At 59.7% G+C, this 57,671-nt stretch carries 46 protein-coding genes and 1 pseudogene (1 of these 47 running past the window's edge); 10 read left to right on the top strand and 37 right to left on the bottom strand.

The window, feature by feature from the left end; genetic code table 11:
- The coding region (locus AC1VNY_RS25070) for a beta strand repeat-containing protein (protein WP_482407162.1) at window positions 1–2,474 on the bottom strand (2,474 nt) is incomplete at its 3' end.
- 1,033 nt (window positions 2,475–3,507) lie between these two features.
- Here AC1VNY_RS25070 and AC1VNY_RS25075 point away from each other — a divergent pair.
- Window positions 3,508–3,600 (top strand): annotated as a pseudogene (locus AC1VNY_RS25075) (dehydratase); the annotation flags it as partial.
- Window positions 3,601–4,332: 732 nt separating this feature from the next.
- Here the strand turns inward: AC1VNY_RS25075 and sfnG are convergent.
- From sfnG to AC1VNY_RS25110, 7 genes are all read right to left on the bottom strand, one after another.
- Complete coding sequence (sfnG, locus tag AC1VNY_RS25080; protein WP_482407163.1) at window positions 4,333–5,418, bottom strand: dimethylsulfone monooxygenase SfnG; 1,086 nt, start codon at window positions 5,416–5,418, stop codon at window positions 4,333–4,335.
- 16 nt (window positions 5,419–5,434) lie between these two features.
- Complete coding sequence (locus tag AC1VNY_RS25085; protein WP_482407164.1) at window positions 5,435–6,226, bottom strand: ABC transporter ATP-binding protein; 792 nt, start codon at window positions 6,224–6,226, stop codon at window positions 5,435–5,437.
- Window positions 6,227–6,258: 32 nt separating this feature from the next.
- The gene (locus AC1VNY_RS25090) at window positions 6,259–7,581 is read right to left on the bottom strand and encodes an ABC transporter substrate-binding protein (protein WP_482407165.1); all 1,323 of its coding nucleotides are present in this window, start codon (window positions 7,579–7,581) and stop codon (window positions 6,259–6,261) included.
- A 107-nt stretch (window positions 7,582–7,688) separates the two neighbouring features.
- Window positions 7,689–8,756 carry a branched-chain amino acid ABC transporter permease gene (locus AC1VNY_RS25095; RefSeq protein ID WP_482407166.1) on the bottom strand — a complete coding sequence of 356 codons (1,068 nt, stop codon included), beginning with the start codon at window positions 8,754–8,756 and terminating at the stop codon, window positions 7,689–7,691.
- A gap of 3 nt (window positions 8,757–8,759) precedes the next feature.
- Entirely contained in the window at window positions 8,760–9,641 is an 882-nt protein-coding gene (locus tag AC1VNY_RS25100; RefSeq protein WP_482407167.1) for a branched-chain amino acid ABC transporter permease, read from the bottom strand.
- 7 nt (window positions 9,642–9,648) lie between these two features.
- The gene (locus AC1VNY_RS25105; protein ID WP_482407168.1) at window positions 9,649–10,419 is read right to left on the bottom strand and encodes an ABC transporter ATP-binding protein; all 771 of its coding nucleotides are present in this window, start codon (window positions 10,417–10,419) and stop codon (window positions 9,649–9,651) included.
- Window positions 10,420–10,425: 6 nt separating this feature from the next.
- A complete protein-coding gene (locus tag AC1VNY_RS25110) occupies window positions 10,426–11,847 on the bottom strand; it encodes an LLM class flavin-dependent oxidoreductase (protein WP_482407169.1) in 1,422 nt (473 codons plus the stop codon).
- 530 nt (window positions 11,848–12,377) lie between these two features.
- On the opposite strand from AC1VNY_RS25110, the gene AC1VNY_RS25115 reads away from it, so the two are divergent.
- Window positions 12,378–13,601 (top strand): acyl-CoA dehydrogenase family protein, encoded by a 1,224-nt coding sequence (locus AC1VNY_RS25115; protein ID WP_482407170.1) that lies wholly within the window; start codon window positions 12,378–12,380, stop codon window positions 13,599–13,601.
- Window positions 13,602–14,418: 817 nt separating this feature from the next.
- Here the strand turns inward: AC1VNY_RS25115 and AC1VNY_RS25120 are convergent.
- From AC1VNY_RS25120 to AC1VNY_RS25140, 5 genes are all read right to left on the bottom strand, one after another.
- Entirely contained in the window at window positions 14,419–15,207 is a 789-nt protein-coding gene (locus AC1VNY_RS25120; protein ID WP_482407171.1) for a transporter, read from the bottom strand.
- 283 nt (window positions 15,208–15,490) lie between these two features.
- The gene (locus AC1VNY_RS25125; protein ID WP_482407172.1) at window positions 15,491–16,348 is read right to left on the bottom strand and encodes a helix-turn-helix transcriptional regulator; all 858 of its coding nucleotides are present in this window, start codon (window positions 16,346–16,348) and stop codon (window positions 15,491–15,493) included.
- 390 nt (window positions 16,349–16,738) lie between these two features.
- Window positions 16,739–17,797, bottom strand: coding sequence for a phosphotransferase enzyme family protein (locus tag AC1VNY_RS25130; protein ID WP_482407173.1), 1,059 nt, complete (start codon window positions 17,795–17,797; stop codon window positions 16,739–16,741).
- A gap of 8 nt (window positions 17,798–17,805) precedes the next feature.
- On the bottom strand, window positions 17,806–19,077 hold the full coding sequence (locus AC1VNY_RS25135) for an aspartate aminotransferase family protein (RefSeq protein ID WP_482407174.1): 1,272 nt from the start codon (window positions 19,075–19,077) through the stop codon (window positions 17,806–17,808).
- A 96-nt stretch (window positions 19,078–19,173) separates the two neighbouring features.
- The gene (locus tag AC1VNY_RS25140; protein WP_482407175.1) at window positions 19,174–19,986 is read right to left on the bottom strand and encodes an SDR family oxidoreductase; all 813 of its coding nucleotides are present in this window, start codon (window positions 19,984–19,986) and stop codon (window positions 19,174–19,176) included.
- 170 nt (window positions 19,987–20,156) lie between these two features.
- Here AC1VNY_RS25140 and AC1VNY_RS25145 point away from each other — a divergent pair, with 170 nt between their 5' ends.
- Window positions 20,157–20,759 carry a TetR/AcrR family transcriptional regulator gene (locus tag AC1VNY_RS25145; RefSeq protein WP_482407176.1) on the top strand — a complete coding sequence of 201 codons (603 nt, stop codon included), beginning with the start codon at window positions 20,157–20,159 and terminating at the stop codon, window positions 20,757–20,759.
- A gap of 120 nt (window positions 20,760–20,879) precedes the next feature.
- Here AC1VNY_RS25145 and AC1VNY_RS25150 read toward each other — a convergent pair whose 3' ends face one another.
- Window positions 20,880–22,715: an amidohydrolase gene (locus AC1VNY_RS25150; RefSeq protein WP_482407177.1), complete on the bottom strand. Its 1,836-nt coding sequence runs from the start codon at window positions 22,713–22,715 to the stop codon at window positions 20,880–20,882.
- Window positions 22,716–22,826: 111 nt separating this feature from the next.
- Window positions 22,827–24,332, bottom strand: coding sequence for an amidase (locus tag AC1VNY_RS25155; RefSeq protein WP_482407178.1), 1,506 nt, complete (start codon window positions 24,330–24,332; stop codon window positions 22,827–22,829).
- Window positions 24,333–24,841: 509 nt separating this feature from the next.
- On the opposite strand from AC1VNY_RS25155, the gene AC1VNY_RS25160 reads away from it, so the two are divergent.
- Complete coding sequence (locus AC1VNY_RS25160; RefSeq protein WP_482407179.1) at window positions 24,842–25,522, top strand: TetR/AcrR family transcriptional regulator; 681 nt, start codon at window positions 24,842–24,844, stop codon at window positions 25,520–25,522.
- On the opposite strand, the gene AC1VNY_RS25165 is transcribed toward AC1VNY_RS25160, so the two are convergent.
- The 12 genes from AC1VNY_RS25165 to AC1VNY_RS25220 form a co-directional block, all read right to left on the bottom strand.
- A complete protein-coding gene (locus tag AC1VNY_RS25165) occupies window positions 25,496–26,074 on the bottom strand; it encodes an SCO family protein (protein ID WP_482407180.1) in 579 nt (192 codons plus the stop codon). The genes AC1VNY_RS25160 and AC1VNY_RS25165 overlap by 27 nt on opposite strands.
- Window positions 26,067–27,683 (bottom strand): linalool dehydratase/isomerase domain-containing protein, encoded by a 1,617-nt coding sequence (locus AC1VNY_RS25170; protein WP_482407181.1) that lies wholly within the window; start codon window positions 27,681–27,683, stop codon window positions 26,067–26,069. The genes AC1VNY_RS25165 and AC1VNY_RS25170 overlap by 8 nt, the downstream gene beginning before the upstream one ends.
- Window positions 27,684–27,702: 19 nt before the next feature.
- The gene (locus tag AC1VNY_RS25175; protein WP_482407182.1) at window positions 27,703–28,155 is read right to left on the bottom strand and encodes a nuclear transport factor 2 family protein; all 453 of its coding nucleotides are present in this window, start codon (window positions 28,153–28,155) and stop codon (window positions 27,703–27,705) included.
- Window positions 28,156–28,326: 171 nt separating this feature from the next.
- Window positions 28,327–29,259 carry an alpha/beta fold hydrolase gene (locus AC1VNY_RS25180; protein ID WP_482407183.1) on the bottom strand — a complete coding sequence of 311 codons (933 nt, stop codon included), beginning with the start codon at window positions 29,257–29,259 and terminating at the stop codon, window positions 28,327–28,329.
- Window positions 29,260–29,296: 37 nt separating this feature from the next.
- On the bottom strand, window positions 29,297–29,998 hold the full coding sequence (locus tag AC1VNY_RS25185; RefSeq protein ID WP_482407219.1) for an ABC transporter ATP-binding protein: 702 nt from the start codon (window positions 29,996–29,998) through the stop codon (window positions 29,297–29,299).
- A gap of 50 nt (window positions 29,999–30,048) precedes the next feature.
- The gene (locus tag AC1VNY_RS25190; RefSeq protein ID WP_482407184.1) at window positions 30,049–30,810 is read right to left on the bottom strand and encodes an ABC transporter ATP-binding protein; all 762 of its coding nucleotides are present in this window, start codon (window positions 30,808–30,810) and stop codon (window positions 30,049–30,051) included.
- Window positions 30,807–31,745, bottom strand: a complete 939-nt coding sequence (locus AC1VNY_RS25195; RefSeq protein ID WP_482407185.1) for a branched-chain amino acid ABC transporter permease — start codon at window positions 31,743–31,745, stop codon at window positions 30,807–30,809. Before AC1VNY_RS25195 ends, AC1VNY_RS25190 begins: the two co-directional genes overlap by 4 nt.
- Window positions 31,742–32,617, bottom strand: a complete 876-nt coding sequence (locus AC1VNY_RS25200; protein WP_482407186.1) for a branched-chain amino acid ABC transporter permease — start codon at window positions 32,615–32,617, stop codon at window positions 31,742–31,744. Before AC1VNY_RS25200 ends, AC1VNY_RS25195 begins: the two co-directional genes overlap by 4 nt.
- A 115-nt stretch (window positions 32,618–32,732) precedes the next feature.
- A complete protein-coding gene (locus tag AC1VNY_RS25205) occupies window positions 32,733–33,884 on the bottom strand; it encodes an ABC transporter substrate-binding protein (protein ID WP_482407187.1) in 1,152 nt (383 codons plus the stop codon).
- A 36-nt stretch (window positions 33,885–33,920) separates the two neighbouring features.
- A complete protein-coding gene (locus tag AC1VNY_RS25210; RefSeq protein WP_482407188.1) occupies window positions 33,921–34,868 on the bottom strand; it encodes a zinc-dependent alcohol dehydrogenase in 948 nt (315 codons plus the stop codon).
- On the bottom strand, window positions 34,865–35,662 hold the full coding sequence (locus tag AC1VNY_RS25215) for an SDR family NAD(P)-dependent oxidoreductase (protein ID WP_482407189.1): 798 nt from the start codon (window positions 35,660–35,662) through the stop codon (window positions 34,865–34,867). The genes AC1VNY_RS25210 and AC1VNY_RS25215 overlap by 4 nt, the downstream gene beginning before the upstream one ends.
- Before the next feature lie 2 nt (window positions 35,663–35,664).
- Window positions 35,665–37,386 (bottom strand): thiamine pyrophosphate-binding protein, encoded by a 1,722-nt coding sequence (locus AC1VNY_RS25220; RefSeq protein ID WP_482407190.1) that lies wholly within the window; start codon window positions 37,384–37,386, stop codon window positions 35,665–35,667.
- A 177-nt stretch (window positions 37,387–37,563) separates the two neighbouring features.
- Here AC1VNY_RS25220 and AC1VNY_RS25225 point away from each other — a divergent pair, with 177 nt between their 5' ends.
- Window positions 37,564–38,250 (top strand): TetR/AcrR family transcriptional regulator, encoded by a 687-nt coding sequence (locus AC1VNY_RS25225; protein ID WP_482407191.1) that lies wholly within the window; start codon window positions 37,564–37,566, stop codon window positions 38,248–38,250.
- A 99-nt stretch (window positions 38,251–38,349) separates the two neighbouring features.
- Here AC1VNY_RS25225 and AC1VNY_RS25230 read toward each other — a convergent pair whose 3' ends face one another.
- A complete protein-coding gene (locus AC1VNY_RS25230; RefSeq protein ID WP_482407192.1) occupies window positions 38,350–39,339 on the bottom strand; it encodes an NADPH:quinone oxidoreductase family protein in 990 nt (329 codons plus the stop codon).
- A 144-nt stretch (window positions 39,340–39,483) separates the two neighbouring features.
- Here AC1VNY_RS25230 and AC1VNY_RS25235 point away from each other — a divergent pair, with 144 nt between their 5' ends.
- The 3 genes from AC1VNY_RS25235 (at window position 39,484) to AC1VNY_RS25245 (ending at window position 43,433) form a co-directional block, all read left to right on the top strand.
- On the top strand, window positions 39,484–40,542 hold the full coding sequence (locus tag AC1VNY_RS25235) for an AraC family transcriptional regulator (protein ID WP_482407193.1): 1,059 nt from the start codon (window positions 39,484–39,486) through the stop codon (window positions 40,540–40,542).
- 129 nt (window positions 40,543–40,671) lie between these two features.
- On the top strand, window positions 40,672–42,198 hold the full coding sequence (locus AC1VNY_RS25240; protein WP_482407194.1) for an acyl-CoA synthetase: 1,527 nt from the start codon (window positions 40,672–40,674) through the stop codon (window positions 42,196–42,198).
- A 35-nt stretch (window positions 42,199–42,233) separates the two neighbouring features.
- Complete coding sequence (locus AC1VNY_RS25245; RefSeq protein WP_482407220.1) at window positions 42,234–43,433, top strand: ABC transporter substrate-binding protein; 1,200 nt, start codon at window positions 42,234–42,236, stop codon at window positions 43,431–43,433.
- Between the two features lie 236 nt (window positions 43,434–43,669).
- Here the strand turns inward: AC1VNY_RS25245 and AC1VNY_RS25250 are convergent, their stop codons facing one another.
- From AC1VNY_RS25250 to AC1VNY_RS25265, 4 genes are all read right to left on the bottom strand, one after another.
- Window positions 43,670–44,827 (bottom strand): acyl-CoA dehydrogenase family protein, encoded by a 1,158-nt coding sequence (locus AC1VNY_RS25250; RefSeq protein WP_482407195.1) that lies wholly within the window; start codon window positions 44,825–44,827, stop codon window positions 43,670–43,672.
- 633 nt (window positions 44,828–45,460) lie between these two features.
- Window positions 45,461–46,495: an NADP-dependent oxidoreductase gene (locus AC1VNY_RS25255; RefSeq protein ID WP_482407196.1), complete on the bottom strand. Its 1,035-nt coding sequence runs from the start codon at window positions 46,493–46,495 to the stop codon at window positions 45,461–45,463.
- Window positions 46,496–46,838: 343 nt separating this feature from the next.
- Window positions 46,839–47,969, bottom strand: a complete 1,131-nt coding sequence (locus tag AC1VNY_RS25260; RefSeq protein WP_482407197.1) for a C45 family autoproteolytic acyltransferase/hydrolase — start codon at window positions 47,967–47,969, stop codon at window positions 46,839–46,841.
- Window positions 47,970–47,972: 3 nt separating this feature from the next.
- Complete coding sequence (locus tag AC1VNY_RS25265) at window positions 47,973–49,286, bottom strand: MFS transporter (protein WP_482407198.1); 1,314 nt, start codon at window positions 49,284–49,286, stop codon at window positions 47,973–47,975.
- Window positions 49,287–49,679: 393 nt separating this feature from the next.
- Here AC1VNY_RS25265 and AC1VNY_RS25270 point away from each other — a divergent pair, with 393 nt between their 5' ends.
- Window positions 49,680–50,576, top strand: a complete 897-nt coding sequence (locus AC1VNY_RS25270; protein WP_482407199.1) for a LysR family transcriptional regulator — start codon at window positions 49,680–49,682, stop codon at window positions 50,574–50,576.
- Window positions 50,577–50,884: 308 nt separating this feature from the next.
- On the opposite strand, the gene AC1VNY_RS25275 is transcribed toward AC1VNY_RS25270, so the two are convergent.
- Complete coding sequence (locus AC1VNY_RS25275; protein ID WP_482407200.1) at window positions 50,885–51,070, bottom strand: hypothetical protein; 186 nt, start codon at window positions 51,068–51,070, stop codon at window positions 50,885–50,887.
- A gap of 143 nt (window positions 51,071–51,213) precedes the next feature.
- Window positions 51,214–52,176: an AraC-like ligand-binding domain-containing protein gene (locus tag AC1VNY_RS25280; RefSeq protein ID WP_482407201.1), complete on the bottom strand. Its 963-nt coding sequence runs from the start codon at window positions 52,174–52,176 to the stop codon at window positions 51,214–51,216.
- A gap of 131 nt (window positions 52,177–52,307) precedes the next feature.
- On the opposite strand from AC1VNY_RS25280, the gene AC1VNY_RS25285 reads away from it, so the two are divergent.
- Window positions 52,308–53,315 (top strand): carbon-nitrogen hydrolase family protein, encoded by a 1,008-nt coding sequence (locus AC1VNY_RS25285; protein WP_482407202.1) that lies wholly within the window; start codon window positions 52,308–52,310, stop codon window positions 53,313–53,315.
- Window positions 53,316–53,627: 312 nt separating this feature from the next.
- On the opposite strand, the gene AC1VNY_RS25290 is transcribed toward AC1VNY_RS25285, so the two are convergent.
- The 3 genes from AC1VNY_RS25290 to AC1VNY_RS25300 all read right to left on the bottom strand — a co-directional run.
- The gene (locus AC1VNY_RS25290; RefSeq protein ID WP_482407203.1) at window positions 53,628–54,683 is read right to left on the bottom strand and encodes an AraC family transcriptional regulator; all 1,056 of its coding nucleotides are present in this window, start codon (window positions 54,681–54,683) and stop codon (window positions 53,628–53,630) included.
- Window positions 54,684–55,112: 429 nt separating this feature from the next.
- The gene (locus AC1VNY_RS25295) at window positions 55,113–57,062 is read right to left on the bottom strand and encodes a primary-amine oxidase (protein WP_482407204.1); all 1,950 of its coding nucleotides are present in this window, start codon (window positions 57,060–57,062) and stop codon (window positions 55,113–55,115) included.
- Between the two features lie 31 nt (window positions 57,063–57,093).
- A protein-coding gene (locus tag AC1VNY_RS25300; protein WP_482407205.1) for an APC family permease crosses the window boundary here: on the bottom strand, window positions 57,094–57,671 show its 3' end. 856 nt of this gene lie beyond the right edge of the window; only the last 578 of its 1,434 coding nucleotides appear in the window; its start codon lies off the right edge, out of view; its stop codon occupies window positions 57,094–57,096.

Raw genomic sequence — 57,671 nt, forward strand, 5'->3', positions numbered from 1 at the left:
AGCACGGTGGAGGCGGTCAGGTTGACCGTCGCGTCGGTGACGGTGTCGTCGACCTGGGCGGTCGCCGCCCCGGTGCCGACCACCAGGTGCTCGAAATTGCCGCCCGACGTTCCGGTGATCGTCGCGGTCAGCGACGATGCATCCTTGTAGACGTCCTCGCCATTGCCCGAGGCAATCGTCAGCGTGCCCGTGGTCTGGCCGTCGGCAATCGTGATCATGCCCTTGTCGGTCGTGATCGTGGTCACGCCCTGCGAGGCGTTCGACAGCGTTGCCGTGAACACGTAGCTCGACGCCGGCCCCTCAAGCTGCGTCGACGCAGTCAGATTGACCGTGGCATCGGTCGTCGTATCGTTGACCTGTGCCGTCGCCGTGCCGGCGCCGACCACCAGGTGCTCGAAATTGCCGCCCGAGGTCCCGGTAATCGTCGCGGTCAGCGACGATGCATCGTTGTAGACGTCCTCGCCATTGCCCGAGGCAATCGTCAGCGTGCCCGTGGTCTGGCCGTCGGCAATCGTGATCACACCCTTGTCGGTCGTGATCGTGGTCACGCCCTGCGATGCATTCGACAGCGTCGCCGTGAACACGTAGCTCGACGCCGGCCCCTCAAGCTGCGTCGACGCACTCAGATTGACCGTGGCATCGGTAGTCGTATCGTTGACCTGTGCCGTCGCCGCGCCGGTGCCGACCACCAGGTGCTCGAAATTGCCGCCCGAGGTCCCGGTAATCGTCGCGGTCAGCTGGCTGGCGTCCTTGTAGACATCCTCGCCATTGCCCGCGGCAATCGTCAGCGTGCCCGTGGTCTGGCCGTCGGCAATCGTGATCACACCCTGGTCGGTCGTGATCGTGGTCACGCCCTGCGAGGCATTCGACAGCGTCGCCGTGAACACGTAACTCGAGGCCGGCCCCTCGAGCTGCGTCGACGCAGTTAGATTGACCGTGGCATCGGTGGTCGTGTCGTTGACCTGGGCCGTCGCCGTGCCGGCGCCGACCACCAAATGCTCGAAATTGCCGCCCGAGGTTCCGGTAATGTTGGCGGTCAGCGACGATGCATCCTTGTAGACGTCCTCGCCGTTGCCCGCGGCAATGGTCAGCGTGCCCGTGGTCTGGCCGTCGGCAATCGTGATCACACCCTGGTCGGTCGTGATCGTGGTCACGCCCTGCGAGGCATTCGACAGCGTCGCCGTGAACACGTAACTCGAGGCCGGGCCCTCGAGCTGCGTCGACGCAGTTAGATTGACCGTGGCATCGGTGGTCGTGTCGTTGACCTGGGCCGTCGCCGTGCCGGCGCCGACCACCAAATGCTCGAAATTGCCGCCCGACGTTCCGGTGATCGTCGCGGTCAGCGACGATGCATCCTGATAGACATCCTCGCCGTTGCCGGAGGCAATCGTCAGCGTGCCGGTGGTCTGGCCGTCGGCAATCGAGATCACGCCCTTGTCGGTCGTGATCGTGGTCACGCCCTGCGAGGCATTCGACAGCGTTGCCGTGAACACGTAGTTGGCACCAGCACCCTCCAGCTGCGTCGACGCGCTCAGTTTGACCGTGGTATCGGTGATGGTGTCGTTGACATGGGCCGTCGCTGTCGTCGTGCCGACCACCAGGTTCTCTAAACTGCCGCCCGACGTACCGGTGATTGTCGCGGTCAGCGACGAAGCATCCTTGTAGACGTCCTCGCCATTCCCCGCGGCGATCGTCAGCGTGCCCGTGATCTGGCCGTCGGCAATCGTGATCACGCCCTTGTCGGTGATGATCGTGGTCACTCCCTGGGACGCATGATCCAGGGTCGCTGTGAACACATAGCTCGCCGTCGGCCCTTCAAGCTGGGTGGACGCACTCAGATCGACCCTTGTCGTGCCTTCGGCATTAAGCACGACAATCTGTTCGATGCCTGTAATCTTGAGATCGAGCGTCTTGAAGGTATAGGTCGAGCTGTCGGCCTGTCCGGTTTGCGCGTTGATGTGCTGCGGAAGCCAAACGTTCCTGACATACGCAATCTCTGCCGAGATGGCGGCGTCGTTCAACTGGGTTGGACTCAGCCAAATCTGCAGAGTGTCGACATCCGGCGTAGACCCGGCTTTGCCGAGCTGCACCGCGCCATTGCCCCCGTCATAGGAGTCGTAGCCTTGGAATGCATTGCCTGCGACCACGGTCTGATTGGAAACCGTACCGAGGACCGTCTGATCTGTTCCCGACCAAACAGTCCCGCCGCTCAATGAAAAGCCTGCACTTGTGATGGAGTAGGTCCCGCCCAAGACGTACTGGTTCTCAAAACCCTTGTAGATCAGGGTATCTGTCCCCGATCCGCCAAGAAGGGTGTCGAAGCCGCTGCCGCCGTTAAGGATGTCGTCTCCGGAGCCACCATTGAGACGATCATTGCCGGCGCCGCCGGACAGCACGTCATCGCCGGAGCCGCCGACTAAATTGTCGCTGCCGGAAGAGCCTGTGAGGATGGTGGTGCCACTGGCGCTTGCCATTGATGATGCTCCAAAATGTCGTGGTCCAAAATTCGCGCGTGAGTATGAATTCAGGTATTTTATGAACCGGATGCCGTAACAGTTTCGAACCTTGCAGGCGTCGATTGACAGGGCGGCAATGAGCTGGCGCCGTCGCAGGGCACATCAAACAAAGCGTGCCGTGCAATCACCGGCAGCGCTTCCGCCCTAGGCGCAACATTTGTCCGAGACGGGCTCGAAACTGGCCGGCCGATCAGAAGCGATCGGTAGCCCTCCGGCTCGCCGCTAAAGAAACAAGAATTCAGGAATCCCGGAGGGCGCGATTCAAACTCGGCCTTCCGAATGAAGCTGACGCGACCCAATACACACTCCACAAACTCTGCGGACACAGAGCAGGTGTGATTGCAGTCGAAAATCAATTCACCGTGCTATGAACGCTCGTTCAAGGAAATGAGGCAAGCGTTTTGACCGACAAGAAATTGCAACTTTCGCGATGTGCCGGTCTGCCTTGCTGTGAAAGACTCCGAACGCACTAACCTGTCCACTTCCGGTGCGGCCCTGCTTTCCGCACGCGTTGAAAAATCTTTTGTTCTTAAAGTCATTGGCTTTGTCGAAGTCTCTGCCTGCACTACCCTTGGGTCCGGCAGAAGCTCCCGAGCTAAAAATTAGTTCAAACATGCCGAAAATTTGCGCATCCGTCTAGAGCCGGGCAGGATGCGCGTTCTTAACCATTAATGGCACAGCGCCAATGGGTTACCTGGTCGCGAGAATAGTTCCGTATCCCGGGAAACTACGGTCGTCCTTTCTGACGGGATTACATGCTGAATTGACCTGACGTTCGAAAACAACGCTTGCTCGCCGGGCTTGAGGCGATCCAGTTCATTCGAATGGCGTCTTGCAACGCGGGAGTCGTTTGACGACCAGCGCAACGCCAACTTGAACGAGAATATGATGGCGCACGGCGCGATGATGAATTTGCAGATGCAGCGCTGACCGGGGGAGGTCAAGACATCACTGAAAGTTTGCGCGCGGGGCTGCGGTTCAGATCCGCGGCAAACGCTTCGCGGCAGAGTTCGACCAGCAACCGATGCATCCGGATGAAGCTACGGCCGCCCAGACACTTTCAAAGGGCCTTGCCGCATCAGGGGGAATCATTGGAGCGGGTGAAGGGAATCGAACCCTCGTATTCAGCTTGGAAGTCTTCGAATTTTGCCAATACTTTCAACATCGATTCCGATATTTTACAGCCTTCTGGGTGATTGAGATTACTACAGAATTTCGTTTTGTCGGAACGCCGCGAGGTGCGCTGACAGGCTCCCGCACCGCGGCCGTGATTGGTCGAGTAATTTGCTCCGACAACCCAAATGGCGTGCCGTTTGGCCTGGAAGCCGCCTTCAGTTGTGGCGAGCGCCCCTTCGAGGAGGCACCGAGGCGCGATCGATCTGCGCTGCGCGAATCCAAAGCTTGGCGGTCGCTGCTTGCGCCGAGTTGCACAGGCGGACAAACGATTAACGACCCAACTTTATCTATCGGGCATCGTGATCCGGCTCGAAAGCGCCGCCCGGGGGTCGATGATTGCCCGACTTTTGCACTGAGATTACTCCGCTAAAGCCGCGCCTTGCGGTACGGGGAGGATCCAGCGACAAACGCTCTGCGCGCCGTCGGAGGAGTCAGTGGAGCGCTACAGTCCGAAACCCACTATTTCAGAGGCCGTGATTTGTTATGCCCCGCAGTGCAACCGGCTTAGCGGCACTCCGATAATCCGCCAATTACCACCTTTTGCGCGCGATCTAACTTTGGCTTCGAAGGTCACCGAACTTGAGGTTTGCCAGCGCACGCCGAGGGATGACGGCACCGAAATCGTGGTGGCCCAGCGGGTTCATGCAGGTTCCCGCTCTTGAGCCTTGCTGGCTTTAGCCGGGTTCAGGAGCGGAATCACCTCGCGGCCGAATGCCGGCAACTCGTCGGTAAAATTCAGGAACGCGCAAAGGATCATGTCGACGCCGATGGCCTCGTAGGCACGGATGCGCTCCGCGATCAGCTCGGGAGGACCGAACAGACGGGTCTTGAAGCCGTCGTTGGGCTGGACCAGATTGGCATGGCTGGAATCTGCCCACATTCCGATCTTCTCCGCCGTCGATGCGCCGGCTTGCTTCACCTGTTCGGCGAAGGCCTGCACGATCTCGGGGTCGGCGCCCGCGACGATCGCTTCGAGCTGCTCGAGAGCTTCCCGTTCGGTCGGCCGCTGGATGATGAAGCCGTTGAGCCCGAACTTGACGGTACGGCCCTCCGCCTTCGCAAGCGCGCGGACCTCGTCGATCTGCTGCTTGGCACCCTCCACCGTCGTGCCGTTGAGAAAATACCAATCCGAATATCTCGCGGCCATCCGTCGCGCGGCCTTGGAGTTGCCGCCCTGGAAGATTTCCGGGTGCGGCTGCGAGATCGGCCTCGGCTTCAACCATGCGTCGTTGATGCTGTAGAAGTCACCCTTGAAGCTGAAACGATCCTGCGTCCAGAGGCCTTTGAGCACCTGGATGAACTCTTCCGAGCGGCGGTACCGTTCGTCATGTTCCAGCCAAGGCTCACCGAAGGCGCGAAACTCATCCTTGAACCAGCCGGTGAGGATGTTGATCGCAAATCGCCCTTTGGAATAGACGTCGATCGTTGCGCCCACCTTCGCGATCATGGCCGGGTGCCAGAAGCCGGTGTGAATTGCGCTGATCAGGTTCAGCCGCTTGGTCTGAGCGGAGAGCACTGCCGTGCAGGTGATGGCCTCCTGTTGCAACTCCCAGCCATGGCTTGCGATGAAGCGCGCCGGCGCCAGGCCGTATTCGAAGCCAAGCTCTTCGGCCTCGCGTGCGAGAGAGGCGTTGTAGTCGAGAGTCCAGTCGGTGCGTTGCGGAATGTCGCTAATGACGAAGCCGCCGCTGCCGAGCGGCATCCAATATCCAAAACGAATCGCCATGACGCGCTGCTCCTGCTCATACAGTCGGGGTTTGGACCGGCTCCGTGGCCGCCGTTCCGGCCGCTGCGGCACCGAGGTAGAATTCGGCGACATCGTCCCGCTCGGCCAGATCAGCCGCCGTGCCAGACGCGGCAACCCTGCCGTTCTCGAGAACGTAGCCGTGATCGGCAAATTGAAGCACCAGATGAGCGTTCTGCTCGGCGAGCAGAAAGCTGACACCTGCGTTCATGTTGAGATCGCGGATGATGTGGAAGATCTCCTCCACGATGATCGGCGCCAAGCCCATCGAGGGCTCGTCGAGCAGAACGAGGGTCGGGCGCGTCATCATCGCACGCCCGATCGCAACCATCTGCTGCTCGCCGCCCGAGGTCAGGCCGCAACGCACGCTGCGGCGCTGCTTGAGCCGCGGAAACCAGTGATAGATACGTTCGAGGTCGTCGGCGAGTTCGCGGCGGCTCGGCCGGCGCACAAAACCGCCGCTGAGAAGGTTCTCCTCGACCGTGAGTTGGGGAAAGACGTGACGACCTTCGAGAACCTGGACCACCCCCTTGGCAACAAGGTCCGCCGGATCAAGCGTTCTGGTGACCTCGCCGCGCCACGTGATTGTACCGCGGTTCAAGTGACCGCGCTCGGATGCGAGCAGGTTCGAGATTGCCTTCAGCGTGGTGGTCTTCCCGGCGCCATTGGCGCCGAGAAGAGCAACGATTGATCCCTCGTCGACCTTGAGCGAGACGCCGCGCAAGGCCTGGATCGCCTGACTGTAGAGAACCTCGATGTTATCGACTTCGAGAAACTGCGACCTGGTCATCTTGATCCTTCTGGCGATCCTTCAGGGCAACATCAGTTGGTTGCATCGCGTGGCGTGATGCCCTTTTCCTTGGCGTAGGCAGCGGCCCGCTCATAGATCAGTGGCAACAGCAGCTCCCGGTCGGATTTCACCCAACCGTTGGACACCTCGTTCCACTTCTCGCCGTCCCACTGCAGCACCTTGCCCGCACCACCGCCCTCGTGGTCCTTCGCCGAGAGCTTCAGCGGCTGCTGGAGACCAGTTGCGCCGATTTCCGCAAGGCGCTTCTCGGAGAGGTCGAGATGCTCAAGGCCCCACTGCGCTTCCTCGCCATTGATCGGCCGCACGCCGAAATGCGCCTGTGCGGTCCGGATCGCCTCCACCGCGACGATCGCCTCGTCGACGCCGGAATTATAGTAGACCGAGCCGAAGCTCTTCGGGTCCTTGAGATCGCTGAGACCCTTGTCGAGGATGTGCTTCTTGAGCTTCTGATGGATCTCGAAGTTCGCGCCGGCGGGGAATGGCGTGATCGCGAGATAGCCCTTGGCCACGGCACCGGCGGGACGAACGTCCTCCTCGGAGCCTGACCAGATACCGCCGATGATGTGATCGACGGGAAAGCCCACCTTGGCGGCTGTCTTGATCGCAACCGGCGTCATGACGCCCCAACCTCGCAAGAACACCCAGTCAGGCTTGAGCTGGCGGATCTTGGCCCATTGTGCTGACTGTTCATTGCCCGGATGCGGTACCGGGATCTGAATGTCCTCGAAGCCATATGTCTTGGCAAGATGGGCAAGCGGGACCTGGGTCTCCTTGCCGTAGGGCGAGTCGTGATAGACGGTCGCGATCTTGAGGCCCTTCAGCTTGTCCTTGCCGCCGACCTTCTCGGCAATGAAATTGACCGCCGAGGAGGCTTCGCTCCAGAAGCTGAAGACCACGGGGAAGCTGTACGGAAAGACTCGACCGTCGATCGCCTCTGTGCGGCCATATGCGATCGTGACCAGCGGAATCTTGTCGGCCACCGATTTCTCGGTCAGCGCCTTCGAGATCGGGTCGCCATGCGGCAGGAAGATCGGCACCGGCGAACCGTTCTTGCCCGCCTTCACCCGTTCATAGCACTCGACGCCCTTCTCGACCTCCCAATTGGTCTCGCATTCGTCCCAGACCAGCTTGATGCCGTTGATGCCGCCTTCGGCCTCGTTGATGTAGCGGAAATAATCGATCTCGCCGGCCCAGACCGGAATGCCGCTCGACGCATAGGCTCCAACGCGAAACGTCGCGAGCGGGAAGTATTGTGTTTTTGCATCTTCCGCTGACGCTGCGGTGCCGGCGGCGGCTGACAGAACGAGGGCTGCCAGCCCGATCGCTCCCCTCATGACCCGTTTCTGCTTCCGTAAAGACATCTGCTTACCCTCCATTTGATGCAGAATTCACGCTTGGCCGTGCATGTGGCTCACGCCCAATATGATGGTTTCATTGCTTGCTAGCGGCCGAGGCGCGCGGCCAGTTGCGTCCATGCTCGCGACAGCAACGCTGCAAGCCCTCTCGGCTCCTTGATCAGGAACCAGACGATCAGCGCGCCGAACAGCGCCTTCTGGAGATTTTCGAGTTGTCCGGGATCAATCGCGCCTCCGAACACTCCGCCCCCGACGTGATCGAGCAGGATCGGCAGCAAGACCATGAAGGCGGCGCCCAGATAGTTGCCACTGATGCTGCCCATGCCGCCGATGATGATCGCAAACATCACCTGAAACGAACGATCCAGGTTGAAGCTGCGCGCATCGACCGTGCCAAGATAGGCAAAGGCCCACAGCGCACCTGCGATCCCGATCACCAGCGAGCTCACGAAGAACGCCTTCAGCTTTCCGGCGGATACCGGAATGCCGATCACCGCAGCCGCGGTATCCATGTCGCGGATCGCCATCCAGGTCCGCCCGGTTTGACTGCGAACCAGCCGCGTTGCGACGGCGGTCACGACGACGACGGTGACGAGAGTCAGGAAATAGCGACCGGTCGGGCCCGACAGATCGTGGCCGAAGATCGCAAGCCGCGGCGCCGAGATCGAGCTCGAGGTCGAATAGTTCGAGAACCAGCCATACTGATTGAACAACCATTCGAGCAAGAACTGGGTCGCCAGCGTCGATGCGACGAGGTAGAAACCCTTGATCCGCAGGCTTGGCAGCCCGGCGACGATCCCCACAAGCCCGGAGATGATGCCCCCGAGCAGCAGGCTGACCGGCAGGGGCAGCTCCGGCAGGCGCAGCAACAGATTGTATGTCGCATACGCACCGACCGACATGAACCCGCCGGTGCCGAGCGAGGCCTGACCGGCGTAGCCCATCAGCAGGTTGAGCCCCAGCGCAGTGAGCGACATGATCAGGAACGGGATCAGGACGGCATTGAGCCAGTAGTCGTTGGCCACCAGCGGAATGCCGGCCAGTGCAACGAGCAGCAGGGCCGCCGCGCCGCCGCGCCGCCGATCCCGCGTGGCCTGGGTGGCGTTGCCAGTGGCGCTGAACCCTTCGATGGCATCCGTGCCGATCGCAGACATGCATCAAATCCTTTCGATCGGCGCTTCGCCGAACAGTCCAGCTGGACGTACCAGCAGAAAGCCGACCGCCAGCACGTAGGCAAACCAGGTCGACACGCTGCCTCCCAACAGGCTTCCGAGATAGATCTCAGCGAGGCTGTCGCCTGCGCCGACGATCAGCCCGCCGATGATCGCGCCTGCGATCGACGTAAATCCGCCGATGATGAGCACCGGCAGCGCCTTGAGCACGACGAGGGTGAGCGCGAATTGAACGCCCTGACGCGCGCCCCACAGCAGGCCGGCAATCAGCGAGACGAAGCCGGCGACGCCCCACACGATCTGCCACAGCGTCTGGAGCCGGATCCCGATCGAGAGTGCGGCTTGCGGATCGTCGGCGATCGCGCGCAGCGCGATCCCCACGCGCGTCTTGTTGAAGAAAATCGAGAGCGCAATTACGAGAACGCCGGCCGTACCCGCTGCCGCCAGGTCGAACTGACTGACCTGAACCCCGCCAATCTCGATGGGGGTATCGACGATACCAAGATCGAGCTCGTGCACGCTCGCGCCCATCACGATCTGCGCGACGCCCTCGATCACGAAGGATACACCCAGCGTTGCCATGAACAGCGTGATCTGCGGCCGGTTGACCAACGGCCGAAGCACGACGCGTTCCACCGCGATCCCGAGCACCACCATGACCGATAGCGTAATCAGTGCGGCCAGCCAGAAATCGAGGCCCTTGTCGCGCAAGGTAACGAAGGTGAGCGCCGCACACAGCACCATCGAGCCCTGCGCGAAATTGAAGACGCCGGATGCCTTGAAGACCAGCACGAATCCAATCGCAACCAGCGAATACATGACGCCCGCAAGCAGGCCGCCGACCAGCGTTTCGACGAAGAAGCTCATCTGGACCTCAATGTGCCGTGCCCAGATAAGCGGCGATCACATCCGGGTTCTTGCGCACTTCCGTCGGAGTGCCGTCGCCGACCTTTCGGCCATAATCGAGCACGATCACGTGATGCGAGAGCCCCATCACGACGCTCATGTCGTGTTCGATCAGCACGATGCTGGTGCCGAGGCCCGCGTTGGTCTCCAGGATGAAACGGCTCATCTCCTGCTTTTCGTCCTGGTTCATCCCGGCCATCGGCTCGTCCAGCAGCAGTAAGCTCGGGCCGCCCACCAGGGCGCGTGCGAGGTCGACCCGCTTCTGAACACCGTAAGGAAGCGTCGCGACCACCCTGTCACGGTGCTTGGCCAGGTCGAGAAAGCTAACGATCTCGTTCACCCGCCGGTTGAACTCGCGCGACTCGCGTCGGTCGCGGCCGATACCGAAGGCGTGCTCGACAATGGTCGAGCGGCAATGCCGGATCAGTCCGGCCAGGACGTTGTCGAGGACGCTGAGATGCCGGAACAGCGCATTGTGCTGGAAGGTCCGGCCAACGCCCAACTGCGCGGCTTGCGCCGGGCGAATGCGGACGAATTGCGCACCGTTGAAGGTGATGCTGCCACTGTCAGCCCGATACACCCCGTTGATGATGTTGAGCAACGAGCTCTTGCCGGCCCCGTTCGGGCCGATCAGCGCACAAATCTCGCCGCGCTCAACACTGAAGCTGAGTGCATTCAGCGCCTTGATCCCCTTGAACGACAGCGAGACGTCACGCAACTGCAGAATGGGTTCGGCCATCGCACATCACGCCTCAACGGGCTGGCGCGGGGCCACACCAGCCGCCTCGCGCTCGCGGCGCTTGACCGCCTGGATGTCGCGATAGGCTGCAGCCGGATGGTTCGACGGCAGATACGGGCCATCTCCGAACAGCTTCTCCCGCAGAGTTCCGGGACGGTAGCCGGTCGGGTAGACGCCCCGCTTCTGCAACTCCGGAACCAGCAGATTGACAACGTCCTCGAAGGTTTCCGGCGTCACTGCGTAGGCGAGATTGAAGCCGTCGACGTCCGTCTCCTCCACCCACTCCTGCAGGATATCGGCCACCGTCGATGCCGAACCGACAAACACCGGGCCGAGCCCGCCGATGCCGCCCCAGCGCGCAAGCTCCTCGATGGTCCAGGACTTGCTGCCGCTGGCGAGGTGATCGACGACGGAAACGATCGCATTCGTCTCGACCTTCCTGACCAGATCGGTCGGCGCGTACTGCCCGAAATCGATGCCGCTCCATCCGGACATGAACACCAGCGCGCCGTCATAGGAGGCATATTGCTGATATTCCCTGAACTTTGCCTCAGCCTTCGCGTCGGTTTCATCGACGATCACCGTAACCAGATTGTAGGTCAGGATCTTGCGCGGATCGCGACCGGCTTCGGCCGCGAGCCGTCGCACCTCGGCCACATAGGACTTCAGGACCGACTTGATCGGGGCGGCGACAAACACGCATTCGGCGTGCTCGGAGGCAAAGGCCTTACCAGCACCGGACGCGCCGGCCTGGTACAGGACCGGCGTCCGCTGCGGCGACGGCTCACAGAGATGATACCCCGGCACGTCAAAGTATCGCCCCTTGTGCGCGATCTCGTGCACCTTCGAAGGATCGGTGAATATCCTCTTCCCGGCATCGCGCAGGACGGCCCCCTCCTCCCAGCTTCCCTCCAGCAACTTGTAGAGCACCTCGGTATATTCGGCCGCCACCTCGTATCGGTTGTCGTGACGGCGCAACCCGCCCTGGCCGATATTCTTAGCACCGCTCTCCAAATACGAGGTCACGATGTTCCAGCCGACGCGGCCCTTGCTGTGATGATCCGCAGTCGAGAGCCTGCGCGCGAAAGTGTAGGGATGCTCAAACGACGTCGATGCGGTGATGCCGATGCCGAGATGCTCGGTCGCGAGGGCGATCGGCGCGACCAGTTGCAGGGGATCGTTCACCGGGATCTGCGCGGCCTGCTCAAGCGCATCGAACAGAGAGTTCTTGTAGACGTCATAGTACCCGATCACGTCCGCGATGAAGATGCCGTCAAATATCCCGCGCTCGAGCGTTCGCCCGAGATCCTGCCAATAGTCGAGATCCTTGTACTTGTAGGAACGATCTCGCGGGTGCGCCCAGACACCGGGAGACTGATGGCCGACACAATTCATGTCGAATGCATTGAATCGAATCTGTCTCGCCATTCGCACATCTCCGTCGCGTCGCGCAGCGCGACACCGTTGGCTGTTCCGCGCAACATCTCGCCACAACACGAGATCGATCGTCCATCGCGTTTATCGATGTTTTTCGACGCGCATCTTTCGTCGCATCTGCGTGCGAGATAAAAAACTCACTTCCATCCTGTTTCAACTTGCTGTCGCAATCACACATCGATGCAGCGCGCCAGATGCGGGGCGCGACTACAACTCACCTCTACCCGATCGCGCTTCGACACGATCCGACGCGCAAATCGCGGATCACGGAGAAGACTTCTTCCGCGTTGGATGCGACGGCGAGTATCGCAATCTCTTCCACGACCTTTGCTTTGCTTCGCCTCGGGGACCATCGATCGAAGTATCGTGCAGCAGATTTTTCTTCGACCGACGCCCCGTGCCACACAATCGTGTTTCATTCAAACGCAAATACAGTCTGGCCCTCAGAGGCGAGCTGGCTATTGTTCGAGGTGGCACAATCTGTCCGTGCATCGACGCACGGAACGAGGGGACGCAACACGATGACCATTCATCCTGGCATACCGAACATCAGCGACGACGCCCTTCACAAGCGCTTCGCTCCCATCTTTGAGACGATCGCGGCAGGTGCCGTGGCGCGCGAACGAAGCCGCACACTGCCGATCGAAGAGATCAAGCTGTTGAAGCAGGCGGGCTTCGGAGCCCTGCGCGTGCCGATCGAGTTTGGCGGGCTCGGCGCAACGCTCCGCCAGACGTTCGAGCTGCTTATCGCGCTCGCAGCCGCGGATTCCAACCTGCCGCAGGCATTACGGGCACACTTCAACCTGGTCGAGGACTTGCAGCTGAACACGGATGACGCAGTCAAGGCGCGATGGCTCGGCGCCATCGCGAACGGCGCGCTCGTCGGTGTCGCCGTTACCGAGCCGGGCCAAGGTGCGGTCGATCGCTATCGGACCGCCGTCACGTCGGAAGGAGCCACGCTGCGTCTCAATGGGCTGAAGTATTACACGACGGGCACACTTTACGCCGATCACCTGCTCGTCGCGGCAGACCGGGACGGCAAACGCGTTACCGTGCTTGTCGACATCAACCAGCCCGGCGTTACCGTTGCGGACGACTGGGACGGCTTCGGCCAGCGGCTCACGGCAAGCGGGACGGCGGAGTTCAAGAATGTCACGGTTACTCCCGATCGGATCATCGGTCCCGGCTATGGAACTGAAGGCAGGGTGTTTGGAACGGCCCACGTTCAGCTGATTCTGCTCGCCACGCTCGCGGGGATCGCGAAGCGTGCCGCGTCGGATACGGCCGACTGGGTCAAGGCACGAACGCGCACGTTCACTCATGCCGTCGCCGACCTGCCGCGCAACGACCCTCTGGTGCAGCAGGTCATCGGTCAGCTCCTCAGCGCGGCGTTTGGAGCGCGGGCGACGGTCCTCGCCGCGGTTGACGAGCTCGCGCGGACGCTGGACGGTCGTCACCAAGACCCTCAGCAGCTCGACGCCTCCGAACTTGCGGCGGCACAGGCGCAAGTGACCGTCATTAAGCTTGTGCTCGATGCCGTGACCACGCTTTTCGAAGTAGGCGGCGCCTCCCTCAGCTCGGAAGCACTCGCCATTGATCGGCACTGGCGCAACGCGCGCACCATCGCCTCCCACAACCCCGTGGTCTTCAAGCTTCGCGCAATCGGTGCGTACGAGTTGAATGGCGAGGCACTTCCATATGCCTGGAGTGCCGGCGCTCGTTCAACACGACAACAGACCAACTAGCGCTTCGCCTTCTCCGGCGCTTAACGCGTCGAGATAGGTCACTCCTTTGGCGCCGATCGAGACCGGCGCCGCTACGCAATCACGTGGTTCCCGCGGGAACGGCTGTTGATTTCGGCAAGTCCATCGAATACGCACCAGACTTGGCGCGGACTACGCGTTGGTGGCGTGGTCACCAAAGATGTTCCAGCCGGGGCGACGGTGCGAGATAACCCGGCAAAATAAGCTCCGCGTGGCACCGAGCCTTCTTCCGGGAGCCCAACACCTGACAGGTCGTTGATCACCCTCGGGCGGCCCCGAGGAACAAGGGGAAATCTGCCCCCTTTCACAAGTGGATTCTTGCCGATAAGAGGCCCCCGTTCGAGTGCCATAACTGATCGGCTCGATCGTCCTAACTAGCACCGCGGACGAAGTTTCATCGTGCTATATGCGGAACCCGGCTTTGTTGCGCTCCTGAGGGCGGGACAATGCCAATCAATCGGATGCTGAAAGCGGGCCAATATGCACGTGAGGAAAGCGCTTTTGGCCAGTTGCGGAATCACCGTACTAATCGGATCTCGCAGCGACCCGAGAGCCGATCGGTCGTTACTTCCAAATGCGTGGAACTGTCGGTGCAGCCGGCGGGTTAGCAGCCCAAATGCGGTAATTGAACTGCGCAAAAATGGAAAAGCCTTTCGTCATCGACGCTGTGTCAAATCCGGGAGGCCCCGCCGTTCCCCCGGACGATTTGATGACAACTCCCGCAGGCCCCAAACGTTGAGGCTCACCGGACCAAAGTTATATCCGACCAAGCCGCCGGCAGCCCAGATATTGTAGCGGTTCACGTTGACGGCCCCTCCATAGATCGCGCTCGATCGGTCATCGGTCCAACATAGTAAGCCACCGGGCCGATTGTCCAATTGCCAATGGTCTTTGTCGCGGTGAACTCAGCATGCAGTATATCGCCGCTTCTGTAGTTCGTCAGCGTGTTCGCAGTATTGATCTCGTCGAAAATATTAGCCGTGAGATTCCAACCATCTTTGAGATACGAGAAAACAATATTGGGCTGAAAGGTCCACCACGGACTGCCGACGTTGCTTAACCCAGCTGAGCCCTGTTGGGTGCCGGTAGGAGCGTACATTCCAAGTCCGGCTTTGATGAAGAAGCCGCTGTCGCTGAGCCGCCAGCTTAGCTCGTTCGCAAGAAAGGCGTTGTGCATGCCCGCCGGAGCAAAGGCGATTGGGCTTCCGACGCTGGCAGAAACAAATGGCACCACTGCTACCGCGCCGTACGTAGCGCCTAGGAAGTTCCAACCCGGCACCCACACTAGTCCGGCCGCCGCGGCGTCGGCTTTGACGCCCGTCTGAGCTGCGCCAATATTGGGAGCACCGGGACCCACAATCTTCGACTGATAAGTGAACGCCTGCTCGAATCCGTAGAGGCCAGGCGGAGGAGCTGCGGCCGCAGCTCCGATCACGATTCCAGGCTTCTGTTCCCAGCCGGGGGTGCCGAATTCATACGCGCTTGCAGAAGAGCAAGCGGCACTTGCAGCAACACACGCCGTGATTGTCAGAGCTCTATTCGGTGACACGCCTCTCTCCATCGGTTGCAGTTGATACATGCTGAGCATGTGCAAGCGACCAGAGCGCGTCATCTACCAGACTGGGGACATCGTTAGCGTCGAAGTAATTTAATCGTTAGGGGTGCATAAGCCCATACGATTGTAACAACCTAAACAAGCGGCAGTGACCGAAACATGCGCGATCGCTGGAGATCGAGCACGATTTCTACTTGCGCTGCGATCGTGAGTGGCGCTGTGGCGTACAGAACGCGAGTTCAAACGGTGTAGTGCTAGCGCGCCGCGCCCTCACCCCAATGAGAAAAACGATGTTGAGCGTCGGCGCAGATAATGTTCAATGCGCACCGACTGGCGCGATCTCTTGACGCGGACCGACGACGCGGGCAGCAGCGGAGCAGAGAATTTGGCGAACGAGGTCAACCTGCCGGCGAGTCCCGGTTTTGGCCAGCACCTGCTTGAGCTGATAGCGGACTGTACTCAGCTCGACACCGCGGCGCACAGCGTACTCCTCCAGCCTAACGCCGGCGACCAGAGCGCTGGTGAGGCGCGATTCCGCATCGGTCAACTCGAACAGTGTGACAAGCGATTCTGCGGGAATCACACCGACAGGCTGATCGCCGGTAAACGCGATCAGCAACAGCGTGTCTGCACTCGCTGCGCTGGCAGGCTCGAGCTCTTGCAACGCAAGTTGCCAACGGCGCCCGCCCGCTTCGAGGGCGACAAAGCTGGGAGCGCTCCGGCCAACCTGCCGGCGTAGAGCCACGGCCAGGCGCTGCTGAGTTTCGGCGCTCGAGGCATACAACTGACCATTACGCAGCCGCAATCCGCCGCCGCAACTCAGCGCGTCATGGGCACGCTGGTTGCGCCATAATATCTGGCCCTCTGCGTCGCATACAATGAGACCGCATTCCCAGCGCTCCAAGTGACCACGTAGCAGCGCCTCTGCAGAGCGGCTACAGGCGATCGATTGGCTGAGCCGCAGTGCCTGCGCAAAATGAGGCAAGAGCTTTAATAGGCGATCCATCTGGCGATCGGAGAAGTTGCGGCGATCACCCACCTCACGGTGAAGCGCGAGCGCCATGTAGTTGCAGCCGCCTATAGGCATCAGCCCGCCAAGGAAACGTCCATATCCAATTGCGGAAAGCTGCTGCTGGAGCCTCTGCTGAATTGGGCGTTCGCTGTCGTCGAACAAGTCCTTGTCTTCCACGAGGCGCCCAGCTGCGCTCTGGAGGCGCTTTCCATCGAGCCGTGGGTTACCGGAGTCCGAGATGGACGCTTGATAGGGAGCAAGATTGGTGCGCGAGTCGTGAGCCACCCAGAAGGTAGTCGCACGAGGTCCTTCCAGACTAAGGCCCTGTACGACGGCTGAATGCGCGCCAAGTTCGGTACACAAAAGATCCATCACCCCGGGCCAACGTCTTGGATCAGTGCAGCAGTCGTACAGTTTCAGCAGGAGCACATCGGCTGTGACAACAGGGACATCGACAGGGATAGCTTCCATTGCAGACCTCACCAAGCAAATGCAGTTACCCTACTGTGGCCAAGCACCCCGCTCTCGTAGACTGCGCGACGTCGGCACAATTCAGCTTGACATGAAGGAACCTCGACTAGCTCTGAGCGACCCTTGACTCTTCAAATATTCGTTCGCCAGTAAGACGGATTTTTCAATCAACATGGGAGTAAGCTCCCGCGCGGTCTCGGTCTCGCTCCGGGTTTGCACCCAACCCAGGTAGGTGAGCCCCCTCAGATACAAAAACAACGGAAGCTGCTGCCAGTGCGCCGGCGAAAGTTGACGGACTGAACGATATCCCGCGACGAGCGCGTCGTGGATCGTGCGATAGTACGGTCGATCGGTGTGCCAAAAAAGCGCGGTAGCTAGTTCGAACATGTGCCAACCAAATCCGGCATCGTCGAAGTCGATGAGTGCGAGCCGGTCACCGTTACGCAGAACATTTTCCGGGACCAGGTCGGCATGAATGAGCCCGTAATTTTCGCGGGACTGTCCCACCAAGCGAAGATCGTGTTGAGCCCTTGCGCACGCCTTGTCGATGAGTGGAAGATGTGCCGACAAGTCAGGCAGATTACGAAACTCTCCCCAGAAGGGATTCGGCCCAAGAAGGCCTTGAGCGTCCCACGCGTGGCGCGCAAAACCTACAGGTAGCTGCCACGCCGCTGCTTGATCGTGCAAGCGCGCAGCAAGCTGGCCGACCTGATGATAGAAACTGCTGAGTTCGTCGGCCCCGCAGGAGAAGCCAGTCTCGATCGAGCCGAGCGGGTCCCCCTCGAGCCAGGCAAGCATATCCACCTGAAGTGGCCCGGAAACCTTGGGACCAGTCGCTTTCACGAACAATGAGCCACTTGTGGCCGGGATGACGGCCGGCACATCGAACGATGCCGCAGCAAGCTCCGACATCCATAGCAACTCCGATTTGAGCTCCACATCGCTGTGGTAACCGCGCCTATGAACCCGTAGTGCAAATCGGTCACCGTTGCCGTCGCGCAGTCGAAAGACGGCGTTCTCCCTGTACTTGACAAGAGATATTTCCTCAAAGCTTCCAGACCAACGGCTCAGGGCTGCCCGCGCCACCTCAGTCATTGCGGCGACCTGCTCTTCCAGATCGAGTGCCAAGAACTCGTTCATCTCTTGCCTCATAGCGAAGCCAGCGCATCGTCAAGGGTGGACAACAGTCGCTCCGCGTTGGCCTTCGAGAATGGCATCGGCGGTCGCATCTTAAGCACGTTATCGTGGGGCCCGATTCGATTGATGAGGACGCCCTTGTCCCGCATCACATTGACAAGGCGCTTCGTCTCCTGAGTAGCGGGGATTCCGCGCCCGCGAAGAAGTTCCAGTCCGAAGAACAGGCCATTTCCGCGCACACTCCCGATGAGATCATGTTTCATGGCAAGTCTGGACAGGTCTCGCTGGAGATACCTTCCAATTGACTTGGCATTTTCCATCAGGTTTTCGCGCTCCATCACATCAAGAACCGCTAAACCCGCGGCGGCGGACACTGGATTTCCTGCGAACGTATTGAAGTATAGAGCGCGGGAAGCGAACGCCTCCAACAGATCAGGCCGCGCAATGACGCCAGCCAGAGGGTGCCCGTTGCCAAGCGGCTTTCCGAGTGTGACCAGATCAGGTACGATGCCATATGCTTGGTGTGACCACATGTGATCACCTGTTCGGCCAAGGCCACCTTGCACCTCGTCCGCAATGAAGAGGCCGCCTGCCTTGTGCACATGCGCGACCGCCTGTTCCAGAAAACCCTTTGGAACGCGAGGCAATCCTTCCGTCGAGAAAAGCGAGTCGAACAAGATTGCTGCGGGCTTGATGCCCGCGGCCTTCAATGACTGAACGGCTTCGCCGACGCGGTCGGCGTAATCCTGCGCGAGTTGTGCTGGATCGCCCTCAAAATGGCTCAAATCGGGGATGGATACCGCGCGCGCATGGGATGCCAACGCCTCGGGCGCGGGAAGGCCTGTCGTCACGGCGGCAAGCGCGGCGGAATTGCCGTGATAACTGAACGAGCTAACGATCACGCCTGTGCCGCCGCTGACGAAGCGCGCGATGCGTAGCGCAAGTTCGTTGGCCTCCGTACCGGTACAGGTGAACATTGCCACGGACAGAGAAGGATCGAAGGTAGCCGTCAGTCTCTCAGCGTACTTGACGACGTTTTCATGCAGATAGCGGGTGTGGACATTGAGCGTGCCTGCCTGGCGGCAGATCGCCTCCACAACATGAGGGTGGCAGTGGCCGACATGGGGGACGTTATTGTAGACGTCGAGGTATCGGCGGCCGTGGACATCCTCGACCCACACTCCCTCGCCCCGAACAATGTGCAGGGGTGCGTCGTACATCAGTGGCGAATGCTGCCCAAGGGCGCGATGACGGCGTGCAAGCAGAGCCATTTCAGTGGACATCAGACTGCTTTCCATAGCTGCGCTTTGCTCGGTGGTCGCTTCCAGCGACGCGATTTTGAGTCCTTCCGGAAGGCGGCGGTTGGGATCGCTCGCGGACTAGATCTGATCAAGGCTCTTCACCCCTGCAGCTTCATCCGCGAAGGTCGGGCTCTCAGGCAGAGTACTACCGCCGTCGACCACGATGGTTTGGCCCGTCACGTAAGATGCTTCGTCGCTCGCGAGGTACAACATCGCGTAAGCGATATCTTCGGGTAGGCCCAAGGTGCCGATCGGTACATACTTCGCCATGATCCTTTGCCCTTCTTCATCCGCAAGCAAGTTCATGGCTGGAGTCTTAATGAAACCCGGCTCAACGCCGTTGACTGTAATCCGGTCCTTTGCAAGCTCGATCGCCGCCGTGCGGATGAAGCCGTTCAGGCCACTCTTGCTTGCTGCATAGTAGGAGGCTCCCGGCATGGCCACGCGAGGCCCTGTGACCGAGGAAGTAAATAGCAGTCGGCCACTGCCTCGGCGGCGAAGATGCGGGATCGCGGCTTTTGAGAGTCGGAACGCCGCCTTGAGATTAACGCTCAACGACTCTTCCAACAGGGCATCGTCCAACTCCTCGACCATACCTGCGGCAAAGGAGGCGGCGTTGTGCACGACGATATCAAGCTTGCCGTACCTGGAGACCGCGAAGGAAACGGCCTGCTCGATCTCGGCCGCGACACCGACGTCTGTGACGCGGAGGGCAGCTTCGCCTTTCGCAGCAATGATGTCGGACAGCGTCGCCTGGCCGTGGCTCTCTGTTCGGGTTGCAATGACAACCTGAGCGCCCTCGTCCGCGAAGACCTTAGCAATTGCGGCGCCAATCCCTTGGCCCGAACCGGTGACAATAGCGGTCTTCCCGCGCAGGCGATTTGAGCCCATGGCCTACCTCCCTCAATTAGGCGATTTCGCCGTTTGGCGATCCCTTTCGGACATTCCATCACAGGAACGTCACCCGGACGCCTTTACATAAATTGAACAACTAGTTCAGATTTATGTCAAGAAGGACATTTAGTCTTTTCGCTGCCCAATTTGTGGGCTATACTGCAGGGATGAAGGAAAAAGCGCCTGTCCGACTCCGCGATCGCAATCGCCTGAGAACCCGGCAGGAGCTCCTGGACACAGCACTTGATCTGTTCGAGGCTGGGGGTCTTGCGGCCTGCTCCGTTGACGCGGTTGCAAAACAAGCCGGCACGTCCAAAACAACGGCCTACACCTACTTTCCGGGCGGCATCGACGAGATGCTCCGCGATCAATACCGCATCATCGGCGAGCGCGTCCGTGTACGCGGCGAGCAAGCACGCAATGCCAGCACCACGGTTGAGGACCGGATAACCGCTCTGATGGCGGCGCTGCTCGAGATTTGTGCAGAACCCAAGGTCGGGCGGTTCTACATGATGCTCACGCCGGCGCTCAGCCCACTTCTCGAACCCGTCGTCGGAGAAACATCCGCTCACTTTCGCAAAATGATCGTGGATGATTTGGAGCGGAGGCTCGCTGCCGGCGTCTCGCCAACCGCCTACGCCACACTGATCGTTGGGGCTGGGCGTGAGGCGGCCATCGCGGTAGCGCGAGATCCTAGTCAGCGAGAGGTGCTTCTGACCGCGCTCCGGATGACAGTCCGTGCGATGCTCTCGGTGAAGGCAGGTCGCTAAGACCCTTTCAATTGAAGAACGGATTGCGTCCAGCGACCTCGTCGAAAGACCAGCCTCCGTTCGATCTGAACGGAGGCTGTCGAACCTTTTTCCTTGGCTGCACAGGGCAGCATCGCTGCCTCAACGTGCCGCGTGGCTACATTGCGGACCGCAGACATGCCCCCTGCCGCCGTGAGGAGATCCTGTTTCAAAGTGTTGAATCCGTTCCGGCGGCAAATCCCTCTCGTCCAGGCGTGGAAGTGTGTTGGTGTCGAATATGTCCTTGCCATCAAGCACCGTCCGCAAGACTTGGGTCTTCGGAAGGTCGCCGACGTTGCAAGTCAGGGGATTGCGGTCGACAATAGCCAAATCCGCCTTGTGGCCCGGCTTCAACGCCCCGATCCCCTCCCATTGCATCAATTTGGCATTGTTGAGCGTCCAACCATCTAGGGCCTGCTGCCGGTTGATGGAGTATCCGGGACCGTCATGTCGGCGTCCGGTGCCAGCAAACTCGCGCGTCTCGGCAAGCGCCATATGCTCGAACGAGCTGGCGGGGCCCCAATCCGAGCCGAGTCCAACATTGGCACCCGAGTCGAACATCTTGCCGATTGGGACGAGATACTTGAGAGCTTCCTCACCCAGACGTTCCTGATACATGGCGCCCTTGCCCCAACAAAAGCTAACCGTGCTGGTGAGGTGAAATTTCAGCTCAGCATATCGTTTGATGGGCTCGTCCTCAACGAAGATGCTGTGCTGGATCACCCACTCCCGTGTCCGCACGTCCCACTGATCAAGGAATGGCTCGAGAAGAGCAAGAAACTCTCGATGCTCCGGTAGGCTACAATTCAGCATGTTCAGGCGAAGATTGTTCTTCAGGCAGTATTCAATGGTATCGCGTATCATCGCTTGCGTAAGGAACGCGTGTCCCTTTGTGGGGCGACCATAGGGGTCTTTGTACTCGCCGTCAGTTCGCAAGATACCAGGCCAGGCAGGCCCGGACGGGCACAATGAAAGTCCGTTGACACGATATAGCGGGTCGCTGGTTTGAATGAGGCCTGCCGCGAGCCCGCAATTCGCGCGAACGCTTGCTTCGGTGATTCCCATACCGAAATCGAAGGCGTGTTGGGCACCTTCCAAGGTGGTCAGCACGCGCATGCGCAGGTTGTTCTCGTCGCGAACGCGTTGATACGCAGCGATGTGGGCTGCATCCATCGCGTGCCCCTCGTAAGCCGCCGTCACGCCTCGGCCGGCAGCTGTCAGCTGCCCCGCAAGAGCGCCTCGGTACCAGAGGTCGTCGGTTGGACGAAACACCTGCGCCGCCACGCGCCCCAGCCAAAAAAGACTGCCGTTATAGTAGTTCGTCACGCCCCCGGTGAAAATGCCGGTAAGCTCACCATCCGCATTCTTCTCGATCGTCACGTTATCGACTTGGTCAGGCAGATCGCGCCCAAAGCCGAGTAGTTGCAGCGCCCTGGAGTTCATCGCACAGACGTTTGGAGTTACCGGTGCATAGGCCTGTATCCAGACCGGATGGTCTGGGGCGACAGCATCCAGCTCCCATCGGTTCGGCAGCCGCCCCTCGGGAAGATCGCGCCATGACCTGCGAATGAAATAATGCGGTTCGCCGACCGGAGTTGTCAGGATCCACTCGCCCTGCGGTATCACCTCAGCTCCTTCGCGTATGCGGGCAAGGATGTCGGCGTGGTTTCGCGCATCATAGAGTTTGATGCAGGGCACGTCGAAACTGCCGAAATGAAGGAAGTGCGGATGATTGTCGATCAGCCCTGGAAGCACGCAGGCGCCCTCCATGTCGATTTGCCGGGCCGAGGATCCTGCAAGGGAACGCATGTCATCTAGCGCACCTGTCGCAAGTATCTTGTCTCCTTCAAGGACGATCGCCTCGTGAGTTTCCCGCCGCTCATTCTGAGTCAGCACAGGGCCACCGTGTATAAGCGTACGCAAAGCTGGCGTGGTCATGCCATTGCCTCCTAGGTCTGGATCTCACACTTCAAACGCGCAGCAGCGTTCGTCGTGGCTGCCCGCGGCGCCAGGCATTGGCGCTCTCGACTAGCTGCTCCGCGCGATAACTCACAGGCAGGCTGGTGGTGGCACGAAGCCACCGACCTCGCGTTCGACAAGCTGAGCAAATCGGAGCGGCGTGCGATCCTCGAGGAACGGCCCAATCAACTGCACGCCCATCGGCATCTTGTCTACGAACCGCCCGGTGGGTACCGCTGTCGCCGGTAGGTTGGCGCAGACCGCAAGCGACGGCCACTGGAGACCGTCGAAATACGGGCGCGGCCGACCATCAACGATCATGCTGCGAGCTTCGCACATGGTGACTGGATCGGCCGCGCTGCCGTCGCCGCGATGATCGTGTGCGTATGCGACTGTCGGCATCACTGGACAGATCAAGAGGTCATAGCGCGTGAAGAAATCCCGCCAGCTGCGAAAGAGCCGCTCGCGCTGCTCTACTACTTCGAAGTATTCGACATGGCGCCTCGTCACCGCGCGCGCCGCCCGAGCGGGATAACTGGTGGGCGGTAGCTTTGCGGCCGACTCGACGAGCTGCTGCGCCACCTCAGGCGGCAGGCCGCTGGCCATCACCGAAAACAGCGTCGCGATATAGGTTTCGTAGGCCGCCTGCCAATCGATGCCCGGGCGCGCCTTCTCGTCCACAGTTACGCCAAGACGACGCAGGTCGTCCGCGTAGGCGTGCATGACTTCCAGGCAACGCGAATCGACGGCATAAGTGCTGGCGTCGGCCCACAGCGCGACGCGGAAGTCCTTTAGTCGCTCGTGGCGGCTTGGCGGAATCTTCACGCTCCATGGCGGTCGGCTCAGTTCCGCAGGTGCGGCGAGCACATCCATTGCGAGTTCCAGATCCTCAGCGCTCCGAGCCAGTGGGCCGCACACGCCCAGCTCGTAGGTCGTGTACTGGCCCGGCATCGGCGGAATGTGCCCTCGTCCAGGCACCACGCCGTAGCTGGGCTTGTGACCGTAGATGCCACAAAAGTGCGCCGGGGTGCGGATCGATCCCCCAATGTCGCTGCCCAGCTCCAGCGGCGCAAAGCCCGCAGCAATTGCCCCTGCCGAACCGCCTGATGAGCCGCCGGGCGTTCGTCCTACATCCCAGGGATTGTTCGAGGTTCCGTAGAGGGGATTGTAAGATTGCCAGTCGAATGCGCCCGCGGGCAGATTGGTCTTGCCGAAGATGATGGCGCCTGCCGCCTTGAGCCGCGCTACTGCGTCCGCATCCTGCTGTGGCCGATGGTCCGCGAGGAACGGAAAACCGCAGGTTGCGGGCATACCCGTGACTTCGTAGGTGTCCTTGATGGTCATCGGGAGCCCATGCAGCACACCCCGCTCCGATGGCGCGGCGTTGTCCACCCGGCGGGCGGCTGCCAATGCGCCCTCGGCGTCACGCGCGACGACTAAGTTCAGTGCGGGATTGTGCTTATCGACCTGCTTAAGGTGCAGGTTCAGCAGTTCCACCGCGCCGATGCGGCGCTGTCGGAGCGAAGTGAGCAGCTGCGTCGCGGAGTGGAAGTACTGAGGAAGCGGTGAGGAAGCCTTTGTCTCGGTTTTTGACATGAGCGTATCCTTTATCCAAGCCAACATAGGAGGCGTCTTGCTAGGACGGAGGATCGACGGGAACTCCCTGACCTGTCATCTACCAAACAGGGGATATTGGCTTCGTCCGCCGCGAGCACTCGAACGTTACCGCCGGAACGCCAACCACGCTCGCAGTGATTGGTCGCAAATCTTTCGTCCTGAGGGCACTCCCTCTGCGATAGATGTTCGGTAGGTGCCTGGCCCGAAAGGCAACCCAGGGTCGTTTTCTGCAAGCGGCCGCATGTTAGGTTGGGGGCATTCAGTCTGCGCGAAGAGCAAACGAAGCGACATTGGAAATTCCGGAAGAAAGCCCGTTCGTAGCCGTCGAGGACCGGCACAGTCCGCATTCGGCCCGCTGACCGATGGCGACGATGCACACGTCCGGTAGTCGAAAACCGCAACCCCGGCCGGGGCCATCAAGATGGTTTCTGTGGGTAAGTCAGGGACGTCCTGATTGCGACATGAAGCCTCGCTGGTAGACATTCGACATGAAGCGCGCGCGATCAAACAATCAAGACAAGTCTGTCCTAGCGAGAAGGCCGGCGCCCGGCGCACGAGCGCGGACTGACGAACAAAAGAAAGATGTTAGAGACAATCTGATCGCGGTGGGGCGGCACCTATTTGCTATCGAAGATCCGTCGACCGTTTCGCTGCGAAAGATTGCAGCCGAGACCGGGTATTCACCAGGCACGGTTTACAAATATTTCAGAGATCAACACGAGCTGTTTATCGCGATTCGCGAGCAGGACATGTCTCGCGTCGTGGACAATCTGGAAAAGATAGCGAAGCGCATTGCGGACCCCAAAGAGCGCTTGCGGTCGGTCTTTCTTGCAGCGATCCGGCACTGGCTGAAACGCCCCGAGGAATTCAGGGTCCTGTTTTCAATTCGTCCCGAACAATCCACCAAGGCCGGACGCCAGCCGTTCGGACGATCTGCTGTCGTGCTCAGATCCTATTCGCTCTACCGGCAGTTGGTGGACGACCTGTTCGCTCCTTACGTCACGCCACCGTGTCCGCCTCGGGTCGCGACCGATACCCTAATCGCGGCGACTCACGGCATCATAGCTTTCACGTTGCACACCCACACCCTCGAGTGGTCTAGCCCGATCAAGATGGCGGAAGAGGTCCTCGATGCCCTCCTTTCAACGTGGACCCGCAACGAACGTTAGTTCGTTTGGGCCAATGGAGGATGCTGCGCCGATGTACCTGCTGATCCGCTCGGCCAGTTCTTCGTCGTCGATCGCGTCGGTAAAGTGCGCGATATAGATGCCGTTAGGCCCGACCAGATAAGTGAAGGCAGTATGGGGCATTTGATACCCGGCCGCGTCGTCTGGATCGGCCGCACGCTTCGCGAAGACCTTGTAGCGTCCCTTGACGTGCTCGATGTTATCGCGCGAGCCGGTCAGGCCCGTAAAATGCGGAAATTTGCTTTCCAAGAAGGCCTTCATGACCGGCGGAGTATCGCGTTCCGGGTCGACCGTGACGTAGAGGGGTCGGAGGTTCGTGGCCAATGGCCCGAGTCGGTCAATGACTCGCGAGAGACGTGAAAGAGCCGCCGGGCATACGGCTCGACAGTGCGTGAAACCAAAGAACAGCAACATGAATTGGCCGCGATAGCTGCGATCGGTTACGGGATTGCCATGATGATCGATCAGATCGAAGGTACCTCCGACCTGGACAGTCTGCTCGCTGCCCGATTTTCCCCTACAGCAGTCAGACATCGCCAATCTCAAGAATGAGCGTGGTCGGCTTCTCCAGCCGCAGACCTACGGCAAGGACCTGGCCGCATGCTGCAACGTGCACGGCATCGGTACTCGCGACCGCTCCATCTCGACTGGCCGAGACCGCTACGTCATCGACGAAGAGGGTCCAACTCGCATTCGGCACCAGGGGTCCGATGTCGAGCACGACATGTAGTGAGCACGGGTCTTGCGGCTGGAGCGTTGCGACCAGGCATCTCTCACTCTGATCATATACTGCGCGCGTTACGTCGACACCGGACGTGATCTGCTGCAGTGCGGGATGGGCAAAATGCTCGCCGTCCCAGGGCTTGTTGTAGAGAGCCCAAAGCCCATCCGGCACGTTCAGACGAGCGTAGGCCAGCATCGCATTGCCGGTGAGCCGGTCCATCCGGATAAGGTTGCCATCCTCGTCGTAGGATCGGTCGCTGCGCGGATAGTACAAGCCACCGTCGCTCCAGGTCGGCGACATATAGCGATCGGCATGCGCGAGCAGGCCTTTCAGGTCGCTATCTCCCATTTCGGAGAGCAGCATGGCGACATAGCCGACATCCGGCATCGGCCATGGATAGGCACGGTCCTCGATGCCATCGACCGGACGACCATTGTCGAGTGCCTCTCGCACTTGCGGCACCACGGAACTCGGGTAAAGCGATACGAGACCGTCGCGGCCGTACTTCAGGACGCCCCGCAATTGATCTCGATAGATCCCATGCACGAAATCCCGGTTCCATGTATTCATCACCGCACCGCCCCATGCGGTCCAACCGACGCTCTTCGGCGGCACGAAATCGTCCTGCTCGACACGCCACCAACCGTGAAACCAGCCTTCCGCCGAGAAGATGCCCTTCTTGTCCCAGGCCGCGCGGTAGCTCCGCGTCACCTCGTCCGCTATCGAGGTGCCTTTACGCAAATCCGAGAAGCGGAAACCTAGCATCGGAAATTGGTTGCAGACGATGAAGACGCAGTTCGGCTCGCAGGCAACGCCGAGCCAGCCATTTTCGACCATCTGCCAATAGATGACTTCGTTGAGCGAACTGCGACTGTATTCGAACTTTTCCGGTCCCATCCCCCAGAAGATTGGGTTATGCACGAAGGTCAATGCAGCGGGCTGATCGTAGCCGTCGTCGTTGAACAGCATGCTGTACATGCCCACCATGGCCGATAGATGCCCGCTGTACATGATGTTCTCGCGGGCTACCGGATCGACCCAGCCCTTTCGCAGCTCTTTGATGTCGGGATTAACGTAGGGCCCCGACTGGCTCGTATCCTTCCAATATCCCCACACCTCGCGGCGCAGCATCTTGCGGATCAGTTTGTCGAGAGTACCGCGAAATACCGCCGGCGCCGCGGGCAGTCGATGATAGTGGGCCAAGCCGATCGCATAGGCCATCTGTGCAAGCTGATAGCGGTAGGAATCGAGCCATTCCTGTCCTGGATCCGGTATACCCATCTTCGACCATTCGCCATCGGGCTGATCGGCAAGATTCTGGATATGGCGCAGATGGCCGAGTTGCAGCGGATCGAGGAGAGGAAATCGCGAAACGTCGGGCGCCTTCCGATTGATCTTTCCTAGCTCTGAAACCGGCATGTTATCGCTCCTTCGGTTCCTAAATGTGATCGAGATCTCGGAATGGCGCCTGCTGTCCCTCTGGCATCAGGCTTCGGTCGTAGTATTCCGAGCACCGGGCTATTTTTCGGTCGTCTGCTACGGCTAATACGGCGCACAAACGAGCACGAAAGGTCTTGCCTGTGGCAGCTACTTTGCCTCCGCCGAGACTTTCGCCGTCGAATGTTCCCTCACCGATCGCTTGAACTACCACGACGGAGTCGCCGGCGATGATTCTCTCGGAAGTCATTCGAAAGCCGGAAATGGCCCGGTGCCAGAGCTGATGATGAAGTCTCATGAAATCGCGACCGCGACGCAAAGCGCCGAAGGCCGCGTCCAGGTACTCACCATCTTCTCGGAACAGGTGCGCGAACTCATCGGCATTCGACTTGTTCCATCCCTCGACCCAAGACCGGCCGATATTCTCCAGTGTCTGTTTGTCCAATTTGGTCACGCTAAGCTTTCCCCTTTTGTCGTCGTCATCGGTGCCTGAAGGACGATCAGAGGTCATCGGACCTTCGGTCGAACGTCCCTCAATGCCAAGCTAGATTTCGGCTCGGACTACGTCTTCGGGATCGCCGGAGTTGGATCGCTCTTTGCCTATCGAAAAGATCGAATTGTCCTCCTATGACAGCGAACCGAGAAAGCGCAGCAGAGCTTCGTTTACTTCCACGGGAGCTTCCTGCTGCACCCAATGACCTGCACTTTCTATGAGTACCGTTCCTCGCCAATCGATGAGATTGGACGGCAATCGTTGGATGCTTTGATCGCTCCATTGAACGACCGCATCGCGCTTCCCGCCGATGAACAGGGCCGGCACTGAAATCTTGGCCGCGTCGAAGGGAGCAAGAAGCTCCGCGTTTCGGTCGACGTTCCGATACCAGCTCAGACCACCCCGAAAGCCGCTTCGGCGATAGGATTTCGAATATACCTCGAGGTCCTCCTCGGACAGCCAGGCCGGGAGCTCGTGCGGTTCGGCAAGGCTTTCCACGAACGTACACCCTTCGGGCACTAACGTATTCCAGCGCTCGGGCTCCGGCGGATCGCCGGAAAGCGTGTAGAACATCCGCCTGAGCGTCAGCTTGGTGTCTTTTGCCAGTTCTGCGGCAACGTCCGGCTGTTGGAAATACAACATATAGAACCCGTCATTGCCTCGGGCTCGCATGACCTGAAGAAGGCTCATTGAAGAGCGCGGCGCATACGGGACACTCAATCCGGCGACACCGCGAACGCGATCCGGCCGCATCAAGGCGGTAATCCAAGCGACCGGCGCCCCCCAATCGTGACCAATCACGACGGCGTTCGGGAGTTCTAGCCCGTCCAACACGCCGACCACGTCGCCGACCAGATGCAACATTGTGTAGTCATCGACGCGCTCGGGGGCTGACGTTTCACCGAAACCGCGCATGTCCATCGCGATGACCCGGTAGCCGGCTTCAACAAGTGCAGGAATCTGATGCCGCCAAGAGTACCAGGTCTCGGGAAACCCGTGACAGAGAATGACCGCGGGGCCGCGGCCGGCCTCGGCCACGTGGATGTCGATTCCGTTCGCTTTCATTGTCCGATGATCGATGCTTATCACCTGAGCCTCTATCCTACATCCCGAGATATGCACGCTTCACGTCATCGCTTTGCAGCAAGTCGGATCCGGACCCCGACTTGAGGATCCGGCCGGTCTCAACGACATAGCCGGTATCGGCGATCGCCAAGGCTGCGCGCGCATTCTGCTCGACCAGGAGAATGGTGATACCTTCCTGCCGCAACCGGTCCACCACTCGCAAGATCTCCGCAGCGAGAAGCGGGGCAAGTCCAAGCGAAGGTTCGTCGAGCAACAATAGCTTCGGCTCACCCATCAACGCGCGTGCGATCGCAAGCATCTGTTGCTGACCGCCGGAAAGCGTTCCAGCTGGTAGCTTGCGCTTCACCTTCAGGACAGGGAAAAGCGAATACGCCTGCTCCATGCGTCGGTCGATTTGAGCGTTTTGTCGGCGATAGGCACCGAGAAGGATGTTGTCCTCGACGGACATCGGGCCGAAGACCTGGCGTCCTTCCGGCGTCTGGCAGATGCCGAGTGCCACGCGCTTGTGAGACGCAAGTCGAGAGATGTCTACGCCATCAAACCGGATCATCCCGGTGGACGCACGATGAACGCCGGAGAGGACGCGCAGAAGCGTCGTCTTGCCGGCGCCGTTCGCACCGACCAGTGCAACCAATTGCCCTCTCCCCACGGCAAAATCGAGACCGTGCAGCGCTTCGATCGGCCCGTATCGCGCTTTGAGCCCCCTCACTTCGAGCAGCGGCTCATGGTCGGTGGAAGGAACCGCAGATTTCAACTTATGAATCACGCTCATGCGGCGGCTCCGAGATAAGCCGCAACGACCTGCGGGTCCGCCCGTACTTCTTCCGGTCGCCCCTCGGCAAGTTTTCTGCCGTAGTCGAGCACAAGGATCCGAGTCGACACCCGCATCACCAGCTTCATGTCATGCTCGATCAGGACGATAGTCACGCCTATCGCCGCGATGCGTTCGATCAGGGCGGATATTTCTTCCGTCTCGACGTGATTGAGCCCGGCCGCCGGCTCGTCGAGCAGCAGTATCTTGGGCTTCGCCGCCAGAGCACGTGCTATTTCGAGGCGCTTCAACGCCCCATAAGGCATTTGCGATGCCTGCGCGCTACGGTATTGAGACAGACCGACGAAGCCCATAAGTGCGTCAGCTTCTTCGCGCAACTCGTCATCTCTCTTGCGTATGTGAGGCAAGTGCAGCAGCGCGCTTACGAAGCCTGAATCCAGACGGATATGGCCGCCGATCATCACGTTGGAGATGGCGTCCATGTTCATGCATATCTGGAGATTCTGAAACGTGCGGCTGAGCCCTAGCTTCGCAAGCTTGTCGGGTGATTGACCGGATGCGGGCTCGCCGATCATCGTGATCGTGCCCGCGGTAGGTACATAGATTCCCGACAGCAGGTTGACGACAGTCGTCTTGCCGGCCCCGTTCGGCCCGATGATGGAGTATATGGATCCGGGTTCGACCGCGAACGAAAGATCATCGACCGCAGTGACACCACCGAAGCGCTTTGACAGGTTCCTGACCTCAAGCGCGTTCATGACTGTACCCTCGCCATTCGATCGCGGACCGTCGGTACGAGCCCGTTGGGCATGAAGACAATCGTTGCGACCAGTATGATGCCGAACACAATAGTTTCGCCGCCCTCGAAGGCCGAAAGCGCTTGGGGAAGCACGGTCAGCATGACCGCGCCGATCAATGATCCGGCAATGGAAGCCATGCCGCCTACGATTACCATCGCCATCAGCAATATCGATCGCACGAAGCCCGCGCTATCCGGCGTCGCGAACTCCAGGTAGTGGCCCTCAAGACTGCCCATGACGCTCGCAACTACTGCGGAGAGCACGAATACCTTCACTTTCACGCTGGTGACGTCGATGCCGGCAACACGGGCCGCCACCTCCGAGCCATGGATTGCCTGCAATGCCCGGCCGGCGGGCGAACGGACGAGGTTCGTCGCTGCCCACACCGCGATCAGCAAAAGAGCGGACACGAGAAGATACCAGTTGCGGTCGCCTCTCAGTTGCCATTGGCCGATCGCGAATGCCGGAACGGACATGCCGTCCGACCCGCCCGTGTATTGCATCTCGTTGTTAAGCACGATGGAGATGATGATGCCCATGCCGAGAGTCGCCATCGCCAGGTGGTGACCTTTCAGGCTCAAGATTGGGCGTGCGACCACGAAGGCCAGGAGACCGGTACCTGCCGCGCCGATTCCGAGTGCGACAAGCGGCGGCCAACCAGCATGCGTCGTCAGGACCGCGGAGGCGTAAGTGCCGAGACCGAGAAAGCCCGCATGGCCGAGACTAATCTGCCCAGTGTAGCCGAACAGCAGGTTCAAGCCGATCACGACGACGGCGTTGATGATGGTTCGGATCGCTAGGTCGTAGACGAAGGCGTTGGGAGTCAGCAAGGGAAAGATTGCTAACCCGGCGGCCAATATACCAAGACCGACAATTCGCGATGAGATCGTCATACTCGGTCCGAGGTCTTGGCGCCGAATAAACCGTGCGGCGCGAGAAGGAAAACCAGGATGATCAGGACGAAGGCGACCGCGTCCTTATAGGCGGCGGAAATGTACGCGGCCGTCATCGACTCGATGACGCCGAGGGCCAATCCGCCGACGACCGCGCCGACCGAACTACCCAGCCCGCCGAAGGCAGCGGCGACGAAGCCCTTGAGGCCCAGCATCGTGCCGGCGCCATAGTTCGTAAAAGTAATAGGGGCGAGCAGCACGCCTCCGATCGCACCCAGCGCCGCAGATAAGGCGAACGAAAACGTCAGAACTCCCGTCGTGTTGATACCGACGAGCTGAGCGGCCAGCCGGTTGTGCGAAGTGGCCACCAGAGCCTTCCCGTGCATAGTCGAGTTGAAATACCAGAACAGGGTGATCACGATGACGAGCGAGGTCCCCATGATCCAAAGCGCCTGTGGAGCCAGGGCGGCACCGAGGAGATTCAGAGGGCGATCATCGGAAAGCCCCGGCAAGGCATGGTTACCCTTTCCAAGTCCAATCTCGACTGCGCCACGGATGACCTGGCCCGCTCCGAGCGTGATGATGATTAGCGATGTCATCGAAGTCGTACGCGCCGGCTCGACCGCGAACTTCGCCATGGCAAAGCCGACGAACGTGGTGAACGCGATGGCGATCGCAAGCGAACCCAATAGCGGAAGGCCGGCGCCGACCAGCGCCGAAGCCGTCATCGCGCCGAGCATGATGAATTCACCCTGGGCGAAATTGATCATTCCGCTCGCATTATAGACAAGGGTGTAGCCGAGCGCCGCGAGTGCGTAGGTCGCCCCGACGGTCAGACCTGCAAGCAGGAACTGAAGGAATTGCGATAGCATTGGTTGCTCCATGGAGGCCGAAAGGCAATTCTTCGGCGCGCACGCACCGGGTCGCCACGTCGGCCCGCCGACATCCGGCTCGACGCATTATCGGCGCGCTAACCCGAGCGCGGGATTAGCTTACCGGTACGAACTTCCCGTCTTTGACGACGTGCATCCGCAATGACTCCAGTGCAAGGCCGAGATGGTCCGTCTCGGACATGGTGAACACACCGTTGAGGCCGGGAAGTTTGCGCGTTTCCTCGATCGCTTGGCGTACCTTTACCTTGTCGGTCGACCCTGCACGACGGATCGCATCGATCGCGATGATGATGGCATCGTAGGAATTTCCCGCGAACGGCGATGGAGCTTCCTTGTACATTTCCTTGTAGCCGGCATAGAAGCCGTCGATCACGGGCTTTTGCGGGTCGTTGGCCGCGACGCCTTCTGGAACGATGAAACCGGCCGTGGGCATGCGCGCTCCCTCGGAAGAGCTGCCCGTCAGATTCAGGAATTCCTGATTGACGACAGCGTGCGGGAGGTACAGCGGCAGCTTGATATCCAACCTTGCCTTGTTCTTGACCGCCATTGCCGGACTGGTGCCGGCGCCGCAGAAGATCAAAAGAGCCTCGACCCCTGGCGCATTCTTGATGGTCGTGAGCTGCGGTGTAACGTCGGTGTCTTTCGGACCGTACTTTTCGTCGGCTACGATGGTGATTCCATAACCGGCGGCATTCTCCAGAATTTCCTTGCGGCCGGATTGACCGAATCCGGCAGTTTCCGATAGAAGACCGATCTTCGTGTGGCCATTTGCCTTCATGTCCTGAAGGATGCGCAGCGCGACCTGACGATCGGTATGTGGTGTCTTGAACACCCACTTCTTCACAGGGTCGACGATCGGTAGGCCTCCACCGACCGAAATGTATGGAATTTCGGCACGTTCGGCCAATGGGATCATTGCCATTGCGTTAGGAGTAATGGTTCCGCCGATCACGAGATCGACGTGATCCGCTTCGATCAGCCGCTTGGTGAGCGAGCTCGCCCGCGCGGGTTCAGATGCATCGTCATACGAAACCAACTCGACTTTGCGTCCCAGAACACCACCCCCGTCATTGATCTTCTTGACGTAGAGCGCCACGGCCTTCTGTTCCGGATCGCCGATGAAGCCGACGACGCCCGTCGTGGACAACAGAACGCCGATCTTGATGGGATCGTCCGCGGCGTTCGCCGCCTGGGACGCGGCAATCACGGCCATCGCCGCAATGACTTTCTTCAACACTGCCTTCATTTTTCCCTCCCCGGCTGGATCCGCTCTTCCGTCGGATTAGTTTGCGATACTGAAATGCACCTTGATGCGGGCCGGATCGGCGGTCCCCGTCAAAAGGGCGGCAAATGCGTCCGCACTGCGGTCGAACGGCACCGAAGCGATCCAGCGCGTGTCGAGGCCTTTTGCCAGATCCACCGCCTCCACGAATTCACCGTGCGAATAGGCGAACGATCCTCTTATCGTGCGCTCGCCGGCGACGACCGGGCCGCCGGTGACGGCGAACTCGGGAGCATGCAGGCCGACCAGGACCGCTGTGCCTCCGGGACGGACGTTTTCCACGGCATTCCGACGCGTCGTAACGGCGCCGACGGTGTCAATGACCGCCTCGTAAACGCCCTCCGCCGTCTCGGTCGCGATATCTGCGCCGCAGCGCAAGGCCATTGCCCGTCGTTCGGGGGCGATGTCAGTGACCGTGATATTGGTGACCCGGTTCTCCTTAAGCACGTGAAGCAGCGACATGCCGATGGGTCCGGCTCCCAAGACAGCGACGTCGCGCTGCGGCATCGGCGACAGTCGCCAGGCGTGTAGCGCCGTCGCGATCGGTTCGACCATCGCGGCGCGCGTCGGATCGAGCGCGCTGACCTCGACGAGGCTGCTGGCCGGCACCAAGACGCTTTCGGCAAATGCGCCGTTGCGATGAACGCCCAGTACCTGACGTTGCTCGCAGAGATGGCGGCGCCCCTCGCGACAGGCGCGACATTCGCCGCACGAGAAGATCGGATTGGCGACGACGAGCACACCGTCCCGCTGCCTGCGGCCGACGAATTCGTGTCCGATGGTCAGGCCTACCGGGAGCGGTGGCCGACCGCTTCTGACCGCACCAAGATCGGTGCCGCAGATACCAGCGACCAGCACGTCGACGATCTCCTCACCGGCTGCCGGTTGCGGCACAGCAACGTCGGCAAAGCGGACCGAGTGTTCGCCTGCATAGGTTAGCGCCTTCATGAAGCGGCCCTCGAAGGAGCCGACCTGGAAGCCAGGCTAGGATAGCGACGGTTGAGCGCGCCGCCATCGACGTAGATGGTGTCGCCTGTGATATAGCTTGCTTCATCGGACGCCAGAAACGCCGCAACTGCAGCGACCTCGTCGGGCTGACCGGGACGGCCAAGCAAGATGTTGTCTACGAACTCGGCCCGGGCTTGCGGCAGCGAAAGCAACCGGCTGACCATGGGCGTTTCGGTGAGGCCGGGACCAACACCGACGACGCGGATCTTGTGCGGAGCCAGTTCCATGGCTGCAACTCGCGTCAGCATGGCCGCGCCGGCTTTCGAGGCGCAGTAGGCGGACAGACCTTCACCGGCCTGCTCGGCATTGGTGGAGATGAAGTTCACGATGACGCCACCACGCGCTTTCATTTGCAGCGCCTGATATTTGCAGCACAGGAACAGTCCAGTAAGATTGATGTCTTGCACGCGCTGCCACTGCTCAAGCGTCTGGTCGGTCAACGCCACGCTAACCCCGACTCCCGCAGCATTGATGCCGATATCCAGGCGCCCGAACGACTTCGCGATTGCATCTGTCGCATTCGCGACGGCGGCCTCGCTGACAACATCAGCGGCGAGAGCCAGCCCTTCGCCGTCCAATATTGCTACGGTAGCCTTTGCTGCGTCGAAGTCGCGGTCGACTACGGCGACCCGAGCTCCATCTTGCGACAGTCGGCGCGCGACGGCCTGGCCCATGCCGGACCCACCACCGACCACCATGGCCACTCTGCCGTTCAAGCGACGGTTTGATGCCATCGTCATACCTCCAGGATGTCGGCATAGGGAACGCGCGCCTTGCCTTCGGGACTGCGAAGACCTTCCGCGGCGAGTCCCATGAAGCGCTGCGTGATCGGGTTCATCACGGGCTTGGTCATCACGTTGACGCAGGCCGGCCGGTTCGTGGCGAGCGCCCGCTTCAACGCGGGCCCCAATTCCTCGACCTTCGTCACGTATTCCGCGTGCGCTCCGAACCCTGCCGCCGCGAGATCGTAACGCGTTGCTGCGAGTTCGGAAGCCACGCGCTTGCCGGGGCCAAAGATCAGATCTTGGCCGTGAGCCGACATGCCCCACTGCTGGTCATTGTTGACCACCACGACCACCGGGAGATTATGGCGCACCATGGTGTCGAATTCCGCGAAGTTGAACCCCACGGCACCATCGCCGGAGAAGCAGATCACGCGCTTGTCGGGATGGGCGACCTGCGCGCCGACCGCGAGCGGCATGCCTTCGCCCATAATTCCCATGTAGCCGTGACCGAGCCAGCGGTCGGGTTTGCTGCTCGCAGCGAAGCCGTCGAACCACGCGGGAGTTTCACCGCCGTCGAGCACGAAGATCGCGTCTGGCGGAGCCGCTGAGGCGAGAGTGGACGCCAGCACCCCGGGAGTAAGGCCGTCCGTGGAACTGGAGAGCGGAGGCTTCGGCGCATTGTCCCCGCGCAGACCGGACAGCCACTCGCGGCGGTCGGGCCAAGGACCATTGCCCGCCTGCTCGATCAACGCCTCCAGCATCTCCCGACAATCGGAGACTACGCCGAGCTCGACATCGCGAACCCGACCGATCTCTTCGGCCGCAATATCGACCTGAATGATCTTGGCATCGGCCGGAATGACGGACTTGCGGCGCCCTCCGGTATAGAGGCCGAGCCGCGCGCCCAACAGCAGGACGACGTCGGGCTGCCCCGCTCCGCGCGCGGCCGCAGCACCCAGCGCGCCAAAGCCTCGGACCCAGAGGGGATTGTCAGTCGCCAGTGCTCCACGCGACTTGTTGTTGGTCGCAACGGGAATGCCGGCGAGCTCGGCAAAACGCGTCAGCGGACCGGCGCCTCCCGAATAGGCCACGCCGCCGCCCGCGAGTATGACTGGACGTTCTGCATTTCGCAGCAATTCGAGCGCGGTCGCCACAGCGGCCTTCGATGGCGAGGGCCGCGATATCATCGCTTCGCCATTCGGATATGCGAGATCGCTCTCTTCGACCAGAGCGAACAGCACATCGCTTGGAAGATCCAGATAAACGGGGCCGGGGCGCCCCTCCCGCGCGACGTGGAACGCCCGCCCGAGCAGATCCGGTAGCCTCTCCACGTGCGTGACACGATGGCACCACTTGGTGATGCCGCCCATCACCGATAACTGGTCATAACCGCTATTGACCGGCAGCGCGTCGAAATCCCGCAATGGCGGCGCACCGCCGAGAAACACGCTTGCGACACAGTCGGAATAGGCGTTGGCGATAGCCGTGACCACGTTTGTGATGCCGCCACCTGCGGTGACCATGGCCACGCCGACCTTTCCGGTCGTTCGCGCGTATCCGGTTGCGGCGATTCCGGCCGCCTGCTCGTGTCGGTGATCGATGATGCGGAAGCCTTCGGCCACGGCTGCCTGGTAGACGCAGTCCAGGTGACCGCCGTGCAGCGTGAAGATGGTGTCGACGCCAAACCGCTTCAGTGTCGCGACCAACGCCCGGCCGCCATCGATTTGAGCCACTGTGAACCTCCCATCGTTCTTTTCAAAGGCGGTGCCATCCGCCGAAGTTGCCTAGATCGTAGCTGAACGCGTTCAATAATGTCAATCTTGAACTGAACGCGTTTATTTATTCGGGAAGGTCTGTTGCAGTGTAACTTCCTCAGCGCATAGAAAGGGGCGGCACATCCAGAGGTTCACTTGAGCAAGAAACATCAAATCCAGCTTGCGACGGCACGGCGAGTGCCGCGAGCCCGTGCCAGCACGGCCAAGGCTAAGGACGACCTCCGTGCGGCCTTCATCAGGGCCGGTCGTAAATTGTTGGCTGATCGAGGATCAAACGACGTCTCGCTGCGCAGTATCGCGGCAGCAGCCGGCTATTCGCCAGGGACGATCTACCAATACTTTGACGATCATCGCGCGCTGCTGCTTGCGATCCGCGAAGAGGACATGCTTTCGGCCGTCGTAGCTTTCGAGAGAATTGCCGCGAGCGAGCCGGACCCCGAGCAACGCGTGATCAAGGTCTTCCTTGGCGTGGCGCACTACTGGCTCGACAATTTCGACCACTATCAAACGCTGTTCTCCCTTCCGCCGCACAAAGTTCCGGTCAAGGACGCAGACGGAATTCCCTTCGGACGCTCCCCGATCGTGGTACGTTCCTATTCTCTTTACGATCGAATAGTCAGGAATCTGCTCGCGGTTTACGGCTCCTCCTCGATAGACGCCAAGTGCGCGGTTGATAGTCTGATCGCGGCCGTGCACGGCATCGTCGTGTTTCCGATCTATACGCGTACGATGAACTGGACCGATCCGTTGAGGATGGCGGAGTTTGTTGTCACTTCCCTCATCGGCTCGTGGCGGCGATCGTCTTGTCGGGATCGCACATAATGAGATCACAAAATGCCTCCTCGGATCGGGTGAAACGAAGTGGTGCGCGAGAGGAAGATAGCGGGCACGCCGTCCGTCCATCGACGCAGACATAATCCCTTAGATTGTCACGACTATTTTTCCCACGGCGTTCCGGTCGGCGAGGGTCTGGATAGCCTTGCCGCCCTCGTGCAAGGGGAATTCAGCGGTGACGCCTGGGGACAGGATGCCTTCCCGGTACCAGCGGTGAAGCTCCCGGCGGTTAGCGTCATTTCGCGGACCTTGCTGCAGTAAGAAAGTCCGCCAATTGACCCCGAGCACGTCGCAGTTTTTCAGGAGAGGAAGATTGAGGGGGAGTGAAGGAATCCCCCCCGTAAAGCCGAGCACGAGGTATCTGCCCCCTTCCGCCAAGCAACGGATGGCGGTTTCGCTCAACCAACCGCCCACAGGATCGATCACCACGTCGGCGCCGCGCGTGCCAACCGAGTTCTTCAAGAGAGTAGCTACTTCTCGGCGGTCTTCAGGGGCTGCGGACGGGTAAATGACGCCACCGCCGGCGCCATGCCGGCGGGCGAAGTTGACCTTCGCCTCCGACGAGGCCGCCGCGACGACATGGGCCCTGAGATTGCGGGCCACCTGCACCGCCGCGATGCCTACTCCACCGCCCGCTCCCAACACGAGCACGGTCTCGCCAGCCTCCAGAAGCGCGCGAGTATGGAGTGCATAATATGCCGTCTCGAACGTGAATTGCATGACCGCGGCATCGGCAAAGGACATACCGTCCGGAATTTCACTGCAACGTGCGGCATCCACGACCACGAACTCAGCCATGCCTCCGGTTCCGATGCGGGCGGCGATCCGCTGCCCAGCGCGAAGCCCGGAAACCTCGGAGCCGACGGCAGAGACTATTCCAGCCACCTCAGCGCCCGGAGAGAACGGACGCGCGGTCTTGACCTGGTATCGATCCTGGATGGTGAGGAAGTCCGGATAGTTGACGCCGCAAGCCTTGATTTCCAGCAGGACCTGTCCCGCATCGGGGATCGGCGCCGGCACATCCAGTAGCCGCAGCGTCTCGGGCCCGCCCGGCTCGCAACTCATCAACGCGCGCATCCAGATCCTCTCCCACACACTATGGTCGCGAGAATGGGAGGAAGCTTTCCGCTCGCAATGACGAAAACCACCAATAGCGTTGACCTTACCTGCCATCACGAATATGGCGACAGCCCCGCATCTCAAGGCTAACATGGTGGTGCCATGCCGGGAGCCTCTGAAGCAGTCGGATCATCACGCGCTGTGCCGCCGCGTTCGGCCATTGATACCGGCTATGTCGGACTGGTCCTGAGCGGCGTGCGGGAGGCGGGGCTGGACGTCGACCGGCTCCTCGCCCGAGCCGGCATTCCGCCCGAACAGCTCGCTGTACCGGGTGCCCGACTGCCGCAGGACAAGTTTGCCAAGCTCATCGCCGTCCTTACCCGGGAAACTCGCGACGAGCTTTGGTTGCTCTGCAACCGTCCGATCAAACCTGGCACTTTCCGCATGATGTGCCGGCTGCTGATACGTTGCGCGAACTTGCGCGAAGCCATCCGCATCGGCTGCCAGTTCTACCATCTGGTGGTGGACGATTTCACCGTGCGTCTTGCGGAAGGTCCTGATGACGCTTCGCTCTACGTCACCGATACCATTTCCCAGCCGAACCGCAGGCGTATGGTGAATGGCGCGATTCTGCTGTTCGCTTACGGACTGATGTGCTGGCTCGTAGGCCGCCGGCTCCCCCTGATCACTGTTCACTACGTCTTCCCGGAGGAGCCGTTCAGTTCGGAGCTTGAGCCGTTCTACCGTGCTCCGATGTTGTTCGAGCAGCCGCGCACGGAAATCCGCTTCGACTCCGAGTTGCTGGATCTGCCGATCATGCCCGACGAGGAGCGGCTGCGGCGCTTTCTGGCGTCGATGCCGAATGCGCTCCTGCTACGCTATCGCGACGACAGCAGCATGGCAGAGCGGGTGCGCGCCATTCTTCGCCGCAATCTGAAGCGAGCTTTCTCGTTTGAGGCCGTCGCAGACATGCTGGCCGTTTCCCAGCAGACGCTGCGCCGGCGCCTGCTCGAGGAGGAGAATTGCGGCTTCCAGGATATCAAGGACCGGCTGCGGCACGACGTCGCCGTTCACCTGCTGCAGAAATCTCGGTTGTCTCTCGAAGAGGTCGCGCTCTCCTTGGGCTTCTCTGAACTGAGCACGTTCCACCGGGCGTTCAGACGGTGGACCGGCTTGTCCCCTGGCGAGTTCCGTGAACGCCACAGATCAAGGGCAAAGTAAGCGCGTCGGATTTTGTCAATCCGTTTGGCATGCGCGGTCATTCAATCCCCCGACGCCTGAAAGGATAATGCGCCGAGAACCGATTTCAATCGGCACTCGAGACCGCTGTCTTTCAGCCGAGGGGGAGAAATGCCAATCCTGCGTCAATGGGCGGAACGTCATCCTGACAAAATCGCAGCTCTGATCGCGTTTTCGGATGAAGCTGTGACATATGGCGAGCTGGACCGGAGCGCCGACAAGGTAACGCAGCTTATGATGTGGATGGGCCTGTCGCCGGGCGACGGCATCGCCATCATGCTCGACAACGATCTCACCTATTTCGAGATAATCTGGGGCACACGCCGCCACGGTCTCTACTATACCCCGGTGAGCGGGCACCTCAGGCCCGAAGAGGCGGCGTACATCGTTCGTGACTGCGGTGCCAAGGCATTCTTCGTCGCTTCGCGTTTCGCGGAGACTGTTCAGACGCTGCTGGCCGAAAACCCGCACGGTTGCGCGGTTTATGTCGTGGGTGGCTCCCCGGAAATGGGTCGCGACTACGCCGAAGAGACTGCGCGTTTCGATCGTCTGATCGAGATACCGGACGGGCCGGTCGGAAAGGATTTCTGCTATTCGTCCGGCACGACCGGTAAGCCCAAGGGCATCAAGCAGCCTCTCTTCACCAATGCGATCCAAGCTCAGCTGAACGGAGATTGGGTGCAAAGGCATTTCGGGTTCGCGGAGGATACTGTCTATCTATCCCCCGCCCCTTTGTACCACGCCGCCCCGCTTCGTTTCACCATGCGCACGCTGGAATGCGGGGGTACTGCAGTTATCATGAAGAAGTTCGCGGCCGAACAGGCGCTCGCCGCTGTAGAGCGCTACCGCATAACCCACAGCCAGTGGGTGCCGACGATGTTCTTTCGTCTGCTCGCCCTGCCATCCGAAATACGTAGCCAGTACGATCTTTCCTCCCATCGATGCGCGATCCACGCGGCCGCGCCCTGTCCTCCCGAGATCAAGGAGCGGATGGTCGAATGGTGGGGTCCGATCATCTGGGAATACTACGCCGGCTCCGAACGTAACGGCGTGACCTGCATCTCGACCGAAGAGTGGTTAACTCATCGAGGGTCGGTCGGACGAGCTTGCCTTGGCGAACTTCACATCCTCGATGAGAATCAAGAGGAGCTCGGCCCCGGCAAGATTGGCGACGTCTACTTCGATGGTCCCAAATTCGCCTATCACAACGATGCCGAGAAGACTGCGCGGTCGCGAAACGCGAAAGGTTGGTCGACCTTGGGCGACGTCGGCTACCTTGACGAGGACGGCTATCTCTATCTGACCGACCGCCGCTCCCACATGATCATCTCAGGGGGCGTCAACATCTATCCCGCCGAGATCGAGAGCCGCCTGGCGCTGCATCCCGACATCGCCGACGTTGCCGTGTTCGGACTTCCAAACCCCGAATTTGGCGAGGAGGTCAAAGCAGTAGTGCAATTGAAGGACGTTTCGAAGGCGACGCCGTTGCTCGCCGCCGAATTGATCGCCTTCTGCCGGGAAGGCCTTTCACACGTCAAATGTCCGCGATCGATCGACTTTGAAGCGGAGCTGCCGCGGCAGGAGAACGGCAAACTGTTCAAGCATGTCCTTAAGCAGCGCTACTTGCAGTCCGCCTGATTACAAGTCCAAAGGAGACGAGCGTGAAAAAGCTCATGATGGCGACCTGCGCGATCCTCTGGGCGGGATCGAGCTTACCCGCATTCAGTCAGGAGAAGAACCATGGGCTCGGCGTGACCGACACCGAGGTGAAGATCGGACAAACCATGCCCTATAGCGGTCCCGCATCGAGCTTCGCCGCGATCGGTCGCGCCATGACAGCCTATTTCCAGAAGGTGAACGCCGAAGGTGGAGTCAATGGCCGGAAGATCAACCTGATCTCGCTCGACGACGGCTACAGCCCGCCCAAGGCGGTCGAGCAGACGCGCCGTCTTATCGAAAGTGAAGAGGTGCTGGCGATCGTGGGCACTTTCGGATCGCCATCAAACTTTGCGACGCAGAAGTACCTGAATGCAAAGAAGGTACCGGCGCTGTTCCTGGGCACGGGCGCCAATCGGGTGTCGGAGCCCGCCACTTATCCGTGGTCGATGGGCTGGCAGCCCAACAACCATGCCAAGGGTGTGATCTACGCCAAGTATCTACTGAAGGAGCGGCCCAACGCGAAGATAGCGGTGCTTTTCCAGAATGATGATTTCGGACGCGACCATCTCAAGGGGCTCCGTGATGGCCTGGGCGACAAGGCTGCTACGATGATCGTCAAGGAGCTGAGCTATGAGGTTGCCGAGCCCACCGTAGATTCGCAGGTTTTGGTCTTAAAAGCGTCGGGAGCCGACGTGCTGGTTGACATTTCGACGCCGAAGTTTGCGGCGCAGGCCATCAAGAAGACGGCGGAAACGAAATGGGATGCCTTGCACTTGCTCAGCGACGCGGCCGGCTCGATCTCGAGCACGCTTGTTCCAGCAGGGCTGGAGAATTCCAAGGGTGTCATCACCATGCTGTTCCGTAAGGAGCCCACTGATCCGACATGGGCCGACGATCCCGGGATGAAGGAGTATCTTTCCTTCATGAAGCAATACATGCCCGAAGCCAATCCGACGGAGACCCTTCATCTCTTCGGTTACGCCACCGCGCAGACATTCGTTCATGTCTTGAGAAATTGCGGCGACAACCTGACCCGCGAAAACCTGATGAAGCAGGCGACGAGCATCAAGGATCTCGAGCTCTCGATCATGCTTCCTGGCATCAAGCTCAATACCAGCCCGACGCGGTACACGCCGCTGAGCCAGGAGCAGCTGGTGCAGTTCGATGGCACGACCTGGAAATCGATTGGCGAAGTGATCGACGCCGAGAAATGAGACTTTTGGCCGGTTGACGATGCCCGCCGTCTTCTGAGCTTCGTCCTTAGCTATTTGCAGAACCGCTGCACTGCCACGCGGCGCTCCGGATTAGCGCCTGCCTGCGTCGCGCATCTTGCGTTGCCTCTTTCCAGAGGCCAACGATGCCAAACCTCGTTTGAACTGGTCTCCGGGGCCGGTTATGTCCACGCCCGACCGGGGGCTCGAACCGCGTGATCGAGCCCCTTGTGCAGAAGTTACTTGCCCTTGCCCAGGATCTCGCGAGCCATCACGATCTTCATGATCTCCGTGGACCCTTCCATCTGCTTGCACATGCGAAGCTGATTATAGAAGTCGCTGAACGGGTAGTCATCGATCGCGAGGCCCCGTCCACCGAGGATCTGCATCGATCGATCCACGACACGCAATCCCGCGTCGATACAATAGCCTTTGACCATCGAAGCCGGAAGTCTCGCGGCCGAATAACCTCCGCGGTCGACGAGCCAAGCTGCATAGTATGTGTTCCATCGGATCGATTCGATGTCGTATTGCGAGTCGGTCAGCATCCACTGGATCGCCTGGTTGTCGCCCAGCTTCCCGCCGAACACTTCGCGCGTCTGCGCCCACTCGACCGCGAGTTCCTGGCTCCGTTCAGCCATCCCCAGCGCGACGCCTCCCAACCGAAGTCTGAAGCGGTTGAACTGATGCTGCGCGACCGCGAAGCCCGCACCTTCACCACCAAAAAGGTTTTCCGCCGGCACCACCACGTTCTCGAGCTTTACTTCCTCTTCGACGCCCCATTGCCGCGATATCACGGGGATGTCGCGCACCTTCTCGAAGCCAGGTGTGTCGTTATCCACTAGAAAGATGCTGATGCCTCGGTGGCCCTTCTCAGGGTCGGTCACCGCGGCAACGGCCGTATACGAAGCCTCGTGGTGTCCCGTCCGCCACATCTTCCTTCCGTTGATGACATAGTGGTCCCCCTTCTTGACGGCGGTGGTCTTAATGCGAGCTAGGTCGGAGCCTGCTTGAGGCTCGGTGAAGCACATGGACCACCCCGTCCGCCCCTCCAGGACTGGGTACAAATACTTTCGCTTGATCTCTTCACTTGCGTCGTAGAGGACCGGCCACGGCGCGAAAATCGCGCCGGGCACGCGCCGCGGCGATCTCGAGAATTCGGTGAGAACGATTACGTCCTCCATTGCTCCGAGCCCTTGCCCGCCATACTCCTTCGGCACGATCAGCTTCGTGAGCCCGAAGTCATGCAGCTTCTTCTTCAAATGCGTGGTGAGTTCCGGGCCGTACTCGGGGGCGGTAATCGGCCAGGAGCGATAATGAGGCAAAACCTCGGTGTTAATGAAAGTGCGTGCTCGCTGCTGGAGATCGAGCTGCTCCTTGGTGAGTTCAAAGTCCACGGCATTTTCTCCTATCTAGCCTGTAGATCTATCGGCCGAGGATTTTAGTGAGACGGACGCCGGCCGCCATGGCTCGGCTGGCAAGATCACGGCAGAGCCGACGCCCGGTCGTTCGCGTGTCTCCTCGGTCAGCGACTCAAATCTGCCGTCGACTCAGGGCGTGGGGTATGTCGCTGTCTTCCAAAAGACTTGACCGATTCTACCCGTTTCGCTGTTCAGAAATTCCTACTGCGGGGAGCTCGTCAAAGCTGTCGGCGGTCATCCACCTGCAATCAGCAAAGGCGCGCCGGCGCTTAGTGCGCTGGGTCGATGGTGGCTTGTCGCACCTCGCCTATGCCCGGCCTGCTCGGAAGGCGGACCGCAAGTTAGCCGCGAGCCAAGAACACGCCGAGGCGGCGGCACCGGTTAGGATGCAAACGTCGCCTGGCCTAAATTCGGATCCCTTAGGACAAAAAGGGCGAACGCGTGTCGTTTCACCGACCCGCGTTCACCAGTCGAAGTCCTCGGGAGGGAGGACATTTGAATAGCTAACGGTGCGAAACATTGGCAGGCTCCTTGCAAACCTCGTTGCTGACGCAGAATATGTCACCATCCAATGCTCTAGCCGCTCTACTGTTAGCTTTCAGGCTCAAGTCACACTCTATTGGGGCCAACGCGAACAAGCTGCTTGCCGAAGTTCGCGCCCTTCAGAAGGCCGATAAAGGCTGACGGCGCACTGTCGATGCCATCCGTGATGGACTCACGATGTTTGATTTTGCCTTCCGCGAACCATTGTGACATGTCCCGAACAAACTCCGGATACTTGTCATTGAAATCGCTGACAATAAACCCACGGAACGTCCACCGCTTTGTGAGAATGTTGATCAACAATGTCGGCGCCCACTTCGGCGCGGCCGGTTGCGCTCCCGGAAGAGTGTTATAATCCGCAATGAGGCCGCAAACCGGAACGCGAGCGAAGGGATTCAAGAGTGGAACGACGGCCTCAAATACCTTGCCGCCGACGTTCTCGAAATAGACGTCAATTCCGTTCGGGCAGGCTGCCGCCAGTTCCTCCGCGAGGGCCGGGCTCCGGTGGTCGAGGCATTCATCAAAGCCGAGCTCGCGCTTGACATAGTCACACTTCTCTTGCCCCCCGGCAATGCCGATCGCCCGAGCGCCCTTGATCTTCGCAATCTGCCCCACGGCCGATCCGACCGCACCAGAGGCAGAGGCCACGACCACAGTCTCACCAGGCTTGGGCTTACCAAACTCGAGCAACCCAACATAGCCCGTCATGCCGGGCATTCCGAGGACGCCGAGGGCGGCCGACACGGCCTCGTCCTTGAGGTCAATTTTCTGCAGATCGCTACCGTTCGACAGCCCGTACTCTTGCCATCCGCACCACGACAGAACGATATCGCCCTGCTTGAACTGGGAATTGCGTGACTCCACCACCTCGGCGATCGTGCCGCCCTGCATTACGCCGTCAATCGGCACTGGCGCTGCATAAGAAGGTCCATCATTCATCCGGCCCCGCATATAGGGATCGAGTGACAGCCAAATCGTTCGTAGCAGAACTTCCCCTTCGGCCGACGACGGAACGGGGTATTTCTCGACCCGAAAGTCCGTAAGCTTCGGCTCACCCACCGGTCGGGCGGCCAGAACGACACGGCGTGCTGACTTCGACATTTGATGTCTCCTCTTCTTCTCCGAGCCCGCTTCACTGGGACGCATTTCCATTTGCGCGCCCTTTACGGGAGCTGCTCATCCGATATTTTTTCGCAAAACGGGGGGATGCACTGGCGAGATGCCGGTATGACGATGCGTGATCGTGCAATCGTCATACCGACCGACAGAACCACCGCTCCACCCGTCGAAGACCGTGATCGCTGTTCGGTCTGATGAATTGACAATCCGCGCCATTCTTCACCGTCGACGTCGAGCGGCCTCGAAGATGGATGCTTGTGTGTTCTACAAGTCAGTCGAGTAACGCGGCAGACAGTCTCGCTCCGATATCTCGCGGCCAGCACGTCTAGCCGGGCTTGCGCGCCTCGAGGCAGACCCACTCTCTGCTCCGTTGCTCCACCGGACTTCCATCGAGAACGAGCGCGGATGCGTTGTGAGGGTCGAGCATGATGGTCGCGAGCGTGCGCCATCGCCTGCCAAGCTCTGCACCTGGCTGAGGGAGGCAACACAGGTGCGCTTGCTCTGGATCCGAGTACAGAAACTCGAGCAAGTGCTCCGCTTTCTTCGGCGCGCCATACATCTCCAGACGCTTCGAGACAAGCTCGTACCGGTTTTGCGAGTCCGGAGCGTAGGATGGCTTCTCGCGCTGTCGGCCTTCTGAAGCCAGGAAGTGGTTGGTCCGCAGAAGGTAGCCCTCGGCGGGTTCCTTCTGGAAGACGCCGACAGGCGAGAGCTCGACAGAAACAGCCCTGCTCGCATCCATAAGCGTCAATGCCGTCGAGCTGCAGACCGGGGCTTTATTCAGCAAGTAAACCCCCTCCCCAACCGAGCCAGCTTCCTCAAGCACTGTGGCAGCAAGAACGTGAACGGGAATGCCGCCGACACCGTCAGCTTCGTGAGCCAGGATATTAAGAAACACCCCCAGTCCGGCAGAATTGATGCCGATCTTTCCAAGGATGCCATGCTCCGTAATACCCACGAAGCTGTGTGCCCCGCCACTTACCGATTGCGTATGCCAATAGTCGTTCAGCTCCTGGTTCCAGTCCCAAGTCTGAACGCCGAAGGGAACATTCACCTTGGGGTCTGGACGAGATGCGGGCGCATATAGGAGCGTGCTACACTCCCCGGGTCGTCCCTTTTTTGACAAACCAAGTATCTCGGTCCGTGCATTCAGAGCGACAACCTGCCATGCCTCTAGTCCTGCGACCGATGCGATGCCGGAAAACTCTTCAACCAAGCGAGATCGCCAGCTTGCCACGGTATCGATGACGCGCATGGCGGCATCCCGGACGACCTCTTCCGTAAGCCCAGCCTTGCGAAAGAACTCCAGGTAGGCGCCGAGCCCCGAAATCAGCTCGTTGCCGAGTTGCTGCCCCCGCTGCTGACCTCTCGAGAACGGTGCAAGAGCGTCGAGCACAAGGTGTGCGCGATCGCTTCTGCGACGATACTCAAGTGGTGGTGTCGCTACAGCCTTCACTGATCAGTTCGCCCCTGTTTGATGAGTACGCTGGATGTGACGTCCGAGGAAGAACACACCTATCATCGTGGCTAGAAGGCTCAGCGCGTAGAAAGCGGCGACGCCCCAAGCTCCTCCTCCACCGCTTAGAATTGATTGCGCGATCAAAGGAGTCGAACCGCCTATCAACGTTGAGCAAAGCTGATACGCGAGCGACACGCCCGTATATCTATAGCGAGCAGGAAAAGCCGCCGCGAGAAAGCTCGCCAGCATCGCGTAGTAGGTCGACACACCGATCATTGTCAGGGATTGCGCAATGCCGATTACGACCAGATGTCCTGAGAGAATGGCCCAGAAATACGGGACCGCAATCAGGATCGAGAACGCCAGTCCTCCAATCATCACCCGGTCGTTTCCTACACGATCGGCCAGATTTGCAGCGATAGGCTGCCAGAAGAACTGGACCACATAAGTGATCAGGAGAATGTTGAGCATGGACCGCCGGTCCAAATGCAGTTCGCTCGTCGTCCAGGAGAGCACGAATGTATTCAGGAAGTACGCCACCGAAATCCCCGAGATCGATGCAACGACCGCAAGCGCCAGAATTCCGGGAGACTTCGTGAACACCTCTACGATCGGATTTTCGGCAGTCGTCCCGGACGACTTCATGTCGCTGAATTCATCGGACTCCTGCACCTTGAGCCGGATGATCAAGCCGACAATGACCAAGATGAACGAGATAAGGAAAGGAATGCGCCATGCCCAACCGATGAAGTCCACGTCATTGAAGCGTCCGACGATAACGAAAGCCAATGACGCCAGGATTGCTCCGACCGGGCTTCCTTGCTGGACCCAGGCACCTGCGCGGTTCTTTTTCTTGTTGTCGGCGCTCTCTGTCGCCATCACGACGGCGCCCGCCCATTCGCCCCCGACGGCAAACCCCTGCAGCGCTCGCAAGAGCACCAGGAGCAAAGGCGCGGCGATTCCGATTTGAGAGTACGTTGGAAGAAAGCCGATTGCGGTGGTTGCGAGCCCCATCAGCACCAGCGTGCCGACAAGCACGTTCTTGCGACCGTAGCGATCACCCAAATATCCGCAGATTGCGCCACCCAACGGACGGGTCAGAAAGCCGACCCACAGGGTCGCGAAGGAGGCAAGTCGCGCATTGTCAGGGTCGATTGTTGGAAAGAATATCTTTCCGAAGACCAGGGCCGCGGCAGTGCCAAAGATGAAAAAATCGTACCACTCCATGGCGGTACCGATGAAGGCGGCAAGCGTGGCTCGGCGCTCCTTGGAATAGGCTGCCTGCCCTGAACGATTAATGCTGAGTTCGCTCAACGATCTTTCCTCCGTTTGAAATGGCACGAACGGTCTTGCCAGCAGATTTTCGCTGAGCGGCAGTCCGCACGGCGGCGATGCCCGCCGAATTATGATTTCGGGCACAGCTCCTTCCGCCTACCCGCGGCTACGCTTTTCTCTCGACGGTTACGATCGCAACGCGAGGAGCCGAATAGCCTTGGGATGAACGGAGCTGTACGCGGCCGCGCATGTAAGTGGCCGACCGAACGCCGGTGCGTGCGCAGCGCAACACTTCCCTCGAGATCTTGCCTTGCCGACAACCCGTCGGCGGGCGTGTTGCACTCCACGCGGTCTCTCGGGCGCGGATATCCTTGTCACAAGGCAGCAATAATGGAAATTGACAAAAACTTTGCCTTTTAATAACAAATTGTAATGCCTCGCGTCGAACTTAGAACCTACCGGTACTTCTGCGCTGTCGCCGAGAGCGGGTCTGTTCGCGTCGCTTCGGAAGCCTGCTCGGTTACGCAGCCGGCTATCTCACGCCAGCTCGCGCTTCTCGAAGCAACGCTGGGCGTCACGCTTTTCCAGCGACGACCATCCGGGATGATGCTGACAGTTGCTGGCAGCGCGCTATACGCCGAAGCGGTTAGGCTACTGAGTCACGCTGAGCGTGCCGAGCGCTCGGTCTCACCGTGGAAGGACGTCGGCCTCTCGTTTCGGGTGGCATGCCTGGACACCACGCTGCATTACATCCTGGCACCCTTTATCGCGGAAACCGGTTCACCCATCGCGGACCTTCGTCCCGAACGTGCGCAAGACGTGTACGCGACGCTCGAGGAGAACGTGGATATCGGCGTTGGTACGGCGCCGCCGCCGCGCGGAAAGGAAAGCGAGGTGCTCGTCCGCATTCCGGTATGCGCGCAGTGTGCAAAGGGCGTACTTCCGGCCAAGTTCCGCGGCGAACTTGCCGAAGTCTCCTCCTATCCGCTTGTAATCGCGGGATACGGTAGCGCCGTCGAGCAAGCGGTCCGCGACGCGGCTGACGCCTTCGATATTGAACTCGTCATTGCGCACGTGGTCAGCTCGGGGCGCATGGCCCAAGCTGCCGCGGCGTCGAGGCGCGTGGTTGCCATCACCACCGAACCTTCTCAGTTCGGACTTCAAGTCCAACCGCTCGTCGTGGAGGGATCGAAGCTGACCGTGCCTCTGTATGCTGTCTGGGACAAGGGACATCCGGCGGACAAGAAAATCCGGCAGATCGTACAGGCATTGTCGAAGTGGATCGCAGTCCGCGAGCCGTGGCGCCCAACCCGGGAGACTGCTCGATAGTCGCTGTCGAGGATGTGCATAGAGTGACTGCACATGGCTGTTCTGACGTCCTTGGCCAACTTGCATTCGTCGGGAGAGCCGAATGATGTCTTCGTCAGACTATCGGATCAGCCGCTTCGAACTCGGAAGCGTTCTGATCGAACATGAGGCGATGGCCGAGGCCGCGATCATGCCGTCGCCCGATACTATCCGGCTATCGGTCTCTTTTCGCCTCCGCGTCACGCAAAACTGCAGAATCGATCCTCCGCTATACAAACGACCGCTTGTCGCCCTTTAAGCCCATTGGTCGGGTCGAGTTCATGAATGAGCTACCCAGAACGATATCTGGCAAGATCCGCCGCGCCCTTTTGCGGCGGATCGAAGACGAAAGTGATCGTTCCCCGGCGTTCCGCGGGACCGAATTCCGCGAAGCCGACTTTCCAAACATCCGTCTCGCCGAGGTTGAAATTTCCCTCAGCGTCGGGTCGCTCGCGGCGATACAGGACGCTGCTCACCCAAAAGCCGCCCTGCTGAATTGCTGCCTTAGAGTAGAAATACGCTGCATTTGGGCAGCTATGCGCATCTCGTGCCGTTCTGATTTGTCGCCGACGATGCCTCTGAGGCTGCCTCGTGCCGCCGGTTGCGGCTCACGCAGACCTTATAGATCCTTGAACTGCAACCGACACTCGCGCGGCGACACGTGAAACCGTTCGCGGAAGATCGTGGAGAAATGCGAGAAGCTATTGAAGCCGTTTCGGAAGGCAATTTCGCTTACCGAGAGGCCAGCATTTCTACGATCGCGCAGGTCTGCAACAGCCTGCTGCAGGCGCGCCTCTCGAATCGCGTCACTTGCGCAGGTTCCGTGCAGAGCAAGAACTTCGTTCAGTCGGCGTATTGATACCCCCAGAACAACGGCTAGTGAATTCCGGTCAAATGACGGATCCCTGAAACTCTCCCTGATTGCAGATTTAGCCCGAAGCAGGAGAAGCCGCTCCGACGACGAAATTTTGAAAGTACTATCTGCAATGAGGGCAAGACCGGCGACGACACAGTCAAGTAAGATATCAACTACCTGATCCCGAAGCAGCTCGCTTTCAGCGCGCGCATGCTCACTGAAATCTACAATGCTTTGGCTAATCAGCTTTCCTATGCCTTTGCTCCCGTCGATCCGCCTACCGGTCAACAGTTCTGCATTAGGTATTCGAAGGAGCAGTGGCGCCTTCGGCATTTGTAGCACTAGCTGAAGAAAACCGTCAGTCATTCGGAGTTCGTAAGGTTCGCTGCTGCTGTACAGAGCCATGTCGCCCGGATGTAGCGCAGCCACCTCTCCGCGTTGCCTGACGATTGTCGTCTTCTTGAGTGGCACACTGAGAAGAAAAAAGTCTTCCGTTGATCGACTTATATCAATCTTGCGTCGTAGCACTTTTCCCGCATTTCCGCCGACCTGGGAGACCGACAGACGCGGAAACCGGTCTATGTCGAGAAACCCATGGAAACTCGCCGCCCTGGGAATCTCACAACCGAGCTGAACATAGCTTTCACACACCACCTCATGCCAGTAGGCGACGCGATCATGCGGCGAGACGTACGACGTATCGTAACGTGTTGAAATGACGGCCATCCATGGCAAACAGCACGTTTAACAATAGTAAAATCGCTCAAAATCGCAAGATTTGTCGCCCAACCGCGAAAGCGCACCAAATTACCTAGGGCTAAGCTTTCCGGCAATCATACCGTCCAGATGGGGGAAATATGTCGATCTCCACGCCGTTTAAGGTTGCTGCGGTACAAGCCGCGCCTGCCTTCCTAGACCTCAAAGCGGGTGTCGCGAAGGCGATCAAGTACATAGAAGAGGCGGCACGCCAAGAATGTAAATTGGTGGTTTTTTCGGAAACTTGGCTGCCCGGATATCCGAACCATATCTGGCTAGGCCCGCCAGCTTGGTCAATGCAGTTCGTCGGCCGTTACTTCGAGAACAGCTTGGAAGCGGGCAGCGATGAAGACAAGCTACTCGCCGAGGCCGCTCGCCGCAATCGCATTCAATTATCGATGGGCTTGTCCGAGCGCGATGGTGGAAGCCTCTACATTGCGCAATGGCACTACGACGAAACCGGAGCGATCATCAAGCGGCGTCGGAAACTTAAGCCGACCCATGTGGAAAGATCAGTTTTCGGAGAAGGCGACGGCAGCGACCTGATGGTCAGTCAGACCTCGATTGGTCGTGTCGGTCAACTATCTTGCTGGGAGCATCTTCAGCCGCTCAGCAAGTACGCCATGTACAGCCAGAACGAGCAGATTCACTGCGCAGCTTGGCCAAATCTCTCACTCACATCTGACCAAGCCTACGCTCTCGGGCCCGTTGTTAACAACGGCGCCAGCATGATTTATGCGGTAGAGGGCAGTTGCTTTGTGATCGCCGCCTGCGCGCTGGTGAGCAAAGAACAACAGAACATACTTTGCGAGGGCGACCCCCTGAAAGAGGCTCTTTGTCCTACAGGCGGCGGCTTCGCCCGGATCTATGCTCCTGATGGTAGGTCGATTGGCTCCAATCTCGACGCTCATGAAGAGGGGCTGGTCATAGCCGAAATCGACTTAAGTCTCGTACCATTTGCCAAAGCCTCTGCCGATCCCGCGGGACACTACTCGCGTCCCGACGTGACGCGGCTCCTGTTCAACAACAAGCCTGGACGGCGGGTGGAACATTTTTCGCTTCCTTCCGACATGGTCGACCATAATTCGCCGCCCAAGATTCAATTGTGAGGCATCGTCGTGAGTAGTACGGCGACCACAGTGGCCCTGTCGCCGATTGCTTTAGCGAACAGTCACCGAACTGCCGAATCAAGAGCCGACTTGCTTCCGCGGCGACGCCCCACTGCGACTCTGAGTGTCGGCTTCTCGCCAAGCGGCAGGGAGTAGTTGCAACTACGTCTAATCGGGTGCTTCAAGAGATCCGCAGCAACTACACGATCTACTCGTCTGCCCGCCGCCCTGGGGAGACGCCACTCGAAGGCGGATACTTCGACAGAGGAACGCTGCCGCAGCCAATCCCGTTGCTTCAGGATGGTCGCGAGGTCAGTTGATCTTGAGCCTGGCAGTCTGCATGCCGGCGCCGTTCGTCATATATACGGAGCGGTATTGCGAAGGACTGACACCGGCCATGTTCTTAAAGTGCCGGCAGAATGGGCTCGTCTCACTATAACCGAGGTAAAGTGCGATGGCGGTGATCGGCATGGACGTCATGCCCAACAAGCACTTGGCAATCTGGCAACGAACCTTATTGCGCAATTCAAGATAGTTGATTTCGTTCTCGAAGAGCTTCCGCTGGAACGAACGTAGGCTCATGCCGAAATCGCCGGCCGCACTTTCTATGTCAATAGCCGTCCCTGCCGAAAGCGCCGATGTCATCCAGGCCTCGATGGAAGCGGACAAGTCGAGATGCCCCGTGCGCAGCCGAATGGCGTCGACCAGCTCCGCCTCGAGTCTCGCACTCGACAAAGGATCGGAGTACCGCCCGGACTCGTTCAGGCTGGTTGTCGGAAAATAGATCGCGTTTTCCTTGCGTCCAAATCGGACGTCACAACCGAAGAACGCGCGGTACTCGCCGATTTCAGTGTTGGCATCCGGCAAGTGCTGAAAATCGATGCAAGCCGGGCGGACCTCAATTCCGACGAGCTCGGAAAGGATTGAGTGCTCCAGCGCTATCGTAAAAAGCGCGTCCTGTTGGCGAAGCTTTATGGTCGGATCCGTAATCAGATAGCTCAGCCGCGCGACGTCGCCGCTAATCGAGAAACCGTAGTGGGTGTTGTTCTGAAAGGCCGGAAAATAGCGCGTAAATTTCGTGAACGCATCTGCTCCGGTCGGAGACGTCAACAGCAGCGGCGCGATAGGACCTAGACCGCTCAGGCGGAAGGCTTTCCCCAGTGTCAAGCCGAAGAGAGGATCCCCCCTCTCAGAAGCCGCAGCCTCGAGAACGGCGGTGAACTTTGCAAGTGGCCAGACACACGTATCATTCGTGCCTGTCGGTCCTCCAAACCTGGCCGCCAACGCACCTGCGTCGCCGCCCCTCGATGAAATCGTCGAGAGAAGCGATTCCGCGATCAATACGTTGATAACGCTCGATTCCTGCATTCTAACCCTCTTAGGATAGAATCTGGGCAAGCAAAAACTGGGCCGGGCAAAATTGTTGCACAAGCATGACAGCAGTTGCAAGAACATCGCATCATCTTCTTGGACGGGAGACGTCGGGTTTCCCTCGGCAAAATATCCGAGCGGAAAGCCCCGGCAGGAGGCCGTTTCGACCAAAAACGACTTCGGGCCTGGTATGCCAACGCACCCCAGCCTCATATCGGATTTCGTTTGAAACAACGTATCGGCGGCCGACTTAGAAGCCAGCCTCGAGCCTATAAGCTGCTCTCGTAAGCATGCATCGAGCGTTGGAGAGCGTGACAATCGCGGCGCAATAGCGGCGCGATTGTCACAAGAAGCGACGCGACAAAGCCTCACAAGCAGGCAACGTACTGCCCAGCCGATCAGCAAAGTGCCGGAGAAGTTCCGACCTTACCGTGAGCTCGCGTTGGCGGCGCAGCTCGCCTCATTCAGATCCGGCGGCAGGTCAATCGCGGGATTCCCGTTGAAGAACCCCGCCGGCATGAGCTTGAAGCCCGTGTTGACACAAGGTTGGACCGGAAAATCCTCGACCCTGACCGGGTGATGCAAGCCGAAGACGTGCCAAAGGACAACGTCACTGTTTTCGATCGACCGATCCTTCTGAATGAAATCCGGCAATCCTCCTTCGCCCGTGGAATGGTTCATGAACTGACCTGCCGGAAAACGCTCCTCAGGATCATAGGCCGTCACCCAGAGATGATTTTGCACGAAGCCAGCACGCTTGCCCGACGGGGAGTTCGGTCGCACGAACGGCGTGATGCAGTTGGGTGCCTCGAGCTTGTAACCGACGGGTGACCCGGCATAGTTGAGCTTACCCGGGTTGATCACCTTCCAATAGCGCTGCGTAGCCGCGTTGGCTCTGCGCGCGGCTTGCGTCTCGCGCTTCAGAACCGTTTCCTCCTCATAAAAGGCATTTCCGTATGGGTTCGAGGCCCCCTCGGGCTCAAGATAAGTGTTGCATTCCACGACGCTGTTGCGGTCGCCATCGACCGTCATGTCTAGCCGAGCGCAGAAAATGTGCTGGTGAATTTGGCCGACGACGCCGGGCAGGACTTCGCGACCATACTTACTCGGCTTTCCCGGCACGCAACCAACCGTGTTGATGATTCCGGTAGCCTTCATCTCGAACTCAATCATGCCGTCCAGGTAAAAGTACCAATACAGCGCATACTCGTAGTTGCCGACCGTGCAGATGGTCGAAACAACCAACTTGCGAGCGCGCCGAGTCTCGGCCCGATCCGTCCGGAAGTCCCAGTGCTTCCAAAGTAGCCCTGCGTCTTCCTCATGAATGCAAATCGCCTTCTCGATCGTCAGCGGCTCCCCTTGCATCGTATTGAGGTGCACGTCCAAGTATTCGATCGCCCCGAGGCAGTCGCAGCCGAGCTTCAAAGAGTTGGCCAGCTTGCCGATGCCGTACTCGCCGACGTCGAATACATTCTTGCGGAAGTGACCGTTCTCCGGGCTTCCGTATGGCACGACCATCTCCACGATCGACGCCCTGTAGACAACCGGGCGACCATCGTACCGGATGTCGTGAAAGGTCAGAGCCTCGCGGCTGTTGAAGCCAATCACGAACGACCATTTGTCCCAAGTTAGTTGTCGACCTTCCAAGCGGAAGCTCACGCCGTCCGGCTGCACGACGTTGATCGGCTTCAACGGCGGCCGAGGCTTGACGAATTCGCGCTCGTAGTTCGCCTCCTGCATCGGGACCAGGACCGAACCGTAGTCGTCGACTCTGATGACTTCCCAGGACTTGAGATCGATGACCGCGTTCAGGCCTTCGATCGGATGAGCATAGAAATTCTCGTTCTCACGCAGACGCAACCACGCAAAGACATGGCAAAGGTGGCGCCCCTCCTCTCCCTTGATGCCGAATTCACCGGCCGACCAAGGATCGATGCACACCTTGCTCATGTCGTCGATGCCTCGCCGCGCGCACGCCGCCACAAACTCCGGATTCTTGCGGACGAACTCTTCGATCGCGGTGAACTGTTCAAGCTGAATCATCGGGCGCTTGTCCGGAAACTCTTGTTGGGACACGATCGCCTCGTCATCCAACGATACCACAAGAGCGGTAACGCCGATCACCTTTGCGCTGAACACATTGACACGCGCTGAGCGGCGTATCGGGCTTCCCGGAACGAACGCCCGCACATCCGCTTTGTGCGGCTCCAGAAGCTCGATCGTCTCGAACTTCGTGTCTTCGCCATATGGCGCCGCGCGCCGCACGATGGCGGTCGCTTTTCGAATCTCTTCGACAGTCAGTGGCTGCAATGGGTGCCTGACGGGCTCGGCCCCGGTTTTCGAACCATGGCAGCAGTTCTGTGCCGCATCAGTCATGTAGTGCTCTCCTTTGAATTGGACGCCGAGATCAGCTTAGCGAGCGCCCAAGATTACCGTAGATGTGGGGACGCGCCTGACGCATCCATGCCGCGAGGCAAAAGCCTCCGACGAGAAGCCCTGCGATCATCACAGGGAACGTGTCGATCACCCAAGACTCGGACCCGCTCACGAGCGCGAGGTTCGACACCATCAACACGAGGCAGACTGCGAGACCAACAATGCTCAAAGCAGGAGCGATCAGTCGGCTGTAGATGCCTACGTCTCGGGGATCATTAAGGAAGAATGCGACTACCGCCAGCGAGACCATGATCTGCATGACGAGAATGCCGATGCTCGCAAACGTGCCCATCCATGCAAACACGACCGTGTACGGATCCAGTCCGGCCAGCCAAAGGATAACCGCCGCTCCGAGGGCAAATGCGGTCTGAACTCTGCCTGCGATGTACGGGGAGCAATAGACCTTGTGCGTCCGCGCAAATCCACGCCACAACACGCCTTCGCGACCAAGCGAATAGAGATATCGGTTTGCCGTATTATGAAACGACAGCGCGCAGGCAAACAGACTCGAAATCAGGAGCAGCTTCATCGCAAGGCCTGCGAGGGGTC

It is taken from the genome of Bradyrhizobium ferriligni (assembly GCF_056837965.1).

Excerpts from the sequence above, each read along its gene's own strand:
- AC1VNY_RS25095 (WP_482407166.1), bottom strand. The coding sequence starts at position 8,756 with ATGTCTGCGATCGGCACGGATGCCATCGAAGGGTTCAGCGCCACTGGC.
- AC1VNY_RS25280 (WP_482407201.1), bottom strand. The coding sequence starts at position 52,176 with ATGGCCGTCATTTCAACACGTTACGATACGTCGTACGTCTCGCCGCAT.
- AC1VNY_RS25230 (WP_482407192.1), bottom strand. The coding sequence starts at position 39,339 with ATGCGCGCGTTGATGAGTTGCGAGCCGGGCGGGCCCGAGACGCTGCGG.
- AC1VNY_RS25180 (WP_482407183.1), bottom strand. The coding sequence starts at position 29,259 with ATGAAAGCGAACGGAATCGACATCCACGTGGCCGAGGCCGGCCGCGGC.
- AC1VNY_RS25130 (WP_482407173.1), bottom strand. The coding sequence starts at position 17,797 with ATGAACGAGTTCTTGGCACTCGATCTGGAAGAGCAGGTCGCCGCAATG.
- AC1VNY_RS25195 (WP_482407185.1), bottom strand. The coding sequence starts at position 31,745 with ATGACGATCTCATCGCGAATTGTCGGTCTTGGTATATTGGCCGCCGGG.
- sfnG (WP_482407163.1), bottom strand. The coding sequence starts at position 5,418 with ATGGCGATTCGTTTTGGATATTGGATGCCGCTCGGCAGCGGCGGCTTC.
- AC1VNY_RS25200 (WP_482407186.1), bottom strand. The coding sequence starts at position 32,617 with ATGCTATCGCAATTCCTTCAGTTCCTGCTTGCAGGTCTGACCGTCGGG.
- AC1VNY_RS25085 (WP_482407164.1), bottom strand. The coding sequence starts at position 6,226 with ATGACCAGGTCGCAGTTTCTCGAAGTCGATAACATCGAGGTTCTCTAC.
- AC1VNY_RS25115 (WP_482407170.1), top strand. The coding sequence starts at position 12,378 with ATGACCATTCATCCTGGCATACCGAACATCAGCGACGACGCCCTTCAC.
- AC1VNY_RS25110 (WP_482407169.1), bottom strand. The coding sequence starts at position 11,847 with ATGGCGAGACAGATTCGATTCAATGCATTCGACATGAATTGTGTCGGC.
- AC1VNY_RS25160 (WP_482407179.1), top strand. The coding sequence starts at position 24,842 with ATGAAGCGCGCGCGATCAAACAATCAAGACAAGTCTGTCCTAGCGAGA.
- AC1VNY_RS25285 (WP_482407202.1), top strand. The coding sequence starts at position 52,308 with ATGTCGATCTCCACGCCGTTTAAGGTTGCTGCGGTACAAGCCGCGCCT.
- AC1VNY_RS25190 (WP_482407184.1), bottom strand. The coding sequence starts at position 30,810 with ATGAACGCGCTTGAGGTCAGGAACCTGTCAAAGCGCTTCGGTGGTGTC.
- AC1VNY_RS25145 (WP_482407176.1), top strand. The coding sequence starts at position 20,157 with ATGAAGGAAAAAGCGCCTGTCCGACTCCGCGATCGCAATCGCCTGAGA.
- AC1VNY_RS25100 (WP_482407167.1), bottom strand. The coding sequence starts at position 9,641 with ATGAGCTTCTTCGTCGAAACGCTGGTCGGCGGCCTGCTTGCGGGCGTC.
- AC1VNY_RS25135 (WP_482407174.1), bottom strand. The coding sequence starts at position 19,077 with ATGTCCACTGAAATGGCTCTGCTTGCACGCCGTCATCGCGCCCTTGGG.
- AC1VNY_RS25295 (WP_482407204.1), bottom strand. The coding sequence starts at position 57,062 with ATGACTGATGCGGCACAGAACTGCTGCCATGGTTCGAAAACCGGGGCC.
- AC1VNY_RS25205 (WP_482407187.1), bottom strand. The coding sequence starts at position 33,884 with ATGAAGGCAGTGTTGAAGAAAGTCATTGCGGCGATGGCCGTGATTGCC.
- AC1VNY_RS25215 (WP_482407189.1), bottom strand. The coding sequence starts at position 35,662 with ATGGCATCAAACCGTCGCTTGAACGGCAGAGTGGCCATGGTGGTCGGT.
- AC1VNY_RS25090 (WP_482407165.1), bottom strand. The coding sequence starts at position 7,581 with ATGAGGGGAGCGATCGGGCTGGCAGCCCTCGTTCTGTCAGCCGCCGCC.
- AC1VNY_RS25140 (WP_482407175.1), bottom strand. The coding sequence starts at position 19,986 with ATGGGCTCAAATCGCCTGCGCGGGAAGACCGCTATTGTCACCGGTTCG.
- AC1VNY_RS25245 (WP_482407220.1), top strand. The coding sequence starts at position 42,234 with ATGATGGCGACCTGCGCGATCCTCTGGGCGGGATCGAGCTTACCCGCA.
- AC1VNY_RS25155 (WP_482407178.1), bottom strand. The coding sequence starts at position 24,332 with ATGTCAAAAACCGAGACAAAGGCTTCCTCACCGCTTCCTCAGTACTTC.
- AC1VNY_RS25290 (WP_482407203.1), bottom strand. The coding sequence starts at position 54,683 with ATGCAGGAATCGAGCGTTATCAACGTATTGATCGCGGAATCGCTTCTC.
- AC1VNY_RS25170 (WP_482407181.1), bottom strand. The coding sequence starts at position 27,683 with ATGCCGGTTTCAGAGCTAGGAAAGATCAATCGGAAGGCGCCCGACGTT.
- AC1VNY_RS25150 (WP_482407177.1), bottom strand. The coding sequence starts at position 22,715 with ATGACCACGCCAGCTTTGCGTACGCTTATACACGGTGGCCCTGTGCTG.
- AC1VNY_RS25210 (WP_482407188.1), bottom strand. The coding sequence starts at position 34,868 with ATGAAGGCGCTAACCTATGCAGGCGAACACTCGGTCCGCTTTGCCGAC.
- AC1VNY_RS25105 (WP_482407168.1), bottom strand. The coding sequence starts at position 10,419 with ATGGCCGAACCCATTCTGCAGTTGCGTGACGTCTCGCTGTCGTTCAAG.
- AC1VNY_RS25255 (WP_482407196.1), bottom strand. The coding sequence starts at position 46,495 with ATGTCGAAGTCAGCACGCCGTGTCGTTCTGGCCGCCCGACCGGTGGGT.
- AC1VNY_RS25240 (WP_482407194.1), top strand. The coding sequence starts at position 40,672 with ATGCCAATCCTGCGTCAATGGGCGGAACGTCATCCTGACAAAATCGCA.
- AC1VNY_RS25165 (WP_482407180.1), bottom strand. The coding sequence starts at position 26,074 with ATGTCTGACTGCTGTAGGGGAAAATCGGGCAGCGAGCAGACTGTCCAG.
- AC1VNY_RS25120 (WP_482407171.1), bottom strand. The coding sequence starts at position 15,207 with ATGCTCAGCATGTATCAACTGCAACCGATGGAGAGAGGCGTGTCACCG.
- AC1VNY_RS25270 (WP_482407199.1), top strand. The coding sequence starts at position 49,680 with ATGCCTCGCGTCGAACTTAGAACCTACCGGTACTTCTGCGCTGTCGCC.
- AC1VNY_RS25235 (WP_482407193.1), top strand. The coding sequence starts at position 39,484 with ATGCCGGGAGCCTCTGAAGCAGTCGGATCATCACGCGCTGTGCCGCCG.